The organism is Mesorhizobium sp. M0626, from assembly GCF_040320665.1.
GTDB lineage: Bacteria > Pseudomonadota > Alphaproteobacteria > Rhizobiales > Rhizobiaceae > Mesorhizobium.
In genome coordinates this window covers 113,684-168,921 of sequence record NZ_JAMYQD010000002.1, presented here as the reverse complement: position 1 = coordinate 168,921, position 55,238 = coordinate 113,684, and the positions used below count along the sequence as shown (strand labels likewise).

Below are 55,238 nucleotides of genomic sequence, written 5' to 3'. Positions count from 1 at the left end.
CGACGCAGGCTGGCCGGCGGCGGTGGCCGGCTGCGATTACGTGCTGCATGTCGCATCGCCTTTTCCGCCCGGCGTGCCCACGCATGAGGATGACCTGATCCTTCCGGCGCGCGAGGGCGCGTTGCGCGTGCTGCGGGCGGCGCGGGATACCGGGGTCAGGCGCGTCGTGCTCACCTCATCCTTCGCGGCCGTCGGCTATGGCAAAATGCGCGCGGATGGGCAGCCTTTCAACGAGGAAAACTGGACCGATCCGGCAGGCAAGGTCAGCGCCTATGTGAAGTCCAAGACGCTCGCCGAGCGCGCGGCCTGGGATTTCATCGCCGAGCAGGGCGGCGCGCTGGAGCTTGCGGTCGTCAATCCCGTTGGCATCTTTGGACCGGTGCTCGGCGCGGACCATTCGACCTCGACCGAATTTGTCCAGCGCATGCTGAACGGCGCCGTGCCTGGGCTGCCGCGCCTGTCCTTCGGCGTCGTCGACGCGCGCGACGTGGCGGATCTGCATGTTCGCGCCATGACCCACCCCGCCGCCAAGGGCGAACGGTTCCTCGCTGTCGCCGGCGATTTCATGACGGTCCGCGAGATCGCGCAGACCCTGAAGACGCGGCTCGGGCCGGCGGCGTCGCGCGTCTCGACGCGGGAGTTTCCCGATTGGCTGGTGCGCATCATCGGGCTGTTCAATCCGGAAGCGGCCCAACTCGCAACGGAACTGGGCAAGATCAAGAACGCCACCAACGCCAAGGCGGTGCGCGTGCTCGGCTGGGCGCCACGCTCGCGCGAAGATGCTTTGATTGCCACGGGCGAAAGCCTGATCCGGCTGGGACTGGTCAAGCGACGTAAGTAATTGTGCGGGAGGCCGAACCTTAAGGGCTCGGCGTCCCGCAACGGCAGCTTTCAGCCGGCCAGTGCAGCCTTGTTCGTCTCCAGAAACTGCTTCAGCGGCACCGACTTTCGGCCGGAGAGTTTTTCGACCGCGTCTGTCACCATGCCGAGGTCACCTGCGCGTGCGGCAGCGTCGAACGACACCAGCACCTTGGCGAAGGGTTCAGGCAGGCCGGCCGACTTCATTCCCTCGGTCAGGGCTTCGTCGGAAAGCTGGATGACCTTGATCGGCTTGCTGGTGACCTCGGTGACCAACGCCGCCACTTCGGCAGCCGTATACGCACTGGGGCCGGTGAGCGTGTAAGTCGCGCTTTCGCTGCTGTCCGAGGCGAGCCCCGCTGCGATCGCCGCCGCGAAATCGTCACGCGTGCCGTAGGAAATGGCGCCGTCGCCGGCGGAGGTGTACCACTGACCCGACGCCAGAACCTGCGGCAACGCCATGAACAGGTTCTCGTTATACCAGCCATTGCGGAATATCGTGTAGGGGATCCCGCTCGCCTTGATCGCCTGTTCGGTGTCGTAGTGGTCGGGCGCGAAAACAACCGGCGAACCAGGCTCGGGGTTGGGCATCGAGGTGTACAGCAGGTGGCCGACGCCAGCCTGTTTGGCCGCCGTCACCGCCGCAAGCTGCTGCTCGCGCCGCTTCCCCTGTACCTCAAGTTCGTTGGTCGAGATGACGAGTGCCCGGTCGGCTCCCGCGAAGGCCTCGGCAAGCGATTGCGGGTCGTTGAAGTCAGCGGCTCTGACGACGACGCCGCGCGCCGCCAGATCGGCAAGGTTGGCGGGTGTACGGGTGGTGGCGATGATGCGGTTTGCGGGGATCTTTAATGTGTCCAGCAGGTGGTTGATGACGCCGCGGCCAAGCTGGCCGGAAGCGCCGGTGACGAGAAGGGTTGCGGTCATGGGGGATCCTGAAATTGCGCCGGGTGGCGGGTGCTTCTGACAGTCTCAAAAAGAGACCAGCACTAAAATAAGAATTGACCGGCCACCGTAAAGAAGGCAGTTTTTAGGGAGGTAGGCACCGCCAGGGAACCAGCAGCCATGGACGGCAAGGTCGTCAATCTGAGAACCAAGCTCAATATATTCAAAGCCACCAGCGATGGCGCAAACATTGCCGATTGCCCAGTTCGCGACGTGATGCAGGGCGTGAACGGCAAATGGAGTTCGCTGCTGATGGCGGCGCTCGCAGAGCAGCCCTATCGTTTCGGCGAGTTGCGGCGCCTGGTGCCCGACATCTCGCAGCGCATGCTCACCCAGACGCTCCACGATCTGCAGCGCGACGGCTTTGTTCATCGCGAAGTGTTCCCGACCAAGCCGCCAAGCGTCGAATACAGCCTGACCGATCTCGGCCGTTCGATGTTCGGCGCCTTGCATCAATTGATCCTGTGGGCCGAACTCAACCATGGTGCGGTGCGCAAGGCGCGCGCTGCCTTCGACGCCGGTGGCTGATATTTTGGTCCATGCAGCAAAGGCTTGATTTGACAATGGCGCTGAAGGATTGTCCGGCCAGTAGTTGGGCGGGCAATGGAAAAATCTCTCGACATCGCGATTGCGGGCGCCGGCCCGGCGGGGCTCGCCACCGCGCTCTATCTCAAGCGCGCGGGCCACAACGTCACCATCTTCGAACGTTTCGAGGAACCCAAGCCCGTCGGTTCCGGACTGATCCTGCAGCCGACCGGGCTGAGCGTGCTCGCCGATCTCGGCCTGCTCGACGACATTCTGGCGCTGGGGAGCCGCATCGAGCGTCTGCATGGCGCCGATGCCTCGAGCGGCCGCACCGTGCTCGCCGTGCGCTACGATGCGCAGCCTGGCGGCCGTTTCGGGCTGGCGGTGCACCGGGCGGCGTTGTTCAACATGTTGTTTCGCGCCGCGCAGCGCCAAGGCATCGCCATCGAAACCGGTGTCGAGATCGAGACGCTGGACGTCGGTGAGCGGGCGATCCTGATCTTCGACAAGAGCCGAACGGTGGGGGGCCGCAGGGCAGGGCCGTTCGACCTCGTGGTCGACGCCAGCGGCTCGCGTTCGAAGCTGCGCCGGTGCCTCAACGATCCGGCCCAGCCGCGGCAGCTCACTTACGGCGCGTTCTGGGCCTCGCTCGGCTGGCGCCAAGGCTTCGACGAAAATGCGCTGCTGCAGCGCTACGACAAGGCCAGCGTGATGATCGGCGTCCTGCCGATCGGCCGACCGGAACCGGGCGGGGAAAAGATGGCGGCGTTCTTCTGGAGCCTGAAGCCGGCGGATGCCGAAAACGTGCGCGCGGCAGGGCTCGACGCCTGGAAGGCGAGACTGGTCTCGCTGTGGCCACAGTGCGAGGCGTTCACCAGCCAGATCGACAGCTTCGACCAGCTGTCGCTGGCGCGCTACGGCCATCACACGATGAAGCTGCCGACCGGCCGCCGGCTGGCGGTGATCGGCGACGCCGCGCATTCGACCAGCCCGCAGCTCGGGCAAGGCGCCAACATGGCGCTGCTCGACGCGGCAGCGCTCAGCCATGCCTTGGCACAGACGGGCAACGTCGAGGCAGCGCTGGAAAGCTACGCCCGGGCGCGGCGATGGCACGTCCGGATCTTCCAACTGCTGTCGCTGGCGTTGACGCCGTTCTACCAGTCGGACGGCACGATGCTGCCCTTCTTCCGCGACAGGCTGGTGGCAACCATCGCCAAAATCCCGCCAGTGCCAAGCGTGCTTGCCTCGATGGTGGCCGGCACGCTGATCGATCCGTTCAGGCGGATCGGGCTAGAGGAGGTGCACTGGCCAGATCATCCGGCGGGATCAGGCTCGAGAGAAGCGAATTTCTCGCACGCAGGAATAGACGCAGCCGCTGCGGATAGTCCGGCGCCACGGCACCCTTGATCGAGGCGCGTTCGCTCAACGCCTTGCGCCAGGCCTGGACCAATGGCTTGCCGTCCAGAATGCCGAAATTGCCGATCCGGTCGAAGGCGTCGAGATAGCGGAAGACCGGGCCGTAGACGGCATCGACGAGGCAAAAGCACTCGCCATTGAACCACGGTCCGGCCTGGTCAGCCAGTTCGTCCTCCAGACGATCGAACATGGCCGAAAGTGCCGTGGACTCTGCCAGGAAGGCGGCCTCCGTCGAAGCCGTGTAGAACCGGCCGATGGTGTTCAATGTCGCCGAGCCGAACTCGATCCAGGCGCGATGCCGGGCACGGGCGTAGGCGTCGGCCGGATGCAGAGGATTGGCTTGCGTCTCCTCGAGGAATTCGAGAATGACGGCGGATTCGAAGATCACCGTCTCCTCGCCATTTGCGTGGACGATCAGCAGCGGCACCTTGCCCAGCGGCGAAATCGGCTTGAACCAGTCCGGCTTGTCGGCGAGGTCGATGGTGACGCGTTCGAACGGCACGCCCTTCTCAGTCAGCGAGATCGCGGCGCGCTGGACATAGGGGCACAGATGATGGCTGACGAGAATGAGCTTGCCAGGCATTTCATTCTTCTGAGGCATGTCACTCTCCCCAGACATAGTTCAACGCGCCGTCCTCGACCCGCGTCGACAGGAACATCAGTCGCGACGCTTTTGGCGCCGGACCTTCAAGCCGATCGCCGCTTTCCATATCGAAGGCGGCACCGTGCCATTGGCAGACCAGCTTGCCGTCCTTGCAGTCGAGCGGCCCGCCGAAATGCAGGCAGACATTGGCGGCGGCACGGACACGCTCGCCGCTGCGCCAGACATGGACCTCGCGGCCGAAGAACGGTGCAATCAAGCTGCCCGTCTGCGGGACGTCGGCGACTTTGCAGATTTCGTGTTTCATGGATTTTTCCCGGATTGATGCAGCTGCATGCATATAGATGCATGTGCATCGATCGTCAAGCTTGATGCTAGTGCATCGATCGTCAAGCTTGATGCAACTGCATCTATTGCCTAGGATGGGTCATGACCAAAACAACCACGCCTTCGCCCGAAGCCGTCAAGGCCTGGGCCCGCCTGATGCGGGTTTCGCGCCAGCTCATCGAAAAGGCGGAAGAGGCTTTGAAGACCAGCGGCTTGCCGCCGCTCGACTGGTATGACGTGCTGCACGAGCTAGCCGAGGCGGGCGAGGGCGGGCTGCGGCCGTTCCAGCTGACCGAGCGCACACTGTTTGCGCAGTACAACATCTCGCGGCTCCTGGCGCGGCTCGAGGCCGACGGACTGGTCGAGAAGCTCAGGGTTGCCGATGACGGCCGCGGCCAGACCATCCGCATCTCGGCCAAGGGCCGTGAGACGCGGCGGCGGATGTGGGCGGTCTACGGACGCTCGATTGCGGAATTGGTCGGTGACAAACTCTCGACGGAGGAGCTGAAGATACTGGCAAGCCTGCTTGGAGAGTTGCGCCATCCGCCTGCCGATGATTGATCCGTCAGAACCTCGCCGTTTGCTCGGCGGCTCTCAAGTCAACGATTTTTCTACCTGGCCCCTTGCGTCGAGCACAGGATTGCGCAATATGCCGAACCGTAACGTACGGTACGCATTTTTCGGCGGTTCGGCTACCTCATCGGATGGGCAGGAAATTGTTGCAGGCGAACGCCGACATCGACACCAGCGCGACGCTGACGGAGCGGCAGAAGGCTGTTCTGGACGCTGCCTTGCGCCTGCTGGTCGAGGAGGGCGACAGCCTGACTATGACCGCGGTGGCGCGCCGCGCCAGCTGCTCGAAGGAAACGCTCTACAAATGGTTCGGCGACCGCGACGGACTGCTGACGGCGACCGTGCAGTGGCAGGCATCGAAAGTGCGCGTGGTGCCGGTCGACGGTGAGCGGCTCGATCTTGCCTCGATGACGGCAAGCCTGGAAGGCTTCGCCTCGGACTGGCTAAAGGTGATTTCGAGCGATACCTCGATCGCCCTGAACCGCGTCGCGGTCGGCCATGCCGGATCCGGAAAGGACGATCTCGGCGCCATCGTGCTGGAGAATGGCCGTTTCGCGCTGGCCAGACGGCTGAAGCCGGTGCTGCTTGCCGGCAAGCAGGCCGGGCTGCTCGACTTTACGGACGCCGAAATGGCGTTCCGGACCTTTTTCGGGCTGGTCGCCCGCGACGTGCAGATCCGTCTCCTGCTCGGCGACAGGCTGGAATTGACTGAAGCGGCGATCGGCGGCGATGCCGTCCGGGCAACGCAGCAGTTTCTCGCTCTTTACGGAGCAAAAACCGGGCCGCAAGGCCTCTAATCTCTACGGGAAGGAAGCAAAAGATGCGTGTCTATTACGATCGCGACGCCGATCTCAATCTGATCAAGGGCAAGAAGGTCGCCATTATCGGCTATGGCAGCCAGGGCCGGGCGCACGCGCTCAACCTCAAGGATTCCGGCGCCAAGGAAATCGCCATCGGCCTCAAGGCGGGATCGGCGACCGCCAAGAAGGTCGAGGCTGACGGGCTCAAGGTGATGAGCGTGGCCGACGCTGCCAAATGGGCCGATTTGATGATGATGGCGACGCCTGACGAGCTGCAGGCCGACATCTACAAAAACGAAATCGCGCCAAACATTCGTGACGGCGCCGCGATTGCCTTCGCGCACGGCCTCAACGTGCATTTCGGCCTCATCGAGCCGAAGTCGACCGTCGATGTCGTCATGATCGCGCCGAAAGGCCCCGGCCACACGGTGCGCGGCGAATACCAGAAGGGCGGCGGCGTGCCGTGCCTGGTCGCCGTCAACCAGGATGCTTCCGGCAATGCGCTCGATCTCGCTCTGTCCTACGCCTGCGGCGTCGGGGGCGGCCGTTCGGGCATCATCGAGACCAATTTCCGCGAGGAATGCGAGACCGATCTGTTCGGCGAGCAGGTCGTGCTCTGCGGCGGCCTGGTCGAACTGATCCGCGCCGGTTTCGAGACGCTGGTGGAAGCCGGCTATGCGCCCGAAATGGCCTATTTCGAGTGCCTGCACGAGGTCAAGCTGATCGTCGACCTGATCTATGAAGGCGGCATCGCCAACATGAACTACTCGATCTCGAACACAGCCGAATGGGGCGAATATGTCTCTGGCCCGCGCATCATCACCGCCGAGACCAAGGCCGAGATGAAGCGCGTGCTGAAGGATATCCAGACCGGCAAGTTCACCTCGGAGTGGATGCAGGAATACCGCGCCGGCATGTCGCGCTTCAAGGGCATCCGCCGCAACAATGACAGCCACCAGATCGAGGAAGTCGGCGCCAAGCTGCGCGCCATGATGCCCTGGATTTCCAAGAACAAACTGGTCGACAAGGCCAAGAACTAACCCGCAATCTTCAGGATTGGGAGCAAGGAGCCGGCGGAGCGATCCGCCGGCTCTTTCATGCCGGTTTATCGATCAGGACGCTCAGCCATAGTGCCAATGCGGCTTCGGCTCGGTGCCGGTGAACTCGACGCCGATGCGGTCGTCGCGGCGCCAGCGCACGATGGCCTTGTAGCCGATGCCGTCGACCGGCACATAGAGCAGGAACTCGTCCGGCACGCGCGCGTCTATCGACACTTTCAGTTCGGCGCCGCCGGCATGCATGTTGCGGACCGTGCACTTGACCTCGGAATTGGTGAGGCCGGTCAGAATCGTCGCGCCTTTCAGCACGCGCTGCCGGTGTTTGTTTCGCAACTCGTTGTCGGCCATGACGGCACGTCCTTCGCGACCGGATCGGCGCGATCGTCAGATGGGGCACGATATCACGGATAGGCTGAGCCGATAAACATATGGTTAGCGGTGACCGAGACCAGCCGTCTTTCCCAAATGAAAACGGCGCCGCGATGGGGCGGCGCCGTCGTGTATTGTCGTTTATAGTTCAGCTGTAGGGCGACCAGCATTGCTGGCGCGGGCCACCATAGGGCTGGAACGTGTTGTCCCAGGCCCGGTAGGACCGATAGCGGTCGTAGCACCACTGTACATGGGCGCTGGACAGACGCTGCGTGCGGTAATAGCGGCGGGGCGCCGGCTGCACGTAGTAGCCGTCATTGTAATAGCCGTTGTTGTAGTAGCCGTTGTTGTAGATACTGCCGAGGCCCAGACCCAGGCCGAGGCCGAGAACTGCTGCGGCGCCGGTGTCAAAATCACGGCCGCGATGGTGGCGGTGATGGCGCCAGCGCCAGTTGTCGCCGCCGTTCCAGTTGCCGTTGTTCCAGTTGCCTGACCGGGCAAAGCGACGGCCGTCGTGGCGGCGCCACTGCCAATCGTTGAAGGAGCGGCGGTCATTGCCGCCCGCCCAGCTGTCGCGAACCGGTGTGATGTCAGACAATGCGGTGCTTGCCGGCACCGACAAGTCCGGCTGCAGGATCGGGCCCGCGGCGGATGGCGCCGTGAGACCCGAGAAAAGACCGAGCGCTAACAGCCCGGATTTGACTGTGGACGAAAAGAGCGAGCTCATTGCACTCTCCAAGTGATACAGGCCCCACGCCCGGATACCCCAGGGAAGTGGCCTATTGATGGACCTTGGCGTCTGAACGGAGGATGAACAGAAAGGTTCCATCAGCCATGACGAGCAGCCCTTGTTTTCATTGGCGCTTGCAGGCAAAGGTCAGTCCATGTCGCTGCGCCTCGCCACTTTCAATGTCGAAAACCTGATGAACAGGTTCGATTACTCGGGCTTCCGCAACCAGCTCAACGAAGACCGCACGCTGGCGCTTTTCGACATCCAGAGCGAAGCCGAATACCGGATGCTGGAGCAGGCGCGCGCCATCGCGCAATCCGACGATACGCGCCAGTTGACCGCGCTCGCCATTGCCGCCACCCGTGCGGACATCATCTGCATGCAGGAGGTCGACAACATCGAGGCGCTGAAGGCCTTCGAGTACGGCTATCTCTTCAAGATGGTGGGCGAGGGTTACCGGCAGAAATACACCACCGCCGGCAATGATTCGCGCGGCATCGACGTTGCCGTGATGATGCGCAACGAGACAGCGCAAGGTCAGCCGATCGAATTCGTGCGCATGACCAGCCATGCCTATGTCACGTTCGAGCAGTTCGGGCTGCACACGCCCGAACTCGAGGCGCTCGGCAACCTGGCCAATGAACGCATCTTCCGGCGCGATTGCCTGGAGGTCGACATCAAGGTCGGCGGCGTGCCGCTGACGCTTTATCTCGTCCATTTCAAATCGATGGGCTCGCCGCGCAACGGGCTCGACGGACGCGAGGCGACGATGCCGGTGCGCATCGCCGAGGCGCAAGCCGTGCGCCGCATTATCGAGGAGCGCTTCGGCAAAGAGCACGCAGCCGACAAAAACTGGGCGATCTGCGGCGACATGAACGACTACCGCCAGCGGGTGAAGATCGAGGGCGACGCTATCGACGGCTACCGCTTCCAGGTGATCGACGAGAGCCAGTCCTGTATCGATGTGCTCACCGCCGGCGGCTTTTGCGAAAATGTCGTCGAACGCCGGCCGGAGATGGACCGCTGGAGTTTCTACCACACGCGCGGGCCGAAGGAGCGGCATCTGTGCCAGCTCGACTACATCCTGCTGTCGAAAGGGCTGGCGGCGAAGAATGCGACGGCGGTTCCCGACATCATCCGCAACGGCCAGCCCTGGCGCACCATCTTTCCGGCGGGACAGGCGGTGGAGCGCTTTCCGCGCGCCGGCTGGGACCGGCCGAAGGCGTCGGATCATTGTCCCGTCGCAATTACCCTGGACATGGCTTGAGCACGGTGAGCTTCGACCTGCCGCGCAACGTCATCCTGCCCGTTGACGAAATCGACGTCCGGCTCGACCCCGGCCCGCATCCGTTCGAGCGCGACAACGCGCAGGCGATCACTGACAACTGGCGGCGCGAGGTCACGGCCAATCCGGCGTTGTTCGACGGCACGGTGGTGCTGCTCTCGGCGCTCGCCTGGCGCGACAACCGGATCGTCGGGCGTTGTCACGCGGTGAAGTACTCGACCTTCCTGCTGTGGCGAAAGAACCGGCAGGGGACGGGCGCCGAGCATGCCTATGGCCACGCCATGCTGGTCGCCGGCGACAACGCCCTGGTGGCGATCCGCATGGGCGCGCACACGGTCCCGGCCGGCAGTGTCTACTTCGCTGCCGGCTCTTTCGAGCCGATCGATTTTCGCGATGGCCGCGTCGATGTCGATTTCAACATGATCCGCGAAGTGCGCGAGGAGACCGGGCTTGACCTGACAGGCGCTGCGCGCGGCAGGCGCTACCATGCGCTGTCGACTTCGACCGGCACGGTCCTCTTCCGCCGCTACCACGTCGATGCGCCGGCCGACGAGATTGCGCGGCGCATCGGCGCCTTCGTCGCGACCGAGACCGAGCCGGAGATCGAGGGGCCGGTGATCATCCGCCACGCCGCCGACCTGCCGGAAGGGCTGGCACCGCATATGAAGCCGCTGGTCGAGTGGCATTTTGGCGGTGGCGGGGGCTAACGGCGCGGATTGTTCTGCGCCGCCTTGCGGTCGTTGCGGGCGGCGACGAGGAACAGGATAACGCCGATGCCCAGCAATCCACCCATGACCATGCCCATCGTCTGGCCGACGACTGCCTGAAAATCGGCGGTGACACGATCGGGATTGGCCATGCCGTAGCGGGCGAGATACCACCAAAGTCCCGCAAGGGCGCCTTCGATGATCACCATCGTCAGAATCAGCCGCGCCTTCTTGCTCATTGCAACTCCTTGACTAGATGCTTTGCTCTAAAATTAGCATCGCAGACCGGATGACAACAAGTATTGCCGATGTCGACAAGCACCCATCCTTGTGGATAGCGGTTGGTTGCGGTGGAGCTGATCTGGCGCTTATTCGTGGCGCAGCGCGTCGATCGGGTCGAGCCTGGCGCCGCGCAGCGCCGGGAAGAAGCCGAACACCATGCCGATCAGCGCCGAAAAACCGACGGCGAGCAGGATGACCGCCGGGCTCGGCGCAAACGGTATGGCCAGCGTTGCCGAGGCGAGGCCGGCCAGCGCCAGGCCGATCAGGATGCCGATAATGCCGCCGAGCAGCGACAGCACCGTCGCCTCGACCAGGAACTGGATGAGGATGTGCTTTTCATGCGCGCCGATGGCGAGCCTGATGCCGATCTCGCGGGTGCGCTCAGTGACCGAGACCAGCATGATGTTCATGATCCCGATGCCGCCGACCAGCAGGCTGACGCCCGCGACGGCGCCCAGCATGCCGGTCATGGTGGTGGTGGCGCTGGCCATGGCGTCGGCGATCTGGGTCATGTCGCGGATCGAGAAATCGTCTTCGCGGTCCGGCGTGATGCGGCGGGTGTCGCGCAAAATGTCCTCGACTCGCGGCTGCAATTCGGTGGTCGGCGTGCGGTCGTCGGCGGCGACGTAGATGTTGTCGATGTCGCGGTTGCCGGCGATGCGGCGCTGATAGGCGGCAAGCGGCATCAAGACGACATTGTCCTGGTCCTGGCCGAAGCCGGTATAGCCCTTGGGTTCGAGCAGGCCGATGATCTTGCACGAGGTGCGGTTGACGCGGATGATCTCGCCCTCGGGTTCGCCGGCGCCGAAGAATTGCTGGCGCACCGTCTCGCCGATCAGGCAGACGCCGGTGCCCGAGCGTGTCTCCGAATCGCTGAATGGGCGGCCCGACACCAGCTTCCAGTCGCGGGCGTCGAGATAGGCGCTGTCGGTGCCGGTGACGCCCGAGGTCAGGCTCTCGGTGCCGAAGATGACGCGGACTTGTTTCTGCGACGCCGGCGCGATGGCGCGCGCACCGGTCAGATGCGCGACGAGGGCGGCTACATCCTTGTCGGCCAGAGGCCGTACCGCCTGGTCGAGCCCGCCTGGTCCGCCAGTGCCTGCCGGGCGGCCGGAACGGACGACGAGCAGGTTCGAGCCGAGCTTGGCGATGTCCGACTTGACCTTGGCGGTGGTGCCGGAGCCGATGGTCAGCATGGCAATGACGGCGGCGACACCGATGACGATGCCGAGCAGCGTCAGGAACGAGCGCAGCACATTGCGGCGGATGGAGCGCAGAGAGAGGCGGACGGTTTCCCAGATCATGACGTTATCTCCAGCCTCTTGGAGTCTGAAGCGACGTGGCCGTCGAGGAAGCGGATGGTGCGCTCGGCATAATCGGCGACATCGGCCTCGTGGGTGACCATGGCGATGCTCAGGTCGAGCTCGCGGTTCAGCCGCGTCAACAGCTCCATGATCTCATGCGTGCGGGCGGTGTCGAGATTGCCGGTCGGCTCGTCGGCGACGAGCAGCGTCGGCCTGGTGACGATGGCGCGCGCGATCGCCACGCGCTGTTGCTGACCACCGGAGAGTTCGGCCGGCGTGTGATGTTCGCGCCCGACCAGGCCGACCTCCGCCAGCGCCTGCATGGCAAGATCGCGGCGCTCGCGGGCCGGCGCGCCGCGATAGATCAGCGGCAGCTCGACATTTTCCGCCGCCGTGGTGCGCGGCAACAGATTGTAACCCTGGAAGACGAAGCCGATATAGAGATTGCGCAGAAGCGCCCGGCGGTTGCGGTCGAGCCGCCCGGCGTCGATGCCCATGAAGGAGTAGGTTCCGGCCGTCGGCGTGTCGAGGCAACCGATGATGTTCATCGCGGTCGATTTGCCCGAACCGGACGGGCCCATGATGGCGACGAATTCGCCACGCTGGATGGCGAGGTCGACGCCGGCCAGCGCATGGACCTTGGCTTCGCCCTGGCCATAGCTCTTCCAGACCGTGTCGAAACCGATGAGGCCCGCGGCCATGGCGTCAGCTCCGCAGCTGCGAGGTCGTGATAACCTCTGCACCTTCATCCAGCCCGGAGGTGATCTCGGTCAGTTCGCCGTCGGTGGAGCCGATCTTCACGTTGACCGGGTGCGGCCGGCCGTTCTCCAGCACATAGAGCGTGCGTGAGCCGTCGGTGGGCGCCTTCACCGGCTGGCGGCGGTTGCCGCCACGACCCATGCGGCCGGTGAACAGATCGCTGAGGCTCCACGCGCGGGCAGCAGGTGCCGATGGCCGATAGCGAAACGCTGTTGAAGGCACGGTGAGCGCGCTCTTGGCCTGCCTGGTGACGACCGAAACCGTGGCGGTCATGCCGGGCCGCAGCAAAAGCTCGTTATTGTCGACTTCCAACCGTGCATTGTAGGTGACGACGCCGTCGGTGGTGACCGAGGCGTAGGAGATGTCGCGGATCTCGGCGTCGAACGGCCGCTCCGGAAAGGCATCGACGGTGAAGCGTGCATGCTGGCCTGGTTTGACCGCGCCGATATCGGCCTCGTCGACCGCCGCCACCAATTCCATGTTCCTCAAATCGGCGGCGATGATGAACAGAACCGGCGCCTGCAGCGAGGAGGCGACCGTCTGGCCGGGGTCGACGGAACGCGTCAAGACGATGCCGTCGATCGGCGCATAGATGGTGCTCTTGGCAAGGTCGGTCTGCTGCGCCTTGAGATCGGCCTGGGCGATGGCGAGATTGGCCTGCGCACTATCGAGCGCCGCCTTGGAGCGGTCGCGCGTGGCAGTCGCCGCCTCGAGCGACTGATCGGTCGCCATGCCACGCCTGGTCAGTTCGGCCGCGCGGGTGAGGGCGCTTTCGTTCTCCTTCAGGGTTACCGTGGCGTCCTCGACATTGGCGGCAGCGGCCTTGGCCGAGGCTTCGGCGCGTTCGATCTGGACCTCGAGTTTCACCGTGTCGAGCGTCGCCAGCACGTCGCCCTTCTTGACCTGCTGGTTCTCTTCGGCCGAGACCGAGCGGATGATGCCGGACAGCTCGCTTGAAATGTCGACCTGGGTGAGGGGCTGCAGCGTGCCGGTCGCCGAAACCGCGACGGTGAGGTCGGCAATGGTAGCCGGCGTGGTGGTGTAGTCGATCTTGGCCGGGGAGCCGGCAAACCACTGGTAGCCTGCCAACCCGGCGGCAAGTGCGATCAGCGCCAGCAGCGCGTAAAGCCAGCCCCGGCGGCGCGTCTTGCGCACGCCGCTCTGATCAAGCCCGAGCGCCGCCTCGATGGCGGAATCCGATTCCGTCTTTGGCAGATTGACAAGCTGGTCCACGCCGGACCCCTATGAAAGCGTAATGTCCCTAGTTGTGCACAGATCAGGCTTGGTGGTTCGAATATCAAATTAAATTTCGGCCATGTTCGGATTGAGGCGGAAGGTTTTTCAAGATGCAGACCCGCAATTACTTGCTCTACGATGTGTTTACGACGGAGCGGCTGGCCGGCAATCCGCTGGCTGTCGTGCTCGACAGCCAAGGGCTGGATACAGCCGCCATGCAGGCCATTGCGCGCGAGTTCAACCTGTCCGAATCGGTCTTCGTGCTGCCGCCGGACAATCCAAAACATCGCAACCGCATCCGCATTTTCACGCCCGACTATGAGATGCCGTTCGCCGGACATCCGACAGTTGGCGCCGCGATCGCGCTGGCCGAACTGACAGGCGAGGGCGAAGCCGGCATCTTCGTGCTGGAGGAGAATATCGGCCCGGTGCGCTGCGCCGTCAGCCGGCACGATGGCGCCACCTTTGCCGAGTTCGACCTGGCGAAGCTGCCGGAGCCGCTGAAGCTCGATGCCGACCCGGAGGCGATCGGCGCCGCCCTCGGGCTGGCGCCGCACGAGATCGGCTTCGAGAATCACCTGGTGTCGTTCTGGTCGGCAGGCGTGCCTTACGTCACCATTCCGGTCGCCAATCTGGAGGCTGCCGGCCGGATCAAGCTCGACAACCAGGCCTGGTCGGAACTGGCGCCGCGCAAGAGCGAATGGGCCTTCGCCAGCCCGTACGTCTATTGCCGCCAGACGGTGAACCATGACAGCGCCTTCCATGTCCGCATGATCGTGCCGGGTACTCCCTCCTATGAGGACCCGGCGACCGGGTCGGCGGCGGCGGCCTTTGCCGGCGCCATCATGCAGTTCGATGGCCCGACCGACGGCATTTCGCAGCTGTGGATCGAGCAGGGGCTGGAGATGGGCCGGCCATCGCGTATCCGGCTCGAACTCACTGTCGAGGGCGGAAAACTGGCCTCGGCGCGCATCGGCGGCCATGCGGTAAAAGTGGCGGAAGGCAAGCTGTTCGTTTGAGTGGCCCGTGGCTGAGATCGTCGCTGTCGGCGATCCTTCACGCCCCCCTCTGTCCTGCCGGACATCTCCCCCACGAGGGGGGAGATCGGATGTCGCATTGGCTTTCGCCAATCTCCAACGCCGAAAGACAGGCGAAACGGCAAGGCTGCCAATCTCCCCCCAAGTGGGGGAGATGCCCGGCAGGGCAGAGGGGGGCGCTGTCCCGCCGCCGACTCTGGTTTTTGCTTCGCTGCAACACTCGAAACCGAAGCCCGGAGCGATTTGTCGGGAAATGATTCCGGCAGGGCTGGACAGGACCGGTATCGGCGGCTATATGCCCGCCAACGCCGGTTTTTACCGGTCGAGTGGGTGCGTAGCTCAGTTGGTAGAGCAGCTGACTCTTAATCAGCGGGTCCACAGTTCAATCCTGTGCGCACCCACCAAATTTTTCAAAAACTTGGTGGAAGACCTTTGAAAGCGAGAGGCGTTGACGCGTCTGCGGGCAGGCCGAAGCAACCTGGCCGTCATGGCGATTCGTCAAAGGCTGTTACCCGCTAGCTGGTAGTGGTCGCTCGACGATATCGCACCGTGGTGTCGACCAGCGCGCCGGCCGCCCGGAACATGTCGAGTACGCGTATTTTTTGCGCCAGAAATCATAAAAAAGCCGGCACAGGTTCTGCACAAAGCTCGGATTTCTTTACTCTATAGTCGATATCGCTTTCTGTGGCGATCAAACAAATCTCGATTGTGGCAGAAACGCTACATCGTTTTCCAAGGGACCAGCTACACATAAGCTATTCGGCCCTGTCTCCACCCCCCAAGGAATCGCCCGATGCGCGCGCTCAAATTTGCCCTTCTTGCTTCCCTTGCATTGGCCAGCCCTGCATTGTCGGCGGACCTTTCCCCCCAGCCAACCGAACCTGTGGTTTATACTTGGACCGGTGTTTATGTAGGTGCGGCGGGCGGGTACGCTTGGGGAAATTCAACTTACGACGGCGCGGGGTCTCCGGCCGGGCCTCCCTTCATCAGCACCTCCGTCGATCCCAAAGGGGGCTTTGGCGGTGCCTATGTTGGCTATAACTACCAGTTCAATGGCAACTATGTCATCGGCGTTGAAGCGGATGCCAATTTCGCCGACGTAAAGGGCGACAATACGTTTCCTGCGGGGCCTCCCGTTGTCTTCGCAAGCGGTGAGTTAAAATGGTTCGGGTCGGCACGCTTGCGTGCAGGCTATGCGTTCGATCGTTTTCTGCCATTTGTAACTGGCGGTCTCGCTATCGGTCATTACTCCGGCGCAAACAATTTTCCAGGTGGGTCGATTGAGAACAGCGATAACATGGTTGGTTGGACGGTAGGCGCCGGACTTGACTATGCCGTCACCGACAATTTGATTGCGCGGTTCGAATACCGCTATTCCGACTATGGCCGCAAATCGCAGCCTGCGCCGTTCGACTTCCCGACACAGCAAGCCAGACTTGATCTGACCACCAACGATGTTCGCGTTGGACTTGCCTACAAGTTCTGATTTCTGACTGTGCCTTCTTTCAAAGCCTCGCTTCGGCGAGGCTTTTTTGTTGCGCGACTGGCCGGGCGCGTCATGGACGTTCTTTCCACCCTAGGAGGCGCGACATGGCCCGCGCGGGTGGCCTTCCACTTGATATGGCCACCCAGTCCGCGCGTCCCTGCAAACCTTGCGAAAGCCTACTTCTCCGACACGCCGGCCTCGGCAAAACTCGCCATCCTCGCATGACATTCCAGCGCCGAGCGGACGATGTTGACGGCGAGGCAGGCGCCGGAGCCTTCGCCGAGCCGCATGCCGAGGTCGAGCAGCGGCGGCAGGCCGAGCGCTTCGAGCAGGCGGCGGTGGCCGGATTCGGCCGAGACATGGGCGGCGATGGTGTGGGCGAGGCCTGAGGGGTGCAGTCGCGCCAGGGGCGCTGCCGCTGCCGTGCAAACGAAGCCGTCGAGCAGCACCGGGACGTTCTTGCGGCGGGCGGCGAGCGTGGCGCCGAAGATGGCGGCGAGTTCGCGGCCGCCAAGGGCGGCGGCGATCTTCAGCGGGTCGGACAGCGCGTCGGCATGGCGCTTGAGGCCGGATTCAATGGCGGTGACCTTGCGCTTCAGCCCGGCATCGTCGACGCCGGTGCCGCGCCCGGTCCATTTTTCAGCGCCGCCGCCGAACAGGGCGGTCGAGATGGCGGCCGCCGGCGTGGTGTTGCCGATGCCCATCTCGCCGAAACAGACGAGGTCGAGGTCGTTCGTCACCGCGTCATAGCCAGCCGAGACGGCGGCGAGGAAGTTTTTTTCGTCCATTGCCGGCACGTCAGTGAAGTCGCCTGTCGGATGATCGAGATCGAGCGGGATGACGTCGAGTTCCGCGCCGGCGATGCGGGCAAGCTGGTTGATGGCGGCGCCGCCGCCGGCAAAATTCGCCACCATCTGCACGGTCACTTCCGACGGGAAGGCCGACACGCCCTGCGCGGTGACGCCGTGATTGCCGGCGAACACGAAGACTTTGACGCGATCGAGTTTCGGCATGTCGCGGCCCTGCCAGCGTGCCAGCCAGGCGCCGAGGGTTTCCAGCCGGCCCAGGCTGCCTTGCGGCTTCGTCAGCGTGTCCTGGCGGCGGGCGACTGCATTGGCGGCGGTATCGCTGCCGGCAGGCAGATCGAAACAGGCGGCGCGCAGTTCATCGAATGATTTGAAGGGCATGGGGAAGGAATCTCCGGGGAAGAATCAGGACAGGGAAATGGAAGCGACGAGCAGGACCGTGATCTCGCCCAACTGCTGCAGGGCGCCGATCGTGTCACCGGTGTGGCCGCCAATCTGGTTGAGGCAGAGCGCGCGCAAGGCGCTGAACACGAGAGCGAGCAGGATCAGTGCGGCAAAGGCGCCGCCGAGCCCCAGAGTCAGAAGCGGGATGGCCCCGAGCACGGCGCCGAGAACAGCTGTCTGGGTCGAGACGGTCCCGGCGCCGGCAGACAGGCCGTCACTGCGCGCCGCCGGCGCCAGATGCATGAACGCGCCGAGCAGGCCGCGCGAGGCGGCGTGGGCGGCAATCAGCGCGAAGAGCACGCCTGTCGGATTGGCCAGTTGCGACAGCGCGCTCCAGCGGATGAGCATCGACAGGCCAAGAGCCGAAGCGCCATAGGCGCCGATGCGGCTGTCGCGCATGATCTCCAGTTTTTTATCGCGTGTCTTGCCGCCGCCAAAGCCATCTGCGACATCGGAAAGCCCGTCCTCATGCAGGCAGCCCGTGGCGAGCAGGGTTGCTGCAAGCGCAAGGGCTGCTGCCGGGCCGGGGGCAAGGCCGAGCTGTACGCCCGCGGCGTAGACGACAGCACCAGCCACAGCGACGGCGAGGCCGGCGACAGGCGCCGCCCAGATCGCATCGGCCAGGCTGCGGCCACGAAGGTCGAAGACCGGCAGCGGCAGCCGGGTGAAGAAGACGAGGCAAAGCGCGACGTCGTCGAACGCTTGCCGGGGCGAGGGCACGGAGGTCATGCACCCCTCGCAATGGCGTGGAAGAAGGTGCCGCTGACATGGCCGCGGCGATAGCCGGAGGCGCCGAGCGGATTGCCCTGACCGTCGGCGAGATCGGCCAACGGCTCGTCATTGCCGGTCGCAATCATCTGCGCATAGTGGAATTCATGGCCACGGATCAGCGCGCCTTGCGGCCCCAGCGGACAGGCGACGCGCAGGCGTGCCTCGCGGTAGCCGAGGTTCATCTTGCGCTTGGCAAAGCTGGTGGAATGGCCGAGCAGGCCAAGCATGGCGTGCGTCTCGCCGGCCGCGTCCTCCAGCGCTTCGCCCAGCACCATGAAGCCGCCGCACTCGCCATGGATCGGCTTGGTCTCGGCAAACCTGGCCATGCCAGCTCGGAAATTGGTCGCCGCCGCGAGGCTGCCGGAGTGGAGCTCGGGATAGCCGCCGGGCAGCCAGCAGACATCGCAATTCTGCACCGGCGCTTCGTCGGCTAGCGGCGAGAACGGCACGATCTCGGCGCCGGCCTGACGCCAGTGGGCGGCGACGTGCGGATAGAGGAAGGTGAAGGCGGCGTCTTCGGCGAGCGCGATTCGTTGGCCGGGCGGCTGCAAGGCATGTTCGAAACTGCCTGATGCCGGCGAAAACGGCGCGGCCAGCGCCATGATGGCGTCAAGGTCGAGGGATTTCTCGACCATGTCGGCGAGGCGGTCGAGATGCGTCATCAGGTCGGCATATTCGCCGGCCTGGACGAGGCCGAGATGGCGCTCCGGCAAATTGAGCGTGGGATCGCGCAGGATGGCGCCGACGACCGGCAGGCCGAGCGTTTCGATCGCCTCGCTGCACAGCTTGCGGTGGCGCTCGCTGCCGAGACGGTTGAGCACGATTCCGGCCATGCGCACATCCGGGTCGTAGGTGGCAAAACCCTTGGCGACGGCGGCCGCCGTCGTCGCCTGTCCCGAGACGTCGAGCACCAAAAGCACCGGCAGGTGGTAGAGCCGCGCCAGATCGGCGGCCGAGCCGGTGCGGCCTTGTCCGGCCGGGATGCCGTCGAACAGGCCCATCGCGCTTTCGAGGAAGATAAAATCGGCATCCTCGGTGGCATTGCCGGCCAACGCGTTGAGCAGGTCAGGCGACATCGCCCAGCTGTCCAGGTTGACGCCGGACAGACCGGTTGCGGCGGTATGAAAACCCGGATCGATATAGTCGGGGCCGGACTTGGCGCCGCGCACCTTGATGCCGCGCCGGGCGAGCGCGCGCAAAATGCCGATGGTGACGCTGGTCTTGCCGGAGCCGGAACGCGGAGCGCCGATGATGATGGCGCGGGTCATGCGTTACCCGCCAGTGCTGCGCGCATGGCGACGATGCCGCCGACGACAATGAGGGCCGGCGAGGCCAATTCCGCCGCGGCGGCCGCTTCGGAAATGGTGGCGAGTGTCGCGACGACGGTCCGCTCCTGCGGTGTCGTCGCCGAAACGATGACAGCCGCCGGCGTCGACGGCGCCAGCCCGCCTTCGAGCAGCGACGCGGCGATAACAGGCAGATTGGCCATGCCCATATAGATGACCACCGGCTGGCCGGTGCGGGCGATCGCGCCCCAGTCGAGATCGTCATCTGTGCCGGCGGCATGACCTGTCGCCAGGATGATCGCCTTGTTGATGCCGCGCATGGTTGCGGGAATGCCGGTGGCGGCCAGCGCGCTCAGCCCCGATGTCAGGCCGGGCAGGACGCGGAACGGGATTTTTTCGCGCGCCAGCGCCAGCGCCTCTTCGCCGCCACGGCCGAAAATATAGGGATCGCCACCCTTCAGCCTGAGGACGCGGCGGCCATCGCGCGCCAGCCGCACCAGCAGAGCGGTGATGTCGTCCTGCTTCATCGACGGCTTGCCGCCGCGCTTTCCCGCAAAGAACAGTTCGGCCTTTTCCGCGACAGCGACGACGTCGGGCGAGACCAGCGCGTCGTAGACCAGCGCATCTGCCTCGGCTAAAGCCGCCAGCACTTCCAGCGTCAGGCAGCCGGGATCGCCGGGGCCGGCGCCGGCCAGCCAGACATGGCCCGGCTCAAGCCGGCGCGGCTTGAAGTTCAGCCGGGCAAGGGCCTGTTCGAGCGTGGTGTTTTCGCTTTTACCGCTCACAATCCGTCCCGTCCCCGGAAACGCCGCTGATAGTGGGCGTCGTACAATGAACTCTCGTCAAAACCTTCCGCTGCCAGCGAGCGGCCGACGAAGATGATCGCCGTGCGCTCCATCGGGTCGGCGGCGAGCAGTGCCTCGATCGTGGCGAGCGTGCCGGTCAGCACGCGCTCGTCCGGCCATGAAGCGCGAAAGACGATCGCCACCGGGCAATCGCCGCCATAATGCGGCGACAATTCGGCGACGACTCGGTCGATGGCGTGGATGGCGAGATGAATGGCCAGCGTCGCGCCGGTGCGGCCGAAGCCGGCCAGCGTTTCGCCCGGCGGCATTTTCGAGGCGCGGCCGGAGACGCGGGTCAGCACCAGGCTTTGCGCCACCTCGGGAATGGTCAGTTCGCGGCGAAGGGCTGCGGCTGCGGCGGCGAAAGAGGGAACGCCCGGCGTCAGCGTGTAAGGAATGCCGTGTTTTTCCAGCCGGCGGATCTGCTCGGCCACGGCGCTCCACACCGAGAGGTCGCCGGAATGCAGGCGGGCGACATCGTGGCCGGCCTGGTGGGCTGTCACATATTCGACCTCGATTTCGTCGAGTGACATCGGCGCCGTATCGATCAGTTTGGTCCCCGGTGCGCAGTGTTGCAGCAATTCCGGCGCGACGATCGAGCCGGCATGCAGACAGACCGGGCAGCTTGCCAGCAGCTTGGCGCCGCGCAGTGTGATGAGGTCGGCGGCACCGGGACCGGCGCCGATGAAATGCACGGTCATGGCGCGTCTCCGCTGATGGCGATGGCGCAGGTGACCGGGCCGAGCACGGTGCGTGGACCAAGCAGCTTTGCACCGGGGCCGGCAACGGCAAGGGCGGAGGCTTCTGAGACGGAGGGTGTGCCGGCGAGGTCCTGCGAGAGATCGGATTTGCTGAGTGCCTCCGACGAGACGGCCTGAAGTGCTGCGTCATCAACGATGATGACGGGAAGGTGAAGCGTGCGGCCAGCGGCAGAGATCGCTTCTTCGTCTTTCTTGAGCGCGGCGGTCGCCAAGGCCGACAGCGCCGTTATCGCCAGCCCGTGCGCTTCGAGGGCGGTTTCGATCGCCGCGAGCACGTCTTCGACGCTCACGCCCTTCCGGCTGCCGATGCCCGCCACCATCATGGCTTCACCCAGCTCCACTGGGTGACCGGCATGGCCGGGCGCCAGGCCTGCATCGAACCGACAGGAGAAGCGCGGGAAATGGTGATGCGGGTAAGGTCGCCGCCGCGCTTGATGTGCTCCGCGAGAAGCAGCGCCTCCATCTCCAGCGTCACCGCATTAGCAACGAGACGGCCACGGGATGGCAGCGCCTTGATGGTGGCGTTCAGTACGCCGGCGTCGCTGCCACCTCCGCCGATGAAGATCGCATCCGGCGTGTCCAGCCCGGCCAGTGCCTTGGGCGCCGACCCTTCCACCACGACAAGACCGGGCACGCCGCAATGCGCGGCGTTGCGGATGATGCGGGCGGCGCGGTCGCTGTTGGCCTCGATGGCGATAGCGCGCATCGAGGGGTGAGCGAGCATCCATTCGATGCCGATGGAGCCGGAACCGGCGCCGATGTCCCACAGCGATTCGCCACGCCTCGGCGCCAGCGCCGCAAGCGTCATGGCGCGGATGTCGTGCTTGGTGATCTGGCCGTCGTGCTCGAACAGATGGTCGGCGCGGCCAACGGTCAGCGGCAGGATGGGGGCCTCTTGTGTTGATTCAAGCTCAAGCGCCAGCACGTTGAGTGGATTGATGTCTCTGAGATCGAAAGCGTCGGCACGTGCCGAGCGAAGCTTCTCGTTCGGTCCGCCCAGCGCTTCCAGAACGGTCAGCCGCGAACCGCCGAAGTCGAGCTCTACGAGCAGGCGCGCTATTGTCGCTGGCGCGTCGCCGTCCGATGTCAGCGCCAGGATGCGCGCCCTGGGATGCAGCAGCGGCCGGATCAGGTCGAGCGGCCTTCCATGCAGCGAGATCGTCTCGATGTCCTGCAACGCCCAGCCGAGCCGGGCGGCAGCCAGCGAAATCGCCGATGGCGCGGGGATGACATGCATCTCTTCAGGCTTGACCTTGCGGGCAAGGGTGGCGCCGACCCCGTGGAAGAATGGATCACCGGAGGCGAGCACGCAGACGCGCCGGCCGGCCAGCGCCAGCACGTCTGCCATGTCGGCATCGAATGGCACCGGCCATGGGCGCTGCTCACCCTTGATGAGCGAAGCCACCAGCGCCAAATGCCGCTTGCCGCCGAAGACGGTCTCGGCGTCAGCGATCTGCCGCTTGGCCTCGTCGCCGAGACTCGCTAAACCGTCCTCGCCGATGCCGACGATTGCAAGCCATTTTGGCGTGGGCTGTTTTTTTGACATGTCGCGCCGCCCCTCATCCGCCTGCCGGCACCTTCTCCCCGTGTAGTGACGGGGAGAAGGGAGACGCTCCGGCGCTGACGCCTCCCTCTCCCCGTTCTTCAGGGGGAGAGGGTAGGGGTGAGGGGCAGCGCAGACGCTGTTCAACATGGTGCTCATGAAGAAGATTCTGATCCTTGGCGGCACGACAGAAGCGCGCCAATTGGCCGGAAAACTGGTGGAAGATTTCCTCGTCACCCTGTCGCTGGCCGGCCGTACCGAAAGCCCGGTCGCGCAAGGCGTGCCGGTGCGCAGCGGCGGCTTTGGCGGCGCCGACGGGCTGGCGGCCTATCTGAAGGAGACGCGAACCGATCTGCTGATCGACGCGACGCATCCCTATGCCGCGCGAATTTCCGCCAATGCGGCGCAAGCCGCGCGCACTTCGGTTGTGCCGATCCTTGCTTTGCGCCGCCCTGGCTGGGAGCCAATAGATGGCGACCGCTGGACGCAGGTCGATACGACAGGCGATGCGGTGCACGCGCTTGGATCGCCGCCGCGCCGTGCCTTCCTGGCGCTCGGCCGGCAGGAGGTCGCGGCTTTCGAGGCGGCGCCGCAGCATCATTACCTTGTCCGCAGCGTCGATCCGGTCGAGCCGAAACTGGCGGTGCCGGATGCGACCTACCTGCTGGCGCGTGGGCCGTTTCGCGAGGCGGATGAACGCGCGCTGCTCGAGGAGCACCGCATCGATGTCGTCGTATCCAAGAACAGCGGCGGCGAGGCCACCTACGGCAAGATCGCGGCGGCGCGGGCGCTCGGTATCGAGGTGGTGATGGTGCGCAGGCCCATCCTGCCGGAGGTGCCGTCGGCCGAAACTGTCGAAGCATTGGCCGCGATGATCGATCATGGTCTCGACCCCGTCGCGGAACGCGGTGTGTAGACCAGCGCCGGTTTGTCACCGCGCTTGATGATCCGTGTCTCCGGCGAGCCGATGATGATGCAGGTCGCCATGTCGGCCCTTTCCGCCTCGACATCGGCCAACAGAAAAACCTCGATGCGCTCGTCCGGGCGGCCGGCGGCGCGGCCGAAGATGACCGGCGTGGTGCCGGGCAGGATGGCGCGCAGGCATTCGAAGGCACGGCCGAGCTGCCAGGGGCGCGCCTTGCTGATCGGATTGTAGAGCGCGATGACGAAGCCGGCGCCGGCGGCAGCGAGCAGGCGCAGTTCGATCAGCTCCCACGGCTTCAGATTGTCGGATAGCGAGATGGCGCAGAAATCATGGCCGAGCGGGGCGCCGATGCGGGCGGCGACAGCCAGCATCGCAGTGATGCCCGGCACGACGGCGACATCGACCGCGCGCCACTCGGCCGGACCGGCCTCGATCGCCTCACAGACCGCGGCGGCCATGGCAAAGACGCCGGGATCGCCGCCGGAAACGACGGCGACGTCATGGCCCTCGGCGGCCTTGACCAGCGCGTCCTTGGAGCGGGCGAGTTCCTCGCGATTGTCCGAGGCGACGCGGGTTTGGTCGGTGCGAAGATCAAGCCGGTCGAGATAAGGTTTGTAGCCATAGAAGAATTTTGCCTGCGCCACGGCCCGGCTCGCCTCCGGCGTCACCTGATCGGCATTGCCGGGCCCAAGGCCGATGACGGTGAGGCGGCCGCTCATGGCTTGGCTCCCATAACGCCAGGCCGGCCGGACCAGCCGGCGACCAGCACGATGGCGAAATAGGGGGCCTTGTCGTCCGGCTTGTCGGCAAGCTTCATCGAGATGCTACCGGCCATGGTGCCGCGCTCGACATAGACGGCGCGGGCGATCTTGCCGGTGGCCTCCAGCGCCCGCCTGATCTTGGGCAGGTTGCGGCCGACCTTCATGATGACGGCGGCGTCGGTGTCGGCGAGACGGCGCGTCAGCTCGAACTCGCTCATCGTGCCGGGCAAAACCGTCAGCACATCGTCGCCCTGGACGATCGGCACGCCGGTCTGCGACCAGCAGCCCGACATGGCGGTGACGCCGGGGATGACTTCGGTCGGGAAGCGATGGGCGAGGCGGACATGCAGGTGCATGTAGGAGCCGTAGAACAGCGGGTCGCCTTCGGAGAGCACGGCGACCATGCGGCCGGCTTCGAGGTGTTCGGCGACCTTCTCGGCCGACTGCTCGTAGAAATCGGTGATCTGCGAACGGTAGTCGTCGTGATCCTTGTCGATCTCGGTGGTGACGGGATAGAGAAGCGGCAGTTCCAGCATATCCGGCCGGAAACGCGCCTCGACGATGGCGCGCGCGTTGCTGTTGTTGCCGCGCTTGGCGAAGTAGGCGACGACATCGGCCTCGGCCAGGATGCGGGCAGCCTTCAGCGTCAAGAGCTCGGGATCGCCGGGACCGGTGCCGACGCCGACGAGGCGGCCTTTTGCCAGATCTTCTTTGACAGTTGCGTTCACAGGCCGGGCCTCGCCAGCGAATTGAGCGCGGCGGCGGTCATGGCGCTGCCGCCGAGCCGGCCGCGCACGATGGCGTAGGGCACTCCATAGGAGTTTTCGGCCAGCGCATCCTTGGATTCGGCGGCACCGACGAAGCCGACCGGCATGCCGATGATGGCGGCCGGTTTCGGCGCGCCATCGCGCAGCTTTTCCAGGAGATAGAAGAGCGCTGTCGGCGCATTGCCGATGGCCACGACCGAACCGGCCATGCGTTCGCCCCAGAGGTCGATCGCGGCGGCCGAGCGGGTGTTGCCGATCTGCTTGGCGATGTCGTGCGTGCGCGGGTCGCGCAAGGTGCAGATCACCTCGTTGCCGGCCGGCAACCGGGCGCGGGTGACGCCATGCGAGACCATTTCGGCGTCGCAGAAGATCGGTGCGCCGGCCGTCAAGGCGCTGCGGGCGGCGGCGACGAAATCGCTGGAGAAAACAAAATGACTTGATGCTTCGACCTGGCCGCAGGCATGGATCATGCGGATGGCAACGTCGGCCTCGGCCTCGGAAAAGCGGGACAAATCGGCCTCGGCGCGGATGATGGCGAAGGAGCGCTCATAGATGGCGTTGCCGTCATGGATGTAATCGTAGGCGGCCATGCTTATTCCTGTCGGTAGCTTTCGGCGATTGCCGCCGGCCCGAGCCTTGTCAGGCAAGCGGCGGCGGTTTCGCCCTGAAATCGTGCGCTGCGGACCATCGCCGCGACGCTGCTGACGCCGCGTGCGGCGTCATAGCCCGGCCTGTAGCCCGCAGGAAGGGCCTTTGCCGTCGCGTTCACGACAAGTCCGGCTCCGTTTTCGCCGCCGACGATTGTTAGCGCGGCAGAGCCGGGGTGAGCGCAGCCCTTGGCGCAGCCGGAAATGTGCAGTGTGAAGTCGAGGATATCAGCGTTTTCGGCGGCGATTGTCTCGGCAATATCGCGCGTGGCGATTTGTCCGGATGCGCAGGCAGGAGTGCCGGGGCAGGCGGCGATGCGGGTGCGCGGGTCGGCGGCGGTGGTAACGAAGCCAAGGGCGGCGGCGGTGGCTCGCAGGGGGTGGTTTGCGGACGACGGTTGGCCGAGGAACAGCAAGGCGCGGCCTGGGGCGAGGCGGATTTCGGCGACGCCGAGGGACAGGGCGCTTTGGGCGAGGGCGATGAGTTTTTCGGCCGGCATGCTGCCATAGGGGAGGGCTATGCCGAGAGCGGTGGTGTCGTTGGATAAGGGGAAAAGACCGATAGGCCGGCGATCCTGCACACCCCCCTCTGTCCTGCCGGACATCTCCCCCGCTTGGGGGGAGATTGCGTCTTCGTGGGCGATTTCGCCAATTTTCAGCGTCGAAAGTGGAGAGCCGCCGGCGACCCTGCTGATCTCCCCCCTTGAGGGGGAGATGTCCGGCAGGACAGAGGGGGGCGCGAAGGAATGCCAGCTTGCAAGAGAGGCCAATTGCCTCTCCGACAAATCCCGAGAATGTGCGTCACGCCCCTTCTCGGCAACCATCCTCAGCACAGCAACCGCAATATCGCGCGCTGCATCCTCATCGGCCGTCGCAAGCGGCCTCGCGCTTTGACCGTCGCCGGCAACAGACAAAGCCCACATAACGTTGCCGCCCACCCGCACCGCCTTCAGCCTGACATCAGCCGTCACCCCATCCATCGTCAGCTGCCCGCCGCCATCGACAACCACCGACACCTTCGGTCCGAGCCTTGGCGTCAGCCCAGCTTCCTCGACCGCAGCCCTGATCCGCTCAGCCAAAGCTCGCGGATCGGCAATCTCCCGCGGATCGATGCCGGCCAGCGGCCCGGTCTCGACCGGCACGCCGGTACGCACTGCAATCCCCAGTGCATCGACCTCCGCCGCCAACAGCACCGCACTCTCCGCTGTCAGCCCGCGTATCTGCAGGCTGCCGCGCGCGGTCACTTCCATGATGCCGTTGCCGTGGCGCAAGGCGGATTCGCAGAGTCCGATCAGCGACTTGGGGGAAAGCCCTCCAGCAACCGGGTTGAGCCGCACCAGCAGGCCATCGCCGGTCTGCATCGGCGCTGACAGAGCCGGGCAGGCGCCGCGCCTTGAAAAGGCGTTCATGCCGCAACCCCGAGCGCCTCGGCCTCGGCGATCAGCGCCGCGAGATCGTCGTCGACCGAGTTGCGCAAGGGATGCCAGAGACCGCGCCGGCGCGCCGACAGGAAGCGCTCGGCGATGACTTTGGCAGCGGCCGGATTTTCACGCAGGATGAAGGCGCGGACATCGGGATCGCCGACATAGGCGTCATGCACGGCCTCGATCAGCGCGCCCGAAATGGCGTGCGTGGTTTCGGCAAAGCCGATGAGGCGGTCGACGGTTTCGGCAAACTCGGAAGCGCCGCGCGGACCATGCCGCATCTGGCCGGCTATAAAGCGCGCATTAACGGCGCGGGCGCGCACCACGCGCGACACAGCCTCGCCGACCGAGCGCGGCTTGGGCTTCTGCGGATCCGTGGTGTCGAGCACGATGACATCGGCATTTCGGCCGAGCGTCGCAAGTGCAGCCGAAAAGCCGCCGATGAAGGCGACGTCGGCGGAGCCCTCGAGAATGTCGCGGCCGGGATCGTCGCCGGTGTGGACCAGCAGATCGGCCTCGGCGATGCGGGTCTCGAAAGCGCCGGGGGAGGCAATGCCTTCGCCCTCGGCGCCGCCATAGGCATGCGATGTCGCATCGAGATAGGCGCGGCCGATTTCTTCGCGCCCGACCCAGTCGCCGCTGGACAGCAGGTCCTCGACGCCGGCGCCATAGGTGCCGGGCGAGGTGCCGAAGATGCGCGGGCCGATCTTGCCATCGGCGCGGGTTCTGGCGGCGAGCGGGTTTTCCGAATCGTCCTCGTCGCGCGCGGCTACGGCGTTGGCGGCGGCGTCGATCAGCGCGATCTGGGTCGGGAACATGTCGCGGAACAGACCCGAAATCCGCCAGGTGACATCGACGCGCGGGCGACCGAGCGTGGCCGGCGGCAGCACTTCGATGCCGGTGATGCGGCCGGTGGCACTGTCCCATTGCGGCCGGCAGCCCATCAGCGCCAGGCCTTGCGCGATCTCCTCGCCGCCAGTGCGCAGCGAGGCCGAGCCCCAGAGGTCGATGACCAGCGAGCGCGGCCAGTCGCCATGCGACTGCATATAGCCGCGCACGACTTCTTCTGCCGCCGCCTTTCCCAGATCGTAGGCGGTCGGCGTCGGCATGGTGCGCGGGTCGGAGGTGAACAGGTTGCGGCCGGTGGGCAGCACGTCGGAGCGGCCACGCGCCGGTGCGCCCGCCGGACCCGCCTTGATGTGACGGCCGTCGAGCGCGGCAAGAAGTGCTGCTTTCTCGGCCTCCGCGCTTTGCACGCGCATGGCGTCGGGCTCGTCGTCGGGAGCGCGGCCATAGATGTGCAGGCCGTCCTTGATGGCGAAATCCTTGAGGTCGCAGAGCCAGGCGTCGATGCGGCGCAGCGCCTCGTCGGGCGCATCGGTTCCGGCGACGCCGGCTTCGGAGGCGAAGCCGGTCTTTTGCGCCGTGTCGACGATCAGCTTGGCCAGACGATCGCGGCGGCGGCGGTCGAGGCCGTCGGCCTGGGCGTATTCGTCGACGAGGCGTTCGAGCTTGTGCTGCCCTTCGTCGAGGCCGGCACCGGTCAACGGCGGCGGCAGATGGCCAAGCGTGACGGCGGCGATACGCCGCTTCGCCTGCGCCGCTTCGCCGGGATTGGAGACGATGAAGGGGTAAATGACGGGCAACGAGCCGGTGACGATCTCGGGGAAGCAGTTTTGTGAGAGCGCTACCGTCTTGCCGGGCAGCCATTCCAGCGTGCCATGAGCGCCGACATGGATGAGAGCATGGATGCGGAGCGATTTGCGCAGCCACAGGCCGAAGGCGATGAGGTTGTGGCGGGGAGGGAGCGTCGGGTCGTGGTAATCGGCGCGGCGGTCGGCCGAGCGGCCACGGTCGGGGGCGAGAGCGACAGTGATGTTGCCGAAGGTGGCGGCGCGGAAGGGGAAGCCGCTCTTACCCTCCCCCTTGTGGGGAGGGTGGCCCGCAGCGCCGGGTGGGGGTGGTGCACCGCTACCCCCACCCCGTTTCGCGCTATCCGCTTCGCGAATGTCGCGAACCGACCCTCCCCACAAGGGGGAGGGTGAAGGAGCGCCCCATGCCGCCTCGACTGCAGCCAGTGCCTCAGCCGGCAAATCCTTTGAGAAGTCCAGATACTCATCCAGCCCCAGCCCACCATCGCTCCGCCCCAACGCATCCAGCAGCGCACGCGGCGTTTCTGGAATCCCGTCAACGCGATAGCCCTGCTCCCTCAGGTCATGCAGCATGGCCAGCACGCTGGACGGCACATCCAGGCCCACTGCATAGCCAGTGCGGCCGGGCGCGCTCGGATAGTCCGGAATGAGGATCGCCAACTTACGCGTCGCGCGGGGCGTCTGCTGCAACCGTGTGAACGCCGCTAGCCTGTCCGCCACTTGCGCCACGCGATCCGGTTCCGGGCGGTTGGCGAAAGCGCGGTGGCCGAGCGCCGGGTCGGTCTCGCTCTCGCCCTTGAAGGAAATCGCGCCGGCAAGGATACGGCCGTCGAGTTCGGGCAGCACGACATGCATGGCGAGGTCGGCGGGCGCCAGGCCGCGCTGGTTGTTGTCCCAGACGTCGCGGCGGGTGGTGGCGACGATGACCTGGAAGACCGGCACGCCGGCGCGGTCGAACAGGGTTTGGACGCCGGGTTCGGCGCCGGAGGCGAAGGCGGTTGCGGTGATGATGGCGGCGGGGTTGAGCGAGGCCAGTGCGGTTTCGACGAAGGCCAGGGAGGTCGGGTCTTTGAGGCTGGAGACGAAGATCGGGACCGGTCTCATGCCGCGCTGGCGGAGTGCATCAAAGAGGGCATCGATTGGCGCGACATCGGCGGCCAGCAGCATCGAGCGGTAGAAGAGGATGGGGATGATGGGAGAGTTGATGTTGTCTGCGCCGAGTTCCCGCCCACCCCCCTCTGTCCTGCCGGACATCTCCCCCGCAAGGGGGGAGATTGTGCTCTCATCGACGCTTTCGCCAATCGGGGATGTTGCAGAGGAATCTATTATCGGCTGGGCAGAAAAAGTGCCGAGGTCCGCGCCGGCTGATCTCCCCCCTTGCGGGGGAGATGTCCGGCAGGACAGAGGGGGGTGTGAAGGAACGCCGACATGGGCAAAATCCAACTTGCCTACGACGCCGCGGCCAGGCTCGTAGTAACCAGCTTTCGGCACGCTGACCGGCTCAGCCGCCGCCGCATCCTGCCCAGCCAACCCCGCCAGCCGCTGCATCAGTGCTGCCATATTCTCCGGTCCGCCCTCGCGGAAATAACCAAGCAGGACGTCCAGATCCTCGCGCGGCAGCGTCGAGGCTTCGATCAGCCTGAGATCCTCGTCGTGGCTCTCGCCCGGCAGCAGCGCCAGCTTGATGCCGTTCGCACGGGCAGTCGCGGCAAGCTGGTCGCAGCCATAGCGCCACCAGTCGTAGCCGCCGAGGATGCGCACCAAAATCACCTTGGCGTGGCGGGCGACGCTGTCGATCCAGAGGTCCACGGACATGGGATGGCGCAGGTCGCGCAGCGCCGCCAGCCGCATCGACGGCAGGCGGGCGGCATCGGCCTTCCACGCCGCCGCGAGACCGGCGAGGTCGCTGTCGGTGAAGGACAGCGCCACGATATCCGCCGGCGTCTGCCCGAGATCGACGGGCTCGGCGAGATCGTCGAGCGAGGCGGATGTGGTGGTGAGTATATGCATTTCGGCTCGTGGTTTGGATCAACCGGCGAGTATACGCTCGATCGCCGGGCGGTTCAGTCCTTTCAGGCCAATGACGACAAGACGCGAGCGGCGGTCGTCCTCAGCCGCCCAGGCGCGGTCATAGTAATGATTGACGCGCGGGCCGACGGCCTGCAGCAAAAGCCGCATCGGCTTGCCGCCGACATCGACGAAGCCTTTTACACGCAACACGTTTTCCTGTTCGGCGGCGGTGGCGACGCGCTTGGCCAGGTCGTCGGGATTGGCGATCGAGGGGATGTCGACGATGAAGGTGTCGAAATCGTCATGCTCATGATCGAAAGCGCCGTCGTGATGCGACTTGCGGTTCTCGATGTCGTCTTCGACGGCGAGACCGAGGCCAAGCAGCACCGACGGGTCGACCTTGCCATGCGCAGTCGGCACGATTTTTACCGCGCGGGCGGAATGTTCATTGATGATGGCGTTGGCGCGGGCCGAACCGGGGGCGTCCATCAGATCGCTCTTCGACAGGATGATCAAATCGGCGCAGGCGATCTGGTCCTCGAACACTTCTTCGACAGGATCGTCATGGTCGAGCGTCTCGTCCTGAGCGCGCTGTGCCTGCAAAGCGTCCATGTCGTTGGCGACGCGGCCTTCGGCCAGCGCCGGGCCGTCTACCACGGCGATGACACCGTCGACGGTTACCCGGCTCTTCACGCTCGGCCACTGGAACGCCTGGACCAGCGGCTTGGGCAGAGCCAGGCCCGAGGTCTCGATCAGGATGTGGTCAACCTTCGGTGTCAGCGCGAGGATCTTGTCGAGGGCGGGCACGAAATCGTCGGCGACTGTACAGCAGATGCAGCCATTGGCCAGTTCGACGATGTTTTCCTCGGGGCAGGTGTCGATGCCGCAGCCTTTCAGGATTTCCCCGTCGATGCCGATGTCGCCGAACTCGTTGACGATGATGGCGATGCGCTTGCCGCCGGCATTTTCCAGGAGATGGCGGACCAGCGTCGTCTTGCCGGCGCCGAGGAAGCCTGTAACGACAGTGCAGGGAACACGGGAGAGGTTGGCGGCCGGGTTTGAAGCGTTCATCGTCAGTCCTTCAGCATGTCGAGGGGTGGGATGCGGGCAACGAGGCCGCGCTTGAGGCTATCGGGCCGGCCGCGCCACGGGATGAGGCCGTCGGCCGAAGTCGCGAAGAGCTTTGCGCCGGTAACGAGGTCGGCGCCGCTGGTTGCGGTCAGATCGCCGAAGACATAGCTCCAGCAGCCATCGCGCAGGATCGCGGCGCTGAGGCGGCGCTTGCAATTGCCGAGACATTCGGCGGTGCGGACCCGGATATCGCCGGCAGCGGCGCGGCCTGTGTCCTCAGCCAGCAATTCGCCGGCGCGCGGATGGGCGTCGGAACCGGTCTCATCGCGGCAGGAGGCGCAGACGATGACGGTCACGCCGGTCAGGGCGTCGTTGTCGCCGGACGCAATGTCCGTTGTGCCAGCCGAAAAACTGCTGTTCTGGTCCAAAAACCGTGCTCCTTGCCCGGAAACCCGCCAGGCGATCGGATACTTTGTCTCAGACGGCAGGTCTCCTGGCTCGCGGGTCATCGCCTTGGTTAGCCGCCTTCCCGGTGTTACCCAGTGGCTTTCGGCCTTGGCTCTTCGCTTACAGTTGCGGGGACAGCCGCGGATTTGGGATTTTTTCGTCCCGCACCGCATTCCCTCTTGGCCCTTGCCGTTGCGGGCAGGGGACCGTCTGGAGCGGATTTAGGCTTTTGCAGGCAGCGGTGTCAACGCACGGCTACGACATGGCGATGTCGGCAGGGGCTGTCATGTCCCGGCTTCCGGCAGTGCCAGGATGACCTGTCGGATAGCTTGATAGCCATCGCTATAGTCCCAGTCATGACCGACAGCCAGATTCTGTCCCTCATGCCAAACCGCGTTGTCCAGAAGGACTTCGGCACTAATCAGCGTGCCCTTCAAGCCTGCCAGAAAGGTCCGGACAAAATGGCTTCCGGGGGGTACCGAAGCTGTGAACAGCTTTTCCAGCTTGGCATAGAATGCTGGATAGCCTGGTGTCAGCGAGCATAGCTCGGTTGTGGCCTGGGAAATGACCGGGCCGCTATAGATTTTCCAGCGGGCATCTTTTCGCCAGATCTTCCAACTGGCGCTGCTTCGCTGCCAAAGCTCTATTTCGGCCTGCATGTTCTCGCAGACGTGATCGGCCAGTCCCTCAATGGCCACATGGAAAACACCACGGAGAAACTTTTCAAACGCCTGGTTCAGTTCCTGTTCGCGCGTGTCGCCGAAGCCAGCAAAGGATTCAATGACCGGCTGAACATCAAGCAGCGGAGAAAAAATGTAGATTTCCAGGACCAGCCGGTCAGAACTCGTCTCGAACACCTCAGCCTCAAACCGAAGCTGCTTCGATTGGAGCATGACGTCCCTATCTCTGCGGACTGCATCTATTCCATGCGCAATGAGGGCGCCATGGATCATGTCGAGCACTTTGTCCGATGCCATTGCACAACCTACGAGGCTTATTGAGGCGTCTATGACAGACGCTGCAAGGGTTGGCCATCTCTCTCGCTAGCCAATGCCGGCCCCAGATTGCCGGCCGGCGTCACTTCGATGCGCTCAAGGCCAAGCCAGCCCTGCATCTCCTTTAGTTCCTCGAAAAGCTGTGCGGTGGTCTCAGGCGGTGCGCCTGCTTCGGCATAGGCGGCGTGGACGCGTAAGACACTCGCAGGCCGGTCGGCCTTGAGGTCGACGCGGGCGACGATCTTGTCGCCGAGCAAGAAAGGCAGCACGTAATAGCCATATTGCCGCTTGTCGGCCGGGGTGTAGATCTCGATGCGGTAGCGGAAATCGAAGAGACGCTCGGTGCGCGCGCGCTCGAAGACCACCGGATCGAAGGGGGCCAGCAAGGCGCGGGCCTCGATCTTTCGCGGCAGGCGGGCGTCCCTATAGAGGTAAGCCGGCTTGTCCCAACCTTCGACGTTTACCGGCAGCAACTCGCCCATCTCGACCAGTTCCTCCAACCGGCCCTTCATGTCGGCCGGCGACAAGCGGAAATAATCGCGCAGGTCACCCGACGTCGCGATGCCGTGGGCGCGGGCGGAAATGCGCAGCAATTCGCGGTGCGCGTCCTCGGCCGCCGGCACCGGCAGGTCGAGGATCGCCTGCGGCAGCACGCGCTCGGGCAGGTCATAGAAGCGTTCGAAGCCACGGCGGTGCGCCGTGGTGATGCGTCCGGCCCAGAACAGCCATTCGAAGGCGTGCTTGGCGTGGCTCCAGCCCCACCAGCCGCCCGAACCTTTCTGGCCTTCCAGGGCCGAAGCGGCGATCGGGCCACGCTCGGCGACCGCACGGTAGATCTCTTCGATATAGGCGGCGTGCTCGCGGCCCCATTTGGCGAGACCCAGATACATTTCATCGCCCTGCTCGGCGCGCTGCATGCGCCAGCGCATCAGCGGGTATGTCTCGACCGGCAGGAAGGAGGCCTCATGCGCCCAGTACTCGAACACGGTGCGCTTGCGGGTGATTGCGGCATTGTCGAGCAGGGCGAGCGGGTAGGGGCCAAGCCGCGAATAGAGCGGCATATAGTGGGCGCGCACCACGGCGCTGACGGAATCGATCTGCAGAAGGCCGGTGCGCGAGAGCACGCGGGCGAGGTGACGGCGGTCCGGTGTGCCGCCCGGTCGCGGGTCGGTAAAACCCTGCGCGGCGAGCGCGATGCGCCGGGCCGTCGCGAGTGAGATTTTGTCCTTCATCAAGATGCCTTTGCCCTGATCCGTTCCCGTATTTTTAGCCGATGATTCCGGCGATGCTAGCAGGCTTGTGGCGGGAGACATGTCAGGAGACAAAAGTGGAGTAAAAAACGAAGGAAATCAAACAGGAGGAGATCGGACCAGTTTTTCCCGAACTGCCGTCCAGCACCCTCTTTTGAACAAGGTTTGACTTGCTTCGCTCAAAGCCCTGCGCTAACCCTCGCCGCGTTGCAGCAAAGGCACCTAAAACGGTTCAGCGGTTAAACTGTCACGCTTCCGCATTAGGGTTGGTTGCTGTAATCAAAGTGGATTGGCCGCCAACGGAAAGCCGCAGCATGAACGCATTGCTCAGTTCGTACCTGCCCATAGTTCTCTTCATCGCCGTGGCGGCGGTCGTCGGCCTGGCGCTCATCATCGCGCCGTTCCTGGTGGCTTATCGCAATCCCGATCCGGAAAAGCTTTCCGCCTATGAGTGCGGGTTCAACTCGTTCGACGATGCCCGGATGAAGTTCGACATCCGCTTCTACCTGGTGTCGATCCTGTTCATCATCTTCGATCTGGAAGTGGCCTTCCTGTTTCCGTGGGCGGTGTCGTTCTCGAAGATCGGCATGCTCGGTTTCTGGTCGATGATGGTGTTTTTGGCGGTGCTGACCATCGGTTTTGCCTATGAATGGAAAAAAGGAGCGCTGGAATGGGATTGAACGACAGTTCCGGAACGCTCGTCGCGCCAAAGCCCAAAGGCCTGATAGACCCCAATACCGGACGTCCGGTCGGTTCTGACGATCCGTTCTTCCTCGAGATCAACAATGAACTCGCCGACAAGGGTTTTCTGGTCACCTCGACCGAGGCGCTGATCACCTGGGCGCGCAGCGGCTCGCTGATGTTCATGACCTTCGGCCTTGCCTGCTGCGCCGTCGAGATGATCCACACCTCGATGCCGCGCTACGATTCGGAGCGGTTCGGCGTTGCGCCGCGTGCGTCGCCGCGCCAGTCCGACATCATGATCGTCGCCGGCACGCTGACCAACAAGATGGCGCCGGCGTTGCGCAAGGTCTACGACCAGATGCCGGAGCCGCGCTACGTCATCTCGATGGGCTCCTGCGCCAATGGCGGCGGCTACTACCACTATTCCTATTCGGTGGTGCGCGGCTGCGACCGCATCGTGCCGGTCGACATCTATGTCCCCGGCTGCCCGCCGAGCGCCGAAGCGTTGCTCTATGGCATTCTTCTCCTGCAGAAGAAAATCCGCCGCACCGGCACGATCGAACGGTAGGCATGATGGGTAAAGAGCAAATTGTCTATGGCAACCCTGAGCCTTGGCTAGGGTTAATGTTCAAAACCTTGGATCCGCGATTTGACGTATATGAATCGGGTAAGCGGTTTTATTCTTCCGAGTTCTCAACTGATACAAAATTTGGGGATGCTGGTCTCGGCGTCGACATCTTATTGAATGACTGGGAGGCCAAGCCTACAGGCGACCCCCGAGCTGTTTTTTATTATGGTGACGTGAGACTGCGGTCGCTCGGTGATCGAACCAAGAATCTGGTGGCAGAAATGTCGGCCAAGCTTTCCTGCAGGGTCTCGTCCGCCAATGGAGCGGTAAGCGAAAAATTGTTTGTGGAATGCGTTGCTCTGAACGGCGACCCAGCAAATCTGGAAGCACGGCCGCTTGTCGGAAAGTTGTTTTTTGGCGAGCCGGGTGGTGACGATGAATGTCAAGTTTTTTTGACCATTGACGTCGCCAAGGAGAGCGCTTGGTTTGGTGAGAAGGATGCGGAAGACTCGCGCAAGGTCCTGGGCTGGTTGGCGAGGTTGTCATGAGCGAAGCATTGAATAGCCTCTCGACCTATCTAGGCGAAAAGCTGTCCGGCCGCGTCAAGGACGCGGTGCTGGCCTATGGCGAACTCGGCATTTCCGTCGAACCCGGGGACCTGATCGACGTGGTGACCTTCCTGCGCGACGATCAGCGCTGCCAGTTCATCTCGATCATCGATGTCTGCGGCGCCGACTACCCGTCGCGGCCCAAGCGCTTCGACGTCGTCTATCATCTGCTGTCGCCGAAGCAGAATTTGCGCATCCGCATCAAGGTGCAGGCCGACGAAGAGACGCTGGTGCCGTCGCTCACCGCCGTCTATCCCGGCGCCGACTGGTTCGAGCGCGAGACCTACGACCTATATGGCGTGCTGTTTTCCGGCCATCCGGACTTGCGCCGCATCCTCACCGATTACGGCTTCGAGGGCCACCCGCTGCGCAAGGATTTCCCGCTGACCGGCTTCGTCGAAGTCCGCTACGACGACGAAGCCAAGCGGGTGATCTACGAGCCGGTGGAATTGAAGCAGGAATTCCGCAATTTCGATTTTCTTTCCCCATGGGAAGGCACCGACTACGTGCTGCCCGGGGACGAAAAAGCCAAGACGAATTGAGGCGCCAGAATGGCCGAAACCTCCGTCCGCAATTTTAACATCAACTTTGGACCTCAACACCCTGCAGCGCATGGTGTTTTGAGGTTGGTGCTTGAGTTGGACGGCGAGGTGGTCGACCGCGTCGATCCGCATATCGGCCTGCTCCATCGCGGCACCGAAAAGCTGATCGAGCACAAGACCTATCTTCAGGCAGTGCCCTATCTCGACCGGCTCGACTATTGCGCTCCGATGAACCAGGAGCATGCCTTCGCGCTCGCCACCGAGCGGTTGCTCGGCATCGAAGTGCCGAAGCGCGGCCAGTTGATCCGCGTGCTCTATTCCGAGCTCAGCCGCATCATGTCGCACATCCTCAATGTGACGACGCAGGCGCTGGATATCGGCGCGCTGACGCCGCCGCTGTGGGGTTTCGTCGAACGCGAAAAGCTGATGGTGTTTTATGAGCGCGCTTCCGGTTCGCGCATGCATGCGGCCTATTTCCGTCCCGGCGGCGTGCACCAGGATCTGCCGGCGAAGCTGGTCGAGGACATCGGCAAGTGGATCGACCCGTTCCTGAAGTCGCTTGACGACCTCGACAGGCTGCTTACCGGCAACCGCATCTTCAAGCAACGCAATGTCGATATCGGTATCGTGTCGCTTGCCGACGCCTGGGCCTGGGGCTTTTCCGGCGTCATGGTGCGCGGCTCGGGTGCGGCCTGGGATTTGCGCAAGTCGCAGCCTTATGAATGCTATTCCGAGATGGATTTCGACATCCCGATCGGCAAGAACGGCGACTGCTACGACCGTTATCTCGTGCGCATGGAAGAAATGCGCCAGTCGGCCAAGATCATGCGCCAGTGCGTCGACCTTCTGCTCGGCAAGGAAAGCACCGGGCCCGTGTCGAACCTCGACGGCAAGGTGGTGCCGCCCAAGCGCCAGGCGATGAAGCGCTCGATGGAAGCGCTGATCCATCATTTCAAGCTCTATACTGAGGGTTACCGCGTGCCGGCCGGCGAGGTCTATGCCGCGGTCGAGGCGCCGAAGGGCGAGTTCGGCGTCTATCTCGTCTCCGACGGTACCAACAAGCCATACCGCTGCAAGCTGCGTGCGCCCGGCTTCGCGCATCTGCAAGCCATGGATTTCCTCTGCCGCGGCCACATGCTGGCCGACGTCACTGCCGTCCTGGGTTCCCTCGATATCGTCTTCGGGGAGGTTGATCGGTGATGGCGGCAGCCAATCCTACAGTGCGCTCTCAGGTCGGTGTTCGAGGGAATGCCGACGCTGCCCTACCGCGGTGGCGCGAATTGGCAAAAGCCATGCTGCCGGTCGAGCTCGCCGAGGCTTCTTACAACTCGACTCAGCACTGTTCGATCTATGACTTCTTTTTTACCCTGCTACCCAAGACGCGCCTTGCCCACCGCGACAATGACGTCGACAAGCTGGGTAGAATGCATGGGTTCGCCCAATGGGCTGCCGTTCACCCGAACAAACAGATTTGGAATGCGGCTGGTGTCGCTTTTTACGAGCACTTGTTCGACGATGACATCGACGCTGATGCGGTCATGGCATGGATCTCGCCTCAAGTAAGGCAAACTGTTCTGGGGCTGTGGCAATACATGTTGCCCGCAGAGCGATTTGCGAGTGTTGCTCGATCTGCCGAACGCATTCCGTTTTCTCATCAGAAAGAATGTGAAACCGCAATAGCTCTCGTAGCAGAGCAGGGGCCCGATCGCTAAATGTCAGTCCGCCGTCTCGCAGAAGCAAGCGTCCAGCCAGCCACCTTCGCCTTCAACCGGGCGAATGCGGCGGTTGCGAAGCAATGGATCAAGAAATATCCGAAGGGCCGGGAGCAGTCGGCGATCATTCCCTTGCTGATGATTGCGCAGGAGCAGGAAGGCTGGGTCACCAAGGCGGCGATCGAGACGATTTCGGACATGCTCGGCATGCCGCGCATTCGCGGGCTCGAAGTCGCGACCTTCTACACGCAGTACCAGCTCAATCCGGTCGGCACGCGCGCGCATATCCAGGTCTGCGGCACCACGCCCTGCATGCTGCGCGGCTCGGAAGCGCTGATGGATGTGTGCCGCTCGAAAATCCATCACGACCAGTTCCACACCAACGACAAGGGCACGCTGTCGTGGGAGGAGGTCGAATGCCTCGGCGCCTGCGTCAACGCGCCGATGGTGATGGTCTTCAAGGACACGTTCGAGGATCTGACGCCTGAGCGGCTGGCCGAAATCATCGATCTTTATGATGCAGGCAAGGGTGCCTCGGTTCCCACGGGACCGCAAAATGGCAGAACCGGCTCGGAGCCGGCGCCTGGCCTGACGACGCTGAAGAGCGAAAAGGCGATCCTCAAAGCGACGCGCGACAAGGAAGCCAGGGCGGCGAGCAAGGCTGCCCACGCGGCGCCCGACGCGATCATTGCAGCACCTGTTCCGGCGCCTGCCGCTCCTGCAGCGGCCGCCCCGGTCGCGCCATCCAACGCCGGCAAACCGAAAACCGATGCGCCGGAAACCAGCTCGGCGTTGAAGTCGCCCTCCAGGGCCAAGGTTGCGCCGGCGGCGGAAAAAGCGGCGAGCGTCCCGGCGCCCCTGCATTCGGCCGCCAACGCCAACACCGCGGCGCCTGAAGTCGAGAAGGTCGCCAAGCAGCGTAATGGCCCGAAGACCACCGCCACGCCGGCAGCTGCCTTCACCGCGCCGGAATTCAAGGCGCCAGCGGCCAAGGCCACGGTGGCCCCGGCCGTAAAGGCGCCGGCAGCCAGGCCCGCAAAGCCGTCGCTCGAGGACAAGAACCGTCCGGCCGGAATCGACAGGCCGGCTGCGGTCGACGATCTCAAGCTGATCTCGGGCATCGGCCCGAAGATCGAGGGCATCCTTCATTCGCTTGGCATCTTCACCTTCACACAGGTCGCATCCTGGAATAAGGCCGAGCGCGACTGGGTGGATGGATATCTCGCTTTCCAGGGCCGCATCGAGCGCGACGACTGGGGCAAGCAGGCCAAGGCGCTCGCGAAGGGCGGCGTCGCCGAATACATCCGCGTCTTCGGCAAGGAGCCACGTTGATGGCTGAAGCGCAAAGCACCGGATCTTTGCTGACGCTGCGCAGCATTGTCATCGGCGTTGTCTGCATCGCTGCTGCCAACATCGTTCTGGAGGGGCTTCGGCGCCTCGTCGAATTGCCGTTTTCGGATACCCTGGAATCGATGGCCGCGACCGGCATGGGCGTGCTGGTGTGGTTCTCGATCGTCTTGCGGGGAAAGAGGTAAGTCATGCTGGCCGACAAAGACCGCATCTTCAACAACATCTACGGCCTGTTCGACAAGTCGCTGGCCGGCGCGATGGCGCGCGGCGCCTGGGACAACACGCCCGGCATCATCGCCAAGGGGCGAGAGTGGATCGTCAACGAGATGAAGGCGTCAGGCCTGCGCGGCCGTGGCGGCGCCGGTTTCCCGACCGGGCTGAAATGGTCGTTCATGCCCAAGCAGAGCGACGGAAGGCCGAGCTATCTCGTTGTCAACGCCGACGAATCCGAGCCGGGCACGTGCAAGGACCGCGACATCCTGCGCAACGATCCGCACACGCTGGTCGAGGGCTCGTTCATCGCCGGCTTCGCCATGGGCGCGGTCGCCGCCTACATCTATGTGCGCGGCGAGTTCATCCGCGAGCGCGAGGCGCTGCAGCGCGCCATCGACGAGGCCTACGAGGCCAGGCTGATCGGCAAGAACAACACGTCCGGATACGATTTCGACATCTACATGCACCACGGCGCCGGCGCCTACATCTGCGGCGAGGAAACAGCGCTGCTCGAAAGCCTCGAAGGCAAGAAGGGCCAGCCCCGGCTGAAGCCGCCATTCCCAGCCAATGTCGGCTTGTACGGTTGTCCGACAACCGTGAACAATGTCGAGTCCATCGCGGTGGCGCCGACCATTTTGCGCCGCGGCGCGGCCTGGTTCTCGTCCTTCGGCCGGCCCAACAATGTCGGCACCAAGCTGTTTTGCATCTCGGGCCACGTCAACAATCCGTGCACCGTCGAAGAGGCGATGTCGATCCCGTTCCGCGAGCTGATCGAAACCCATTGCGGCGGCATTCGCGGCGGCTGGGACAATCTCCTGGCGGTCATTCCGGGCGGCGCTTCGGTGCCGCTGGTGCCGGCCGAGCAGATCATCGATGCGCCGATGGATTTCGATGCTTTGCGCGACCTGAAATCCGGCCTCGGCACGGCGGCTGTCATCGTCATGGACAAATCGACCGATATCGTGAAGGCGATCGCCAGGCTGTCCTATTTTTACAAGCATGAGAGCTGCGGCCAGTGCACGCCATGCCGCGAAGGCACCGGCTGGATGTGGCGGGTGATGGAGCGGCTGGTGCGCGGCGAGGCGCAGAAGCGCGAGATCGACATGCTGCTCGACGTCACCAAACAGGTGGAGGGTCATACGATCTGCGCGCTGGGCGATGCCGCGGCATGGCCGATCCAGGGCCTGATGCGGCATTTCCGCGGCGAGGTGGAGCGGCGCATCGACGAGTTTTCGCGCAACGCGCACCGGGCCGAACCGGTGATGGTGGCTGCTGAGTAGATTGAAATCGGGCGCAAGCCCCGGACGGAAATATAGGGGCGGGGCTGACGAAGAAACGACCAGGAGATGTCTATGGCGCCCTATTCGAACCCTTTGATGCCCAATTTGGACCAGCTTGAGAAGATGAACCAGGATTTGACAAGGATGATGCCGAAGGAGATGGCCAGCGCCGTCAACCTTCTCGCGCATCCTGTCGCGGGTGCCGCCGCCATGTCGGCGCTGGGCTTCGGCCTTGCCAACCATGCCTTTGGCGTGTGGCTAGGCGCCTTGTCGGGTGCTGCCGAGGCATCGCAGCGGATTTTCCAGCCGATCATCGACGATTTCGAGCAGCGCAGCCAAGAGTTCGCCGAGACCGCGCCGGCCAGCAAGGCGCGCGCGGCGACCAGAACCCTGATCGCCGAGGCGCAGACTTTTGCCCAGGACGTGACCGATATTGCCGCTCGCACCGTCGACGCCGAGCCGGAGAAGACCGATGCCGTCGCCGAAGGCGCGACGATCGGATTGATGCCGGAGGATTTCAGACAGCCCAAGGCCGTGGCTCGTCCGGCCAAGCCGTCGGATCTCAAGGCGATCACCGGCGTTGGGCCGAAGCTGGAAAAGGTGCTGAACGGCCTCGGCATCTGGACCTTTGCCCAGATCGCCGCCTGGGCGCCGGAAGAGATCGCCTGGGTCGAGGACTACCTGTCGCTCACCGGCCGTATCGGCCGCGACGAGTGGACCCGCCAGGCCGCGGCGCTGACGCTGGCTGCCAAGGCGAAGAAGTAGGGGTGGCAGGCATGGAGATCCACGACAGGAGCGATGTTCTCGATGTGCGCAATGCCATCGTCAGCAACTCCAGATTTGACGATGTGAACCTGTCGAACACGCAGTTTCACAACGTCGACCTGTCGGCGGCCGTGGTGGAGGACGCGAACCTCTCGAACGCGTTTTTCAGCAATGTGAATATGAGCAATTTGAAGATAGAAAACGCTGAAGTCGCCGGCATAATGATCAATGGCATCAGGCTGAGCGATCTGTTTCAGGCATATGAGACGGCGCAGACCGCCGGGGGCAATTGATGGCAAAGCTCAAGGTCGACGGGAAAGAGATCACTGTACCCGACCACTACACGCTGCTGCAGGCAGCCGAGGACGCCGGCGCGGAAGTGCCGCGCTTCTGCTTCCATGAGCGGCTGTCGATCGCCGGCAATTGCCGCATGTGCCTGATCGAGGTGAAGGGCGGGCCGCCGAAGCCGCAGGCCTCCTGCGCCATGAATGTGCGCGACCTCCGTCCGGGACCCAATGGCGAGGCGCCTGAAATCTTCACCAACACGCCGATGGTCAAGAAGGCCCGCGAAGGCGTGATGGAATTCCTCTTGATCAACCATCCGCTGGATTGCCCGATCTGCGACCAGGGCGGCGAATGCGACCTGCAGGACCAGGCGATGGCCTTCGGCGTCGATTCCTCGCGCTATCACGAGAACAAGCGCGCGGTCGAAGACAAATATATCGGCCCATTGGTCAAGACGGTTATGAACCGCTGCATCCACTGCACGCGCTGCGTCCGCTTCACCACGGAAGTTGCGGGCATTTCCGAGCTTGGCCTGATCGGCCGCGGCGAGGATGCCGAGATTACCACCTATCTCGAAAGCGCCATGACCTCGGAGCTGCAGGGCAATGTCATCGACCTCTGCCCGGTCGGCGCGCTGACCTCCAAGCCTTTCGCCTTTCAGGCACGGCCGTGGGAGCTGACCAAGACAGAATCCATCGACGTCATGGACGCCGTCGGCTCGGCAATCCGCGTCGACAGCCGTGGCCGCGAGGTGATGCGCATCCTGCCGCGCGTCAATGAAGCGGTGAACGAGGAGTGGATTTCCGACAAGACCCGCTTCATATGGGACGGATTGCGCACGCAGCGCCTCGACCGCCCCTATGTCCGCAAGGACGGAAAGTTGGCGCCGGCCAGCTGGGCCGAAGCGTTCGTTGCGATCAGGGATGCGGTGTCGAATGCTGCGCCCGAGAAAATCGGCGCGATTGCGGGCGATCTTGCCGCCGTCGAGGAAATCTACGCGCTGAAGCAGCTTATGGCTGCGTTGGGCTCGAAGAACACCGATTGCCGCCAGGACGGCGCCGCACTCGATCCCGCGCTCGGCCGCGCCAGCTACATCTTCAACCCCACCATCGAGGGCATCGAGCAGGCCGACGCGGTGCTGATCATCGGCGCCAATCCGCGCTTCGAGGCCTCGGTGCTCAATGCCCGCATCCGCAAGCGCTGGCGGATCGGCAATCTGCCGGTCGGCGTCATCGGCGAGGTCGGCGACACGCGTTACGACTACGAACAGCTCGGCGCCGGCCCGGAGTCGCTGAAAGACCTGGCCGACGGCAATGGGAAGTTCTTCCAGGTGCTGAAGAAGGCGACGCATCCGCTGATCATCGTCGGCCAGGGCGCGCTGTCGCGTGCCGACGGCGCGGCGGTGCTCGGCCAGGCGGCGAAACTCGCCACCGCCGTCAACGCTGCCCGCGCCGACTGGAACGGCTTTGCCGTGCTGCACACTGCGGCCGCGCGCGTCGGCGGTCTCGATGTCGGCTTCGTGCCTGGCAAGGGCGGCAAGAACGTTGCCGGCATGCTGGGGGAGAGCGAGGTTCTGTTCCTGCTCGGCGCCGACGAGGTCGACATGTCCAAGACCGGCGGCGCCTTCGTCGTCTATGTCGGCACGCATGGCGACGCCGGTGCGCACCGCGCCAATGTCATCCTGCCGGGAGCCGCCTACACCGAAAAGTCCGGCACCTATGTCAACACCGAGGGACGCGTGCAGCAGACCAACCGCGCGGGCTTCGCGCCGGGCGACGCGCGCGAAGACTGGGCGATCCTGAGGGCATTGTCCGATGTGCTGGGCAAGAAACTACCCTTCGATTCGCTGCAGCAACTGCGCGCCAAACTCTATGGCGAATATCCGCATCTCGCCCGTATCGACCATGTTGTCTCAGGCAACCCCGACGACATCGCCAGGGTGGCGAAGCTCGGCGGGCGGCTGAACAAGGGCACTTTCACCTCGCCGGTCACGGATTTCTATCTGACCAACCCGATCGCGCGGGCCTCCGCTGTCATGGCGGAATGCTCGGCGCTGGCGAAAAACGGCTTCAGGCAGGCGGCAGAGTAGACATGGACACCTTCTTCTCCTTCTACGTGCTACCGACGCTGATCATCCTTTTGAAGTCGGTCGTGCTGATCGTCGTTTTGCTGATCGGGGTCGCCTATCTGCTGTACGCCGACCGCAAGATCTGGGCGGCGGTGCAATTGCGCCGCGGCCCGAACGTCGTCGGCCCGTGGGGCACGCTGCAGGCTTTCGCCGATCTGCTGAAATTCGTCTTCAAGGAACCGGTCATTCCGTCCGGCGCCAACAAGGGCGTGTTCCTGCTGGCGCCGCTGGTGTCGGCCGTGCTGGCAATCTCAGCCTGGGCGGTCATTCCCGTCAATGCGGGCTGGGGGATCGCCAACGTCAATGTCGGCATCCTCTACGTCTTCGCCATCTCCTCGCTCGAGGTCTATGGCGTGATCATGGGCGGCTGGGCGTCCAACTCGAAATACCCGTTCCTCGGCGCGCTGCGCTCGGCGGCGCAGATGGTGTCCTACGAAGTCTCGATCGGCTTCGTCATCGTCACCGTGCTGCTCTGCGTCGGCTCGCTCAACCTGTCGGACATCGTGCTGTCGCAGCAGGACGGTCTGGGCACCAAGCTTGGCCTGCCCAACAGCTTCCTCGACTGGCACTGGCTGGCGCTGTTCCCGATGTTCGTCATTTTCTTCATCTCGGCGCTGGCCGAGACCAACCGCCCGCCCTTCGACCTGGTGGAAGCCGAGTCGGAACTCGTCGCCGGCCACATGGTCGAATACTCCTCGACGCCGTTCCTGTTGTTCTTCCTCGGCGAATATGTCGCCGTGGTGATGATGTGCGCGCTGGCCACCATCCTGTTCCTCGGCGGCTGGCTGCCGCCCTTCGACTTCGCCCCCTTCACCTGGGTGCCCGGCGTGATCTGGTTCGTGCTCAAGATCTGCCTGATGTTCTTCATGTTCTCCATGGTGAAGGCCTTCGTGCCGCGCTACCGCTACGACCAGCTGATGCGGCTGGGCTGGAAAGTCTTTCTGCCGATCTCCCTGTTCATGGTCGTTGCCACCGCGGCCTTCCTCAAAATCACGGGGTTTGCGTGATGTCCGCTTTTGGCCAGGCCGCAAAATCGCTGCTGCTGCAGGATTTCGTCAGCGCCTTCTTCCTGTCGATGCGCCAGTTCTTCGCGCCGAAGGAGACGATCAACTATCCGCACGAAAAGGGGCCGATCAGCCCGCGCTTCCGGGGCGAGCATGCTTTGCGCCGTTACCCCAATGGCGAAGAGCGCTGCATCGCCTGCAAATTGTGCGAAGCGATCTGTCCGGCGCAGGCGATCACCATCGAGGCCGGCCCGCGCCGCAATGACGGCACGCGCCGCACCGTGCGCTACGACATAGACATGGTGAAGTGCATCTATTGCGGCTTCTGCCAGGAAGCCTGCCCGGTCGACGCTATCGTCGAGGGGCCGAATTTCGAGTTCGCGACGGAGACGCGCGAAGAGCTTTACTACGACAAGGACAGGCTGCTGGCGAATGGCGACCGCTGGGAGCGCGAACTGGCGCGCAACATCTCGCTGGACTCGCCCTACCGCTGACATTTGACGCATGGACGGGGCGAGGGGCCTCGTCTAAGGACAACGCAACTTGCCGGCCGGAGGCGGTCGCAGAAATCAAACAGGACGGATGTCCTGTTTGGACAGGAACCCGGGGGATCCCCAATGCTGAGTGGACTAGAGGCGGCCTTTTTCTACCTCTTCGCCTTTGTCGCGGTGGCGTCGGCCTTCATGGTCATTTCGTCGCGCAACCCCGTGCATTCCGTGCTGTTCCTGATCCTGACCTTCTTCAACGCCGCCGGCCTGTTCATGCTGACCGGCGCCGAGTTCCTGGCGATGATCCTGCTTGTCGTCTATGTCGGCGCGGTCATGGTGCTGTTCCTGTTCGTCGTCATGATGCTCGATGTCGACTTCGCCGAGATGAAGGAAGGCGCCCTGCAATATGCGCCGATCGGCGCGCTGGTCGGGCTGATCCTGGCGGCCGAGCTGATCGTGGTGCTCGGCGGCTACACCTTCGCGCCGCAACTGGCCTCGACGGTCTCCAAACCCATCCCGGATCTTGCCGCGCGGACAAACACCGCAGCACTCGGCGACATCCTCTATACCGACTACCTCTACTACTTCCAGATTTCGGGCCTCATCCTGCTGGTCGCCATGATCGGCGCCATCGTCCTGACGCTGCGCCACAAGGAAGGGATCAAGCGGCAGTCGATCGCAGCCCAGGTCGGCCGGACGCCGGCGACAGGCATGGAAATCCGCAAGGTCAAGTCGGGCGAGGGGCTCTGACGATGTTCGGTCGTTTGAAGAAAAAATACTGGGGAGAGCAGGTTGCCTCTTGGCGGGTTGATTCGACTGAAAAGGCCTGGGTATTCGTCTGGAATCGCGACGGGAATCTTACGCTGAACATCAAGAGCGAAGATTTCACATACGTTCAGGGGGCAGGCCGGAATGATGCAACAGTTATCTTCGAGCCTTCTGCCATAGACAGCCTTTTGGACGCCATCGTATCCGCGCGTTCAATGATTCAACAAATGCCGGGAAAGGTTTGATCTGGCCATGGTCGTCGGCATCGCACATTACCTGACCGTATCGGCGATCCTGTTCACGCTGGGCGTGTTCGGCATCTTCCTGAACCGCAGGAACATCATCGTCATCCTGATGTCGATCGAGCTGATCCTTTTGGCGGTCAACATCAATTTCGTTGCCTTCTCGGCGGCATTGGGCGATCTCGTCGGCCAGGTGTTTGCCCTGTTCGTGCTGACGGTCGCCGCCGCCGAAGCGGCCATCGGTCTTGCCATTCTCGTCGTCTTCTTCCGCAACCGCGGCTCGATCGCGGTCGAAGACGTGAACCAGATGAAGGGTTGACGGGGCTAACATGTATCAAGCGATCGTCTTCCTTCCGCTGCTCGGCTTCCTGATCGTCGGTCTGTTCGGCAATTCGCTGGGCGCCAAGGCATCGGAATACATCACCTCGGGCTTCCTGGTGATCTCGGCCGTGCTGTCCTGGGTCGCCTTCTTCTCCGTCGGCTTCGGCGACGGCGAGGTGTTCACCGTGCCGGTACTGCGCTGGATCCAATCCGGCGGCTTGGACGCGTCCTGGGCGCTCAGGATCGACACGCTGACGGTGGTCATGCTGGTGGTGGTCAACACGGTGTCGGCGCTGGTCCACATCTATTCGATCGGCTACATGCACCACGATCCAAACCGGCCCCGCTTCTTTGCCTATCTGTCGCTGTTCACCTTCGCCATGCTGATGCTGGTGACGGCCGACAATCTGGTGCAGATGTTCTTCGGCTGGGAAGGGGTGGGTCTCGCCTCCTATTTGCTGATCGGCTTCTGGTACAAGAAGCCGTCGGCCAATGCCGCTGCGATGAAGGCCTTCGTCGTCAACCGCGTCGGCGATTTCGGCTTTGCGCTCGGCATTTTCGGCGTCTTCGTTTTGTTCGGCTCGGTCAATCTCGGCACCATCTTCGCCAATGCCGCGACGTTCATTCCGGCCGAAGGCGCACCACAAGGCGCCGCCGTGCTGACCTTCCTCGGCTATGCGCTGGACAAGCAGGCGGCCATGACCATCGTCTGCCTGCTGCTGTTCATGGGCGCCATGGGCAAGTCGGCGCAGGTGCCGCTGCACACCTGGCTGCCGGACGCCATGGAAGGCCCGACGCCGGTTTCCGCGCTGATCCATGCCGCCACCATGGTTACGGCCGGCGTGTTCATGCTGGCCCGGCTGTCGCCGCTGTTCGAACTGTCGCATTCGGCGCTGACCGTGGTGACCTTCATCGGCGCCTTCACCGCCTTCTTCGCGGCGACCGTCGGCCTGGTCCAGAACGACATCAAGCGCGTCATCGCCTATTCGACCTGTTCGCAGCTCGGCTACATGTTCGTGGCGCTCGGCGTCGGCGCCTATGGCGCGGCGATTTTCCATCTGTTCACGCACGCCTTCTTCAAGGCGCTGCTGTTCCTGGGCTCGGGCTCGGTCATCCATGCCGTCTCCGACGAGCAGGACATGCGCAAGATGGGCGGCCTGCGGAAGCTCATTCCGAAGACCTACTGGATGATGGTGATCGGCACGCTGGCGCTGACCGGCGTCGGCATTCCGGTGACCGTCATCGGCACCGCCGGCTTCTTCTCCAAGGATGCCATCATCGAGGCTGCCTTTGCCGGCCACAATTCGGTCGCCGGCCTCGCTTTTGTCCTGCTGGTCATCGCCGCCTGCTTCACCTCCTTCTACTCCTGGCGGCTGATCTTCATGACCTTCCACGGCGAGCCGCGGGCGAGCCACGACGTCATGCACCATGTCCATGAATCGCCGCCGGTGATGCTGGTGCCGCTGTTCATCCTGGCCGCGGGCGCGCTGTTTGCCGGCGTTATCTTTCATGGCGCCTTCATCGGCGAAGGCTATGCCGAATTCTGGAAGGCGTCGCTGTTCACGCTGCCGGACAACCACATCCTGCACGACATCCATGAATTGCCGCTGTGGGTCGAGCTGGCACCGTTCGTCGCCATGGTCATCGGCTTTGCAGTCGCCTGGAAGTTCTACATCCGCTCGCCGGAACTGCCCCGGAGTGTCGCCGCCAACCATCGGCTGCTCTATGCCTTCCTGCTCAACAAATGGTACTTTGACGAGCTCTACGACGTCCTGTTCGTGCGGCCGGCAAAGGCGCTGGGCAGGTTCTTGTGGAAGACCGGCGACGGCACCATCATCGACGGGCTCGGTCCTGACGGCATTTCGGCGCGCGTCGTCGATGTCACCGACCGCGTCGTCAAGCTGCAGACCGGCTACCTCTATCACTATGCCTTCGCCATGCTGATCGGCGTGGCAGCACTCGTCACCTGGATGATGCTCTGATGACCGCCTGGCCAATCCTCTCGCTGGTCACCTTCCTGCCGCTGGTCGGTGTGCTGCTGATCCTGTTCATCAGGGATGACAGCCCGAATGCGCGTCGCAACATCCGCGCCATCGCGTTCACGACGACGGCGGCCACCTTCATCATCTCGCTGTTCATCTGGACCGGCTTCGACAATTCGCAGGCCGGCTTCCAGTTCGTCGAGAAGTTTGCCTGGCTGGATTCCGGCATCTCCTACCATATGGGCGTCGACGGCATTTCGATGCTGTTCGTCATCCTCACGACGTTCCTGATGCCGCTCTGCATCCTGGCGTCGTGGGAAGCGATCGACAAGCGAGTCAAGGCCTACATGATTGCCTTCCTGCTATTGGAAACGCTGATGATCGGCGTGTTCTGCGCGCTCGACATCGTGCTGTTCTACGTCTTCTTCGAGGCCGGCCTGATTCCGATGTTCATCATCATCGGCGTCTGGGGCGGCAAGCGCCGCGTCTACGCCTCGTTCAAGTTCTTCCTCTACACGTTGGCCGGCTCGGTGCTGATGCTGCTCGCCATCATGGCGATGTTCTTCCAGGCGGGCACCACCGACATCCCGACGCTGCTGACGCACAACTTCCCGGCCCACATGCAGACATGGCTATTTCTAGCCTTCTTCGCCTCCTTCGCGGTGAAGATGCCGATGTGGCCGGTGCACACCTGGCTGCCCGATGCGCACGTCGAAGCGCCGACGGCGGGTTCGGTGATCCTGGCCGGCATCCTGTTGAAAATGGGCGGGTACGGCTTCCTGCGCTTCTCCCTGCCGATGTTCCCGCTGGCGTCGGAAATGTTCGCGCCGCTGGTGTTTACGCTGTCGGTCGTCGCCATCATCTACACCTCGCTGGTGGCGCTGATGCAGGAGGACATGAAGAAGCTGATCGCCTATTCCTCCGTCGCCCATATGGGCTTCGTCACCATGGGCATCTTCGCCATGAACCAGGAAGGCGTGCAGGGCGCGATCTTCCAGATGCTGAGCCACGGCCTCGTCTCGGGCGCGCTGTTCCTGTGCGTCGGCGTCATTTACGACCGCATGCACACGCGCGAGATCGACGCCTATGGCGGCTTGGTCAACAACATGCCGAAATACGCCACGGTGTTCCTGATCTTCACCATGGCCAATGTCGGCTTGCCGGGCACGTCAGGCTTCGTTGGCGAGTTCCTGACCATGCTCGGCGTGTTCCGGGTCAACACCTGGGTGGCGTTCTTCGCCGCCACCGGCGTCATCCTGTCGGCGGCCTACGCGCTCTGGCTCTACCGCCGGGTGATCTTCGGCGCGCTGACCAAGGAAAGCCTGAAGGGCCTGCTCGATCTGTCGACGCGCGAGAAGGCGATCATCTACCCGCTGGTCGTGCTGGTCATCTTCTTCGGCGTCTATCCCGCTCCCGTCTTCGATGCCACGGCCCAGTCGGTCAAGGCGCTCGTCACCAATGTCACCGCATCCATCGGCGCCGCGCAGACCGCGGCGGCGAACTGACCAGAGGTTTTGCGAACCATGACGCCGGACCTTTATTCCAGCCTTTCGCTCTCGACGCCGGAGCTGATCCTCGCCATCGGCGCGCTGGCGCTGTTGATGGTGGGCGCCTATTCGCGCGCCAACACTGCCATTCTGGTGACCGGGCTTGCCGTCGCCGTGCTGGTGATCGCAGGCCTATGGCTGATCTTTTCGACAGGGCAGGGCAGCGCCTACGGCAACGCCTTCATCCAGGATCCGTTCTCCCGCTTCATGAAGGTGCTGTCGCTGATCGGTTCGGCGGTGACGCTGGTGATGTCGATGCGCTTCGCCAGGCAGGAGCATTTCGACAAGTTCGAATACCCGGTGCTGATCCTGCTCTGCACGCTCGGTATGATGCTGATGATCTCGGCCAACGGCATGATCGGGCTCTATCTCGGCCTCGAGCTGCAGTCGCTGGCGATTTACGTGCTGGCGGCGATCAACCGCGACAATCTGCGTTCGACCGAGGCCGGTTTGAAGTATTTTGTGCTGGGCGCGCTGTCGTCGGGCATGCTGCTTTACGGCATCAGCCTCATTTACGGCTACACCGGCAATGTCGGCTTCCAGGAAATCGCCTCGGCGCTTGGCAGCGGTGAGCGCCAGCTCGGCCTCGTCGTCGGCCTGGTCTTCGTTTTGGCCGGCCTTGCCTTCAAGATTTCGGCGGTGCCGTTCCATATGTGGACGCCCGATGTCTACGAGGGCGCACCGACGCCGGTCACCGCTTTCCTGGCGGCTGCCCCCAAAATGGCGGCGATGGCGCTGATCGTGCGCGTCACCATGGGCGCCTTCAAGCCGATCGCTTCCGACTGGCAGCAGATCATCGTCTTCATCTCGATCGCCTCGATGGCGCTCGGCTCCTTTGCCGCCATCGGCCAGACCAACATCAAGCGGCTGATGGCGTACTCCTCGATCGGCCATATGGGCTACGCGCTGGTCGGCCTTGCCGCCAACAGCCAAGCCGGCGTGCGCGGCGTCGCCATCTACATGCTGATCTATCTGATCATGACGCTCGGCACCTTCGCCTTCATCCTCGCCATGCGGCGCAAGGAAGGCAATGTCGAGCAGATCAGCGATCTCGCCGGTCTGTCGTCGACCAACCCGATCATGGCGACGATCCTGACCATCCTGATGTTCTCGCTGGCCGGCATCCCGCCGCTCGCCGGTTTCTGGGGGAAATGGTACGTGTTCCTCGCCGCCATCAACGCCAACCTCTATGCGCTGGCGATCATCGGCGTGCTGGCCTCTGTGGTGGGCGCTTTCTACTATCTGCGCATCATCAAGATCATGTGGTTCGACGAACCGGCCGGCGGCTTCGTGCCGATGGCGGTTGAGCTGCGCCTCGTGCTTGGTGTCTCCGGCGCTTTCGTGCTGTTCTATGTGCTGATCGGCGGTCCGATCGCGACCTACGCCGAAGCCGCCGCCAAGACATTTTTCTGACCGGATGGCATTTCGGCTGGCTCCGACCTCTGAGACGGAAGGGTTCCGGCTCGAGGCGCATGACAGTGTGGGTTCCACCAACACGCTGGCGCTGGACCATGCAAGGGCAGGCGATCCCGGCAAATTGTGGGTCGTTTCCAAGAAGCAGGAAAGCGGCCGTGGCCGCCGCGGCAGGGCCTGGGTATCGCCCGAGGGCAATCTGGCGGCGACATTGCTGGTCATCACCGGCGGTGAGTTGCGTCTGGCGGCGACGCTGGGCTTCGTCGCCGGCCTGTCGCTGGCCGATGCGCTCGACGCCGTGGTGCCGAAGGGCAGGATCGCTATCGGCCTCGACGGCGCCAGCCAGGGGCAGAACCGCTTCGAGCTGAAATGGCCGAACGATGTGCTGGCCTCCGGCGCCAAGCTGGCCGGCATCCTGCTGGAATCGGCCATTCTCGATGGCGGCCGTTTCGCGGTGGCGGTGGGCATCGGCGTCAATGTGGTGGCGCATCCGCCGGATTTGCCGTATCCGGCGACATCGCTTCAGGCACTGGGCGCGACATGCGACGCCGAAACGCTGTTCTTGGCGCTGTCCGATGCCTGGACCGACAATGCCCGGCTGTGGGACGACGGACGCGGGCTCGACGCCATCCGGCGTCGCTGGCTATCGCGCGCGGCGGGGCTTGGCGGCGAGGTTGCTGTCAGGATTGACGGGAATGTGGTGCGCGGTACCTTCGAGACCATTGACGCGGACTGCCGTTTCGTGATCCGCGATGATGAGGGGTCGGTCGTGACGGTAGCCGCCGGCGACGTGCATTTCGGCGCCGTCGCGTCGGCAAAGATTTAGGGGCTGGCCGCAAGGGCCGGGAAGGGAAAATTGATGGCGAAAGCGCAAAACGCCGAACTCGTCTTCGTGCCGCTCGGCGGCGTCGGCGAGATCGGCATGAACTTCGCCCTTTACGGCTATGGGCCGCCTAGCGCGCGCGAGTGGATCGTCGTCGATGTCGGCGTGACTTTTCCCGATGCGGCGCATCCTGGCGTCGACCTGATCCTGCCCGATACGCGCTTCATCGAGGAGAACCTCGCCGGCCTGCGCGGCATCATCATCACCCACGCGCATGAAGACCATTACGGGGCGCTGCTCGACATCTGGCCGAAGCTGAAGGCGCCGGTGTGGATGACACCGTTCAGCGCCGGACTGCTGGACGCCAAGCGGCAGGGCGAGCAGGGCGCGCCGAAGAAAATTCCGGTGACGATCTACCGGGCAGGCGAGACATTCACCGTCGGCCCGTTCTCGATCGAGGCCATTCCGGTTGCGCACTCGATCCCCGAGCCGATGTCGCTGGCGATCACCTCGCCGGCTGGTACCGTCATCCATACCGGCGACTGGAAGATCGATCCGGAACCGACGATCGGTCCGAAAACCGACGAGGCGCGGTTTCGCGCCTATGGCGACAAGGGCGTGCTGGCGCTGGTCTGCGATTCCACCAATGCGCTGCGCGAAGGCGAATCGCCGTCGGAAGTGGCGGTGGGCGAAGGCCTCAGGGGCGTCATCCAGAGCGCTGTCGGCCGTGTCGCCGTCACCACCTTCTCCTCCAATGTCGGACGCATCGTCTCCATCGCCAAGGCGGCGCGCGATGCCGGCCGCCAGTGCCTGGTGCTCGGCCGCTCGCTGAAGCGGGTCATCGATGTCGCCGGCGAACTCGGTTACATGGACGGGCTGCCGGAGTTCATCGCCGAGGAGGATTTCGGCTTCATCCCGCGCGAGAACCTGGTCATCATCTGCACCGGCAGCCAGGGCGAGGCGCTGGCGGCACTGGCAAAACTGTCGCGCGACGAGATGAAATCGGTGTCGCTGACGGCCGGCGACACGGTGGTGTTTTCCTCACGCACCATTCCCGGCAACGAGAAGGCGATCCTCGAGATCAAGAACCGCCTCATCGACCTCGGCATCAAGATCATCGAGGATGGCGACGCGCTTGTGCATGTCTCCGGCCATCCCCGCCGCAGCGAATTGCGCAGGATGTATGAGTGGGTGCGGCCGCAGATCGGCGTTCCCGTGCATGGCGAAGCCGCGCATCTGGTGGCGCAGGGGTCGCTGATGTCGACCTCCGGCATCGGCCAGGTGGCGCAGGTGCGCGACGGCGACATGCTGCGGCTGGCGCCGGGTCCGGCCACGATCATCGACCAGGTGCCGTTCGGCCGCATCTACAAGGACGGCAGGCTGATCGGCACCGACCAGGCGATGGGCATACGCGACCGGCGCAAGCTATCCTTCGCCGGCCATGTCGCGGTCAATGTCGTGCTCGACGATAAATATGAGCTCGCCGGCGATCCCGATCTGGTCGCCATCGGCGTCGCCGAGGCCGATGCCCGTGGCGAAAACATGGAAGATCTGATGCTCGACGCGGCCGTCGGCGCGGTCGACTCGATCCCTCGCCAGCGCCGCAAGGACCTCGATCTGGTGCAGGAAGCGGTGCGCCGCGCCGTGCGCGGCGCCGCCAACGAGGCCTGGGGCAAGAAGCCGCTGGTGACGGTGTTTGTGACGAGGTGAGGGAATAGGCAGTAGGCGGTAGGCAGTGGAGAAAAATGCAGATGTATCACTACTGCCTACTGCCCATTCCCTACTCCCTTAACTTGTGGAGCACTTCATGCTGGG

58 protein-coding genes, 1 tRNA gene, 1 pseudogene and 1 riboswitch (2 of these 61 running past the window's edge) are annotated in these 55,238 nt (G+C 64.0%); of the genes and pseudogenes, 35 read left to right on the top strand and 25 right to left on the bottom strand.

Annotation, left to right across the window (positions count from 1 at the left end; all coding sequences use genetic code 11):
- Positions 1-841, top strand: partial view of an SDR family oxidoreductase gene (locus tag NKI37_RS02885; protein WP_352668956.1) — the 3' portion only. It extends 200 nt beyond the left edge of the window; only the last 841 of its 1,041 coding nucleotides appear in the window; its start codon lies off the left edge, out of view; its stop codon occupies positions 839-841.
- Between the two features lie 50 nt (positions 842-891).
- Here the strand turns inward: NKI37_RS02885 and NKI37_RS02880 are convergent, their stop codons facing one another.
- Entirely contained in the window at positions 892-1,782 is an 891-nt protein-coding gene (locus tag NKI37_RS02880) for an SDR family oxidoreductase (RefSeq protein ID WP_023706160.1), read from the bottom strand.
- Between the two features lie 138 nt (positions 1,783-1,920).
- Here NKI37_RS02880 and NKI37_RS02875 point away from each other — a divergent pair, with 138 nt between their 5' ends.
- Together NKI37_RS02875 and NKI37_RS02870 are read left to right on the top strand one after the other, a co-directional pair.
- Positions 1,921-2,328: a winged helix-turn-helix transcriptional regulator gene (locus NKI37_RS02875; protein ID WP_023690335.1), complete on the top strand. Its 408-nt coding sequence runs from the start codon at positions 1,921-1,923 to the stop codon at positions 2,326-2,328.
- A gap of 75 nt (positions 2,329-2,403) precedes the next feature.
- A pseudogene (locus tag NKI37_RS02870) lies at positions 2,404-3,639 on the top strand (FAD-dependent oxidoreductase); the annotation flags it as partial.
- On the opposite strand, the gene NKI37_RS02865 reads toward NKI37_RS02870, so the two are convergent.
- Together NKI37_RS02865 and NKI37_RS02860 are read right to left on the bottom strand one after the other, a co-directional pair.
- A complete protein-coding gene (locus tag NKI37_RS02865; RefSeq protein WP_031201872.1) occupies positions 3,602-4,342 on the bottom strand; it encodes a glutathione S-transferase family protein in 741 nt (246 codons plus the stop codon). The pseudogene NKI37_RS02870 and the gene NKI37_RS02865 overlap by 38 nt on opposite strands.
- Before the next feature lies 1 nt (position 4,343).
- Positions 4,344-4,649, bottom strand: a complete 306-nt coding sequence (locus NKI37_RS02860; protein WP_023668375.1) for a Rieske (2Fe-2S) protein — start codon at positions 4,647-4,649, stop codon at positions 4,344-4,346.
- Between the two features lie 122 nt (positions 4,650-4,771).
- Between NKI37_RS02860 and NKI37_RS02855 the strand changes: the two genes are divergently transcribed.
- The 3 genes from NKI37_RS02855 (at position 4,772) to ilvC (ending at position 7,082) form a co-directional block, all read left to right on the top strand.
- Complete coding sequence (locus NKI37_RS02855; protein WP_023805507.1) at positions 4,772-5,230, top strand: MarR family winged helix-turn-helix transcriptional regulator; 459 nt, start codon at positions 4,772-4,774, stop codon at positions 5,228-5,230.
- A 143-nt stretch (positions 5,231-5,373) separates the two neighbouring features.
- Complete coding sequence (locus tag NKI37_RS02850) at positions 5,374-6,039, top strand: TetR/AcrR family transcriptional regulator (RefSeq protein ID WP_031201867.1); 666 nt, start codon at positions 5,374-5,376, stop codon at positions 6,037-6,039.
- Between the two features lie 23 nt (positions 6,040-6,062).
- Complete coding sequence (gene ilvC, locus NKI37_RS02845) at positions 6,063-7,082, top strand: ketol-acid reductoisomerase (RefSeq protein WP_013531065.1); 1,020 nt, start codon at positions 6,063-6,065, stop codon at positions 7,080-7,082.
- A gap of 81 nt (positions 7,083-7,163) precedes the next feature.
- On the opposite strand, the gene NKI37_RS02840 is transcribed toward ilvC, so the two are convergent.
- Both NKI37_RS02840 and NKI37_RS02835 read right to left on the bottom strand, forming a co-directional pair.
- On the bottom strand, positions 7,164-7,448 hold the full coding sequence (locus NKI37_RS02840; protein WP_023685169.1) for a PilZ domain-containing protein: 285 nt from the start codon (positions 7,446-7,448) through the stop codon (positions 7,164-7,166).
- A gap of 169 nt (positions 7,449-7,617) precedes the next feature.
- Positions 7,618-8,196, bottom strand: coding sequence for a BA14K family protein (locus NKI37_RS02835; RefSeq protein ID WP_023805505.1), 579 nt, complete (start codon positions 8,194-8,196; stop codon positions 7,618-7,620).
- A gap of 157 nt (positions 8,197-8,353) precedes the next feature.
- Between NKI37_RS02835 and NKI37_RS02830 the strand changes: the two genes are divergently transcribed.
- Entirely contained in the window at positions 8,354-9,466 is a 1,113-nt protein-coding gene (locus NKI37_RS02830; RefSeq protein WP_023744652.1) for an endonuclease/exonuclease/phosphatase family protein, read from the top strand.
- Positions 9,467-9,471: 5 nt separating this feature from the next.
- Positions 9,472-10,191 (top strand): NUDIX hydrolase, encoded by a 720-nt coding sequence (locus tag NKI37_RS02825; protein ID WP_352543145.1) that lies wholly within the window; start codon positions 9,472-9,474, stop codon positions 10,189-10,191.
- Here the strand turns inward: NKI37_RS02825 and NKI37_RS02820 are convergent.
- The 4 genes from NKI37_RS02820 to NKI37_RS02805 form a co-directional block, all read right to left on the bottom strand.
- Positions 10,188-10,430 carry a hypothetical protein gene (locus tag NKI37_RS02820; protein ID WP_023690325.1) on the bottom strand — a complete coding sequence of 81 codons (243 nt, stop codon included), beginning with the start codon at positions 10,428-10,430 and terminating at the stop codon, positions 10,188-10,190. The two genes, NKI37_RS02825 and NKI37_RS02820, sit on opposite strands and share 4 nt — an antisense overlap.
- Positions 10,431-10,559: 129 nt before the next feature.
- Positions 10,560-11,777: an ABC transporter permease gene (locus NKI37_RS02815; protein ID WP_023685173.1), complete on the bottom strand. Its 1,218-nt coding sequence runs from the start codon at positions 11,775-11,777 to the stop codon at positions 10,560-10,562.
- The gene (locus NKI37_RS02810) at positions 11,774-12,478 is read right to left on the bottom strand and encodes an ABC transporter ATP-binding protein (RefSeq protein ID WP_352789974.1); all 705 of its coding nucleotides are present in this window, start codon (positions 12,476-12,478) and stop codon (positions 11,774-11,776) included. Before NKI37_RS02810 ends, NKI37_RS02815 begins: the two co-directional genes overlap by 4 nt.
- 4 nt (positions 12,479-12,482) lie before the next feature.
- A complete protein-coding gene (locus NKI37_RS02805) occupies positions 12,483-13,769 on the bottom strand; it encodes an efflux RND transporter periplasmic adaptor subunit (protein WP_352789971.1) in 1,287 nt (428 codons plus the stop codon).
- A gap of 113 nt (positions 13,770-13,882) precedes the next feature.
- Here NKI37_RS02805 and NKI37_RS02800 point away from each other — a divergent pair, with 113 nt between their 5' ends.
- The 3 genes from NKI37_RS02800 to NKI37_RS02790 all read left to right on the top strand — a co-directional run bounded on the left by NKI37_RS02800 (position 13,883) and on the right by NKI37_RS02790 (position 16,295).
- Positions 13,883-14,791, top strand: a complete 909-nt coding sequence (locus NKI37_RS02800) for a PhzF family phenazine biosynthesis protein (RefSeq protein ID WP_023700390.1) — start codon at positions 13,883-13,885, stop codon at positions 14,789-14,791.
- Between the two features lie 346 nt (positions 14,792-15,137).
- Positions 15,138-15,213: transfer RNA gene (locus NKI37_RS02795), tRNA-Lys, on the top strand.
- A gap of 389 nt (positions 15,214-15,602) precedes the next feature.
- Entirely contained in the window at positions 15,603-16,295 is a 693-nt protein-coding gene (locus NKI37_RS02790) for an outer membrane protein (protein ID WP_031201864.1), read from the top strand.
- 176 nt (positions 16,296-16,471) lie between these two features.
- On the opposite strand, the gene cobT is transcribed toward NKI37_RS02790, so the two are convergent.
- Genes cobT through cbiE form a run of 7 tightly spaced genes read right to left on the bottom strand, consistent with a single transcriptional unit; the run spans position 16,472 to position 22,754 of the window.
- Positions 16,472-17,482, bottom strand: coding sequence for a nicotinate-nucleotide--dimethylbenzimidazole phosphoribosyltransferase (gene cobT, locus NKI37_RS02785; RefSeq protein ID WP_027050237.1), 1,011 nt, complete (start codon positions 17,480-17,482; stop codon positions 16,472-16,474).
- Positions 17,483-17,506: 24 nt separating this feature from the next.
- Positions 17,507-18,274, bottom strand: coding sequence for an adenosylcobinamide-GDP ribazoletransferase (locus NKI37_RS02780; protein WP_352668940.1), 768 nt, complete (start codon positions 18,272-18,274; stop codon positions 17,507-17,509).
- Positions 18,271-19,584, bottom strand: a complete 1,314-nt coding sequence (locus tag NKI37_RS02775; protein WP_352794362.1) for a cobyrinic acid a,c-diamide synthase CobB — start codon at positions 19,582-19,584, stop codon at positions 18,271-18,273. Before NKI37_RS02775 ends, NKI37_RS02780 begins: the two co-directional genes overlap by 4 nt.
- Positions 19,581-20,387: a uroporphyrinogen-III C-methyltransferase gene (gene cobA / locus NKI37_RS02770; RefSeq protein WP_023714299.1), complete on the bottom strand. Its 807-nt coding sequence runs from the start codon at positions 20,385-20,387 to the stop codon at positions 19,581-19,583. The genes NKI37_RS02775 and cobA overlap by 4 nt, the downstream gene beginning before the upstream one ends.
- Entirely contained in the window at positions 20,384-21,148 is a 765-nt protein-coding gene (cobM, locus tag NKI37_RS02765; protein WP_023670837.1) for a precorrin-4 C(11)-methyltransferase, read from the bottom strand. The genes cobA and cobM overlap by 4 nt, the downstream gene beginning before the upstream one ends.
- The gene (locus NKI37_RS02760) at positions 21,145-21,531 is read right to left on the bottom strand and encodes a cobalamin biosynthesis protein (protein ID WP_023712695.1); all 387 of its coding nucleotides are present in this window, start codon (positions 21,529-21,531) and stop codon (positions 21,145-21,147) included. The genes cobM and NKI37_RS02760 overlap by 4 nt, the downstream gene beginning before the upstream one ends.
- Positions 21,528-22,754, bottom strand: a complete 1,227-nt coding sequence (gene cbiE, locus NKI37_RS02755; RefSeq protein WP_352791257.1) for a precorrin-6y C5,15-methyltransferase (decarboxylating) subunit CbiE — start codon at positions 22,752-22,754, stop codon at positions 21,528-21,530. The genes NKI37_RS02760 and cbiE overlap by 4 nt, the downstream gene beginning before the upstream one ends.
- Positions 22,755-22,908: 154 nt before the next feature.
- On the opposite strand from cbiE, the gene NKI37_RS02750 reads away from it, so the two are divergent.
- Positions 22,909-23,667: a cobalt-precorrin-6A reductase gene (locus NKI37_RS02750; protein WP_032905140.1), complete on the top strand. Its 759-nt coding sequence runs from the start codon at positions 22,909-22,911 to the stop codon at positions 23,665-23,667.
- On the opposite strand, the gene NKI37_RS02745 is transcribed toward NKI37_RS02750, so the two are convergent.
- The 9 genes from NKI37_RS02745 to NKI37_RS02705 all read right to left on the bottom strand — a co-directional run bounded on the left by NKI37_RS02745 (position 23,631) and on the right by NKI37_RS02705 (position 34,682).
- Positions 23,631-24,395, bottom strand: coding sequence for a precorrin-3B C(17)-methyltransferase (locus NKI37_RS02745; RefSeq protein WP_023727701.1), 765 nt, complete (start codon positions 24,393-24,395; stop codon positions 23,631-23,633). The two genes, NKI37_RS02750 and NKI37_RS02745, sit on opposite strands and share 37 nt — an antisense overlap.
- Positions 24,392-25,165 (bottom strand): precorrin-2 C(20)-methyltransferase, encoded by a 774-nt coding sequence (locus NKI37_RS02740; RefSeq protein ID WP_352791255.1) that lies wholly within the window; start codon positions 25,163-25,165, stop codon positions 24,392-24,394. The genes NKI37_RS02745 and NKI37_RS02740 overlap by 4 nt, the downstream gene beginning before the upstream one ends.
- Positions 25,162-25,794 (bottom strand): precorrin-8X methylmutase, encoded by a 633-nt coding sequence (locus tag NKI37_RS02735; protein ID WP_023727699.1) that lies wholly within the window; start codon positions 25,792-25,794, stop codon positions 25,162-25,164. Before NKI37_RS02735 ends, NKI37_RS02740 begins: the two co-directional genes overlap by 4 nt.
- Positions 25,795-25,796: 2 nt before the next feature.
- Entirely contained in the window at positions 25,797-27,260 is a 1,464-nt protein-coding gene (cobG, locus tag NKI37_RS02730; RefSeq protein WP_352791253.1) for a precorrin-3B synthase, read from the bottom strand.
- Positions 27,257-30,937, bottom strand: coding sequence for a cobaltochelatase subunit CobN (gene cobN, locus NKI37_RS02725; protein WP_352794359.1), 3,681 nt, complete (start codon positions 30,935-30,937; stop codon positions 27,257-27,259). The genes cobG and cobN overlap by 4 nt, the downstream gene beginning before the upstream one ends.
- An 18-nt stretch (positions 30,938-30,955) precedes the next feature.
- Entirely contained in the window at positions 30,956-32,008 is a 1,053-nt protein-coding gene (cobW, locus tag NKI37_RS02720; RefSeq protein ID WP_023698338.1) for a cobalamin biosynthesis protein CobW, read from the bottom strand.
- Between the two features lie 2 nt (positions 32,009-32,010).
- Positions 32,011-32,436 (bottom strand): DUF1636 family protein, encoded by a 426-nt coding sequence (locus NKI37_RS02715; protein WP_023685191.1) that lies wholly within the window; start codon positions 32,434-32,436, stop codon positions 32,011-32,013.
- A gap of 38 nt (positions 32,437-32,474) precedes the next feature.
- Positions 32,475-32,681: riboswitch (cobalamin riboswitch) on the bottom strand.
- 58 nt (positions 32,682-32,739) lie between these two features.
- Positions 32,740-33,432, bottom strand: a complete 693-nt coding sequence (locus NKI37_RS02710) for a DUF6348 family protein (protein ID WP_023690307.1) — start codon at positions 33,430-33,432, stop codon at positions 32,740-32,742.
- A gap of 29 nt (positions 33,433-33,461) precedes the next feature.
- Entirely contained in the window at positions 33,462-34,682 is a 1,221-nt protein-coding gene (locus NKI37_RS02705; protein ID WP_352791249.1) for a winged helix-turn-helix domain-containing protein, read from the bottom strand.
- Positions 34,683-35,014: 332 nt separating this feature from the next.
- Here NKI37_RS02705 and NKI37_RS02700 point away from each other — a divergent pair, with 332 nt between their 5' ends.
- The 23 genes from NKI37_RS02700 to mce form a co-directional block, all read left to right on the top strand.
- Positions 35,015-35,380 (top strand): NADH-quinone oxidoreductase subunit A, encoded by a 366-nt coding sequence (locus NKI37_RS02700; RefSeq protein ID WP_112394699.1) that lies wholly within the window; start codon positions 35,015-35,017, stop codon positions 35,378-35,380.
- On the top strand, positions 35,371-35,952 hold the full coding sequence (locus NKI37_RS02695; RefSeq protein ID WP_023670824.1) for a NuoB/complex I 20 kDa subunit family protein: 582 nt from the start codon (positions 35,371-35,373) through the stop codon (positions 35,950-35,952). The genes NKI37_RS02700 and NKI37_RS02695 overlap by 10 nt, the downstream gene beginning before the upstream one ends.
- Before the next feature lie 2 nt (positions 35,953-35,954).
- Entirely contained in the window at positions 35,955-36,500 is a 546-nt protein-coding gene (locus NKI37_RS02690) for a hypothetical protein (RefSeq protein ID WP_352522007.1), read from the top strand.
- Positions 36,497-37,102: an NADH-quinone oxidoreductase subunit C gene (locus NKI37_RS02685; RefSeq protein WP_352522006.1), complete on the top strand. Its 606-nt coding sequence runs from the start codon at positions 36,497-36,499 to the stop codon at positions 37,100-37,102. The genes NKI37_RS02690 and NKI37_RS02685 overlap by 4 nt, the downstream gene beginning before the upstream one ends.
- Before the next feature lie 9 nt (positions 37,103-37,111).
- Positions 37,112-38,302 (top strand): NADH-quinone oxidoreductase subunit D, encoded by a 1,191-nt coding sequence (locus tag NKI37_RS02680; protein WP_023685196.1) that lies wholly within the window; start codon positions 37,112-37,114, stop codon positions 38,300-38,302.
- Positions 38,302-38,814 carry a DUF7674 family protein gene (locus NKI37_RS02675; RefSeq protein ID WP_196814975.1) on the top strand — a complete coding sequence of 171 codons (513 nt, stop codon included), beginning with the start codon at positions 38,302-38,304 and terminating at the stop codon, positions 38,812-38,814. Before NKI37_RS02680 ends, NKI37_RS02675 begins: the two co-directional genes overlap by 1 nt.
- Entirely contained in the window at positions 38,815-40,146 is a 1,332-nt protein-coding gene (locus tag NKI37_RS02670) for an NADH-quinone oxidoreductase subunit E (protein ID WP_352791246.1), read from the top strand.
- A complete protein-coding gene (locus NKI37_RS02665; RefSeq protein WP_352791244.1) occupies positions 40,146-40,349 on the top strand; it encodes a hypothetical protein in 204 nt (67 codons plus the stop codon). Before NKI37_RS02670 ends, NKI37_RS02665 begins: the two co-directional genes overlap by 1 nt.
- A gap of 3 nt (positions 40,350-40,352) precedes the next feature.
- Positions 40,353-41,657: an NADH-quinone oxidoreductase subunit NuoF gene (gene nuoF / locus NKI37_RS02660; RefSeq protein ID WP_023670819.1), complete on the top strand. Its 1,305-nt coding sequence runs from the start codon at positions 40,353-40,355 to the stop codon at positions 41,655-41,657.
- A gap of 72 nt (positions 41,658-41,729) precedes the next feature.
- On the top strand, positions 41,730-42,422 hold the full coding sequence (locus NKI37_RS02655; RefSeq protein ID WP_352791242.1) for a helix-hairpin-helix domain-containing protein: 693 nt from the start codon (positions 41,730-41,732) through the stop codon (positions 42,420-42,422).
- Between the two features lie 11 nt (positions 42,423-42,433).
- Positions 42,434-42,715, top strand: coding sequence for a pentapeptide repeat-containing protein (locus tag NKI37_RS02650; RefSeq protein WP_352791240.1), 282 nt, complete (start codon positions 42,434-42,436; stop codon positions 42,713-42,715).
- Positions 42,715-44,796, top strand: coding sequence for an NADH-quinone oxidoreductase subunit NuoG (nuoG, locus tag NKI37_RS02645; protein ID WP_352755316.1), 2,082 nt, complete (start codon positions 42,715-42,717; stop codon positions 44,794-44,796). Before NKI37_RS02650 ends, nuoG begins: the two co-directional genes overlap by 1 nt.
- 2 nt (positions 44,797-44,798) lie before the next feature.
- Positions 44,799-45,842 carry an NADH-quinone oxidoreductase subunit NuoH gene (gene nuoH, locus NKI37_RS02640; RefSeq protein ID WP_023685202.1) on the top strand — a complete coding sequence of 348 codons (1,044 nt, stop codon included), beginning with the start codon at positions 44,799-44,801 and terminating at the stop codon, positions 45,840-45,842.
- Entirely contained in the window at positions 45,842-46,333 is a 492-nt protein-coding gene (gene nuoI, locus NKI37_RS02635; RefSeq protein WP_023731231.1) for an NADH-quinone oxidoreductase subunit NuoI, read from the top strand. Before nuoH ends, nuoI begins: the two co-directional genes overlap by 1 nt.
- A 123-nt stretch (positions 46,334-46,456) precedes the next feature.
- Positions 46,457-47,077, top strand: coding sequence for an NADH-quinone oxidoreductase subunit J (locus NKI37_RS02630; RefSeq protein ID WP_023670812.1), 621 nt, complete (start codon positions 46,457-46,459; stop codon positions 47,075-47,077).
- Between the two features lie 2 nt (positions 47,078-47,079).
- A complete protein-coding gene (locus NKI37_RS02625; protein ID WP_023670811.1) occupies positions 47,080-47,340 on the top strand; it encodes a hypothetical protein in 261 nt (86 codons plus the stop codon).
- Between the two features lie 7 nt (positions 47,341-47,347).
- Positions 47,348-47,656, top strand: a complete 309-nt coding sequence (nuoK, locus tag NKI37_RS02620; RefSeq protein ID WP_023670810.1) for an NADH-quinone oxidoreductase subunit NuoK — start codon at positions 47,348-47,350, stop codon at positions 47,654-47,656.
- A gap of 10 nt (positions 47,657-47,666) precedes the next feature.
- Entirely contained in the window at positions 47,667-49,640 is a 1,974-nt protein-coding gene (gene nuoL / locus NKI37_RS02615) for an NADH-quinone oxidoreductase subunit L (RefSeq protein ID WP_352791238.1), read from the top strand.
- Positions 49,640-51,145: an NADH-quinone oxidoreductase subunit M gene (locus tag NKI37_RS02610; RefSeq protein ID WP_023670808.1), complete on the top strand. Its 1,506-nt coding sequence runs from the start codon at positions 49,640-49,642 to the stop codon at positions 51,143-51,145. The genes nuoL and NKI37_RS02610 overlap by 1 nt, the downstream gene beginning before the upstream one ends.
- 18 nt (positions 51,146-51,163) lie before the next feature.
- Positions 51,164-52,600: an NADH-quinone oxidoreductase subunit NuoN gene (nuoN, locus tag NKI37_RS02605; RefSeq protein ID WP_352791236.1), complete on the top strand. Its 1,437-nt coding sequence runs from the start codon at positions 51,164-51,166 to the stop codon at positions 52,598-52,600.
- A 4-nt stretch (positions 52,601-52,604) separates the two neighbouring features.
- Complete coding sequence (locus NKI37_RS02600) at positions 52,605-53,426, top strand: biotin--[acetyl-CoA-carboxylase] ligase (RefSeq protein ID WP_023709242.1); 822 nt, start codon at positions 52,605-52,607, stop codon at positions 53,424-53,426.
- 33 nt (positions 53,427-53,459) lie between these two features.
- A complete protein-coding gene (locus NKI37_RS02595) occupies positions 53,460-55,133 on the top strand; it encodes a ribonuclease J (protein ID WP_023690300.1) in 1,674 nt (557 codons plus the stop codon).
- Between the two features lie 97 nt (positions 55,134-55,230).
- A protein-coding gene (mce, locus tag NKI37_RS02590; RefSeq protein WP_023690961.1) for a methylmalonyl-CoA epimerase crosses the window boundary here: on the top strand, positions 55,231-55,238 show its start. 397 nt of this gene lie beyond the right edge of the window; only the first 8 of its 405 coding nucleotides appear in the window; its start codon is at positions 55,231-55,233; the stop codon falls past the right edge of the window.

Coding starts and splice junctions, on each gene's coding strand:
- cobM (WP_023670837.1), bottom strand. CDS start 21,148: ATGACCGTGCATTTCATCGGCGCCGGTCCCGGTGCCGCCGACCTCATC.
- cbiE (WP_352791257.1), bottom strand. CDS start 22,754: ATGTCAAAAAAACAGCCCACGCCAAAATGGCTTGCAATCGTCGGCATC.
- NKI37_RS02855 (WP_023805507.1), top strand. CDS start 4,772: ATGACCAAAACAACCACGCCTTCGCCCGAAGCCGTCAAGGCCTGGGCC.
- NKI37_RS02865 (WP_031201872.1), bottom strand. CDS start 4,342: ATGCCTCAGAAGAATGAAATGCCTGGCAAGCTCATTCTCGTCAGCCAT.
- cobW (WP_023698338.1), bottom strand. CDS start 32,008: ATGAACGCTTCAAACCCGGCCGCCAACCTCTCCCGTGTTCCCTGCACT.
- NKI37_RS02650 (WP_352791240.1), top strand. CDS start 42,434: ATGGAGATCCACGACAGGAGCGATGTTCTCGATGTGCGCAATGCCATC.
- NKI37_RS02595 (WP_023690300.1), top strand. CDS start 53,460: ATGGCGAAAGCGCAAAACGCCGAACTCGTCTTCGTGCCGCTCGGCGGC.
- NKI37_RS02875 (WP_023690335.1), top strand. CDS start 1,921: ATGGACGGCAAGGTCGTCAATCTGAGAACCAAGCTCAATATATTCAAA.
- NKI37_RS02815 (WP_023685173.1), bottom strand. CDS start 11,777: ATGATCTGGGAAACCGTCCGCCTCTCTCTGCGCTCCATCCGCCGCAAT.
- NKI37_RS02860 (WP_023668375.1), bottom strand. CDS start 4,649: ATGAAACACGAAATCTGCAAAGTCGCCGACGTCCCGCAGACGGGCAGC.
- NKI37_RS02675 (WP_196814975.1), top strand. CDS start 38,302: ATGGCGGCAGCCAATCCTACAGTGCGCTCTCAGGTCGGTGTTCGAGGG.
- nuoI (WP_023731231.1), top strand. CDS start 45,842: ATGTCCGCTTTTGGCCAGGCCGCAAAATCGCTGCTGCTGCAGGATTTC.
- NKI37_RS02710 (WP_023690307.1), bottom strand. CDS start 33,432: ATGGCATCGGACAAAGTGCTCGACATGATCCATGGCGCCCTCATTGCG.
- NKI37_RS02745 (WP_023727701.1), bottom strand. CDS start 24,395: ATGAGCGGCCGCCTCACCGTCATCGGCCTTGGGCCCGGCAATGCCGAT.
- NKI37_RS02775 (WP_352794362.1), bottom strand. CDS start 19,584: ATGACCCGCGCCATCATCATCGGCGCTCCGCGTTCCGGCTCCGGCAAG.
- cobN (WP_352794359.1), bottom strand. CDS start 30,937: ATGCATATACTCACCACCACATCCGCCTCGCTCGACGATCTCGCCGAG.
- NKI37_RS02610 (WP_023670808.1), top strand. CDS start 49,640: ATGACCGCCTGGCCAATCCTCTCGCTGGTCACCTTCCTGCCGCTGGTC.
- NKI37_RS02700 (WP_112394699.1), top strand. CDS start 35,015: ATGAACGCATTGCTCAGTTCGTACCTGCCCATAGTTCTCTTCATCGCC.
- nuoF (WP_023670819.1), top strand. CDS start 40,353: ATGCTGGCCGACAAAGACCGCATCTTCAACAACATCTACGGCCTGTTC.
- NKI37_RS02735 (WP_023727699.1), bottom strand. CDS start 25,794: ATGGCCGCCTACGATTACATCCATGACGGCAACGCCATCTATGAGCGC.
- cobG (WP_352791253.1), bottom strand. CDS start 27,260: ATGAACGCCTTTTCAAGGCGCGGCGCCTGCCCGGCTCTGTCAGCGCCG.
- NKI37_RS02670 (WP_352791246.1), top strand. CDS start 38,815: ATGTCAGTCCGCCGTCTCGCAGAAGCAAGCGTCCAGCCAGCCACCTTC.
- NKI37_RS02880 (WP_023706160.1), bottom strand. CDS start 1,782: ATGACCGCAACCCTTCTCGTCACCGGCGCTTCCGGCCAGCTTGGCCGC.
- NKI37_RS02750 (WP_032905140.1), top strand. CDS start 22,909: ATGAAGAAGATTCTGATCCTTGGCGGCACGACAGAAGCGCGCCAATTG.
- NKI37_RS02760 (WP_023712695.1), bottom strand. CDS start 21,531: ATGATGGTGGCGGGCATCGGCAGCCGGAAGGGCGTGAGCGTCGAAGAC.
- NKI37_RS02800 (WP_023700390.1), top strand. CDS start 13,883: ATGCAGACCCGCAATTACTTGCTCTACGATGTGTTTACGACGGAGCGG.
- NKI37_RS02705 (WP_352791249.1), bottom strand. CDS start 34,682: ATGAAGGACAAAATCTCACTCGCGACGGCCCGGCGCATCGCGCTCGCC.
- NKI37_RS02695 (WP_023670824.1), top strand. CDS start 35,371: ATGGGATTGAACGACAGTTCCGGAACGCTCGTCGCGCCAAAGCCCAAA.
- NKI37_RS02630 (WP_023670812.1), top strand. CDS start 46,457: ATGCTGAGTGGACTAGAGGCGGCCTTTTTCTACCTCTTCGCCTTTGTC.
- NKI37_RS02600 (WP_023709242.1), top strand. CDS start 52,605: ATGGCATTTCGGCTGGCTCCGACCTCTGAGACGGAAGGGTTCCGGCTC.
- NKI37_RS02790 (WP_031201864.1), top strand. CDS start 15,603: ATGCGCGCGCTCAAATTTGCCCTTCTTGCTTCCCTTGCATTGGCCAGC.
- NKI37_RS02690 (WP_352522007.1), top strand. CDS start 35,955: ATGATGGGTAAAGAGCAAATTGTCTATGGCAACCCTGAGCCTTGGCTA.
- cobT (WP_027050237.1), bottom strand. CDS start 17,482: ATGCCCTTCAAATCATTCGATGAACTGCGCGCCGCCTGTTTCGATCTG.
- NKI37_RS02810 (WP_352789974.1), bottom strand. CDS start 12,478: ATGGCCGCGGGCCTCATCGGTTTCGACACGGTCTGGAAGAGCTATGGC.
- nuoG (WP_352755316.1), top strand. CDS start 42,715: ATGGCAAAGCTCAAGGTCGACGGGAAAGAGATCACTGTACCCGACCAC.
- NKI37_RS02820 (WP_023690325.1), bottom strand. CDS start 10,430: ATGAGCAAGAAGGCGCGGCTGATTCTGACGATGGTGATCATCGAAGGC.
- nuoK (WP_023670810.1), top strand. CDS start 47,348: ATGGTCGTCGGCATCGCACATTACCTGACCGTATCGGCGATCCTGTTC.
- nuoL (WP_352791238.1), top strand. CDS start 47,667: ATGTATCAAGCGATCGTCTTCCTTCCGCTGCTCGGCTTCCTGATCGTC.
- NKI37_RS02680 (WP_023685196.1), top strand. CDS start 37,112: ATGGCCGAAACCTCCGTCCGCAATTTTAACATCAACTTTGGACCTCAA.
- NKI37_RS02685 (WP_352522006.1), top strand. CDS start 36,497: ATGAGCGAAGCATTGAATAGCCTCTCGACCTATCTAGGCGAAAAGCTG.
- NKI37_RS02625 (WP_023670811.1), top strand. CDS start 47,080: ATGTTCGGTCGTTTGAAGAAAAAATACTGGGGAGAGCAGGTTGCCTCT.
- NKI37_RS02850 (WP_031201867.1), top strand. CDS start 5,374: ATGGGCAGGAAATTGTTGCAGGCGAACGCCGACATCGACACCAGCGCG.
- nuoN (WP_352791236.1), top strand. CDS start 51,164: ATGACGCCGGACCTTTATTCCAGCCTTTCGCTCTCGACGCCGGAGCTG.
- NKI37_RS02780 (WP_352668940.1), bottom strand. CDS start 18,274: ATGACCTCCGTGCCCTCGCCCCGGCAAGCGTTCGACGACGTCGCGCTT.
- NKI37_RS02655 (WP_352791242.1), top strand. CDS start 41,730: ATGGCGCCCTATTCGAACCCTTTGATGCCCAATTTGGACCAGCTTGAG.
- NKI37_RS02835 (WP_023805505.1), bottom strand. CDS start 8,196: ATGAGCTCGCTCTTTTCGTCCACAGTCAAATCCGGGCTGTTAGCGCTC.
- ilvC (WP_013531065.1), top strand. CDS start 6,063: ATGCGTGTCTATTACGATCGCGACGCCGATCTCAATCTGATCAAGGGC.
- NKI37_RS02830 (WP_023744652.1), top strand. CDS start 8,354: ATGTCGCTGCGCCTCGCCACTTTCAATGTCGAAAACCTGATGAACAGG.
- nuoH (WP_023685202.1), top strand. CDS start 44,799: ATGGACACCTTCTTCTCCTTCTACGTGCTACCGACGCTGATCATCCTT.
- NKI37_RS02665 (WP_352791244.1), top strand. CDS start 40,146: ATGGCTGAAGCGCAAAGCACCGGATCTTTGCTGACGCTGCGCAGCATT.
- NKI37_RS02840 (WP_023685169.1), bottom strand. CDS start 7,448: ATGGCCGACAACGAGTTGCGAAACAAACACCGGCAGCGCGTGCTGAAA.